This window comes from Flavivirga rizhaonensis (genome assembly GCF_004791695.1).
Lineage (GTDB): Bacteria > Bacteroidota > Bacteroidia > Flavobacteriales > Flavobacteriaceae > Flavivirga > Flavivirga rizhaonensis.
Genome location: NZ_SRSO01000017.1, coordinates 1 through 57671 on the forward strand (window position 1 = coordinate 1; position 57671 = coordinate 57671).

Here is a 57671-nt window from a genome sequence, read left to right on the forward strand (position 1 = left end):
CACCTTGTCCCCATTAAGCCCAATAGATCTAATCATAGAAATAAAACAAAACGAATCACCAAAAAGCATAAAGTAACTAAAAATCAACGAGATGCTATTTGATGAATCCTTAACTTAATAGCATTGAACTTAGGCTATGCTTTATTTTTATATTTTGTATAAAGCAAAAAATCATTATTTTATTTTACTGTAATTCCAAACAAGAAATGGTATAAAGTCTAAACCTATTGAAATTTGAGGTCATTTAAAAACCTCTGGACTTTAGTTCATACTAAGCATAGCTGAAGTACTAGAGTAGACATGTCTCTGAATATAGGTAGTTAATAATAGTGATTACTTATGTATAAATCACGTTACATTAAGATTGCCAGAATATACAATCAATTACTGTTTCTCCTCAATATACATCTGACGTACTTTTTTCATAAGTTCAGAAGAATAAACAAAGTCTGTAACCACTTCATTATCTGTTTTGAAAATGGTTTTATTAGAACCTTCCCAGGCTTTTAGTCCATCTTTTAAAAACACAATTTTTTCACCAATCTCCATAACAGAATTCATGTCATGCGAATTAATTACAGTTGTAATTTGGTACTCATCGGTAATCTCCTGAATAAGATTGTCTATAACAATAGCAGTCTTAGGGTCTAACCCAGAATTAGGCTCATCACAAAATAAATATTTAGGATTGTTTACTATGGCTCTAGCTATAGCAACCCGTTTTTGCATACCTCCAGAGGCCTCACTAGGCATTTTATTATGGGCTTCGTCTAAATTAACACGTTTTAAAACAAAATCGACACGGTCTTCCATTTCACTTTTGCTTTGTTCAGTAAACATTTGCAGAGGAAACATAACATTTTCTGCAATGGTCATTGAATCAAATAAAGCACTCCCTTGAAATACCATACCAATTTCAGCGCGTAGATTACGCTTTTCATCTTCGGTTAATTGCGAAAATATTTTTCCATCATACGAGATAGAACCTTCTTCATAATCAAAAAGACCCAATAAGCATTTAAGAAAAACAGTTTTTCCAGAACCACTTTGCCCAATAATAAGGTTGGTTTTTCCTTTTTCAAAAGTTGTGCTAATGCCTTTTAAAACTTCAACACCACTAAACGATTTATGTAAATTTTTTACCTCTATCATGAGCCTAGCATCATATCAGTTAATATATAATTTAACAGGATTATTACAACCGATGTCCAAACAAAAGACGTTGTGCTCGCTTTACCAACCTCAAGAGCACCGCCTTTCATGTAATAGCCATGAAATGAAGGGATTGTGGCAAGAATAAAAGCAAATACAAAAGTCTTTATAAAAGAATAAATTATATGAAAAGCTTCAAAATCGGTTTGGATTCCTAAAACATAATCCTCTAATGATGTGTAACCACCAAAAACACATGCGGCCATACCACCAAGTATCCCTAAAAACATCCCTATAGCAATAGCAAAAGGGTATAAAAGTAATGCAATTGTTTTGGGGAGAACTAGATAATTTAATGAGTTTATACCCATAACTTCTAAAGCATCTATTTGTTCGGTAACACGCATTGTACCTATGCTAGACGTTATAAAAGAACCAACTTTTCCAGCCATTATTATAGAGGTAAAGGTAGGAGCAAATTCTAGTATAATAGATTGTTTGGTAGCAAATCCAACTAAATATTTAGGAATAAGAGGGTTGTTTATATTCAAGGCGGTTTGAATCGTTATAACACCACCAACAAAAAAGGAAATAAATGCTATAATACCGAGCGAACCTATAACCAAATCATCAATATCTTTAAATATTAATTTTTTCATCACAGACCATTTAGTTGGCTTGCGAAACATCTCAACTATCATTAAAAAATAAGCACCAATGTTATGAAGGTATGTCATATAAAAATTTGTTAGTGCTAAAGTAAAAAAAAGTTAATGGTATTTAACCTTAATTTTAAGTTTTTGATGTTTTAAAATCCTTATTTTTGAACATTAAAAATAAAATCCTTATGATAAAAAATATATTTTTACCCCTCTTAGTTTTATTTTTTTCTATGTTTTGTAAAGCACAAAACACTAAAAAAGAAAACATTGTTACTAATGCTGTAATTGAGTCCAACCCAAAATTAGTTGTAGGCATTGTAGTAGACCAAATGCGATATGATTACTTAACACGATTTTATAATAAATTTGGTGAAGGTGGTTTTAAACGTATGATAAATGAAGGTTTTAATTGTAAAAACAATCATTTTAATTATATACCAACCTCTACAGGGCCAGGTCATACGTCCATTTATACAGGAACAACTCCAAAGTATCATGGTATTATTGGAAATAATTGGTATGATAAAGAAATAAAAGGAATGGTGTATTGTGCAGGAGATAGTTCTGTGCAATCTGTTGGTACTAAAAATACAACAGGTCAAATGTCCCCTCACAGAATGAAAACATCAACATTTCCTGATGAGAATAGATTGTTTACTCAAATGAGAGGTAAAACTATTGGTATTTCAATTAAAGATAGAGGCGCTGTTTTACCTGCAGGCCATACGGCTAATGCGGCTTATTGGTTTCATGGTAAGGATGAAGGTCATTGGATTTCAAGTTCATTTTATATGAATGACCTACCAGATTGGGTTATAGATTTTAATACCTCTAAAGCAGCAGAATCTTATTTTAAAGTTTGGAATACTTTATATGACATTGATTCGTACGTAGAAAGTGGAAGCGATTTGAATACATTTGAGGGTGGATTTAAAGGAAAAGAAACGGCAACGTTTCCTTATGATTTAAAAGCATTAAAAAAAGAAAATGGAGGCTTTGATATTTTAAAATCTACGGCCTATGGTAATAGTTTAACTACAGATTTCGCTCTGGCAGCATTGGATGGAGAACAATTAGGTAAAGATGCCATCACAGATGTTTTAGCAATTAGTTATTCTAGTACAGATTATATTGGACATAATTTTGGCGTAAATTCAAAAGAAATTGAAGACACTTATCTACGATTAGATAAGGATTTAGAAAGGCTGTTCACGATTCTTGATTCCAAAGTAGGAAAAGGGGTGTACACAGTGTTTTTAACAGCAGACCATGGAGCAGTGGACGTACCTGCGTATTTACAGTCTGTTAAAATTCCAGCAGGATATTTAAAGAATTCCGAACGCAAAGAAAAATTTCAAAAATTTCTAATAGATACTTATGGAACCACAGATATTCTAGAAAATATTAGTAATAATCAAATGTTCTTAAACAGAGAAAAAATTAAAGCATTAGGGCTAGATTTAGATGATGTTCAAGAAGCTATTGTAAATGAACAGATTACTTATAAAAACATTTCAAAAGCTTATACAGCAACGACTATGAGTTCGGTTGATTTTACTACTGGAATTGAAGTTTTATTACAAAATGGGTTTAATCAAAAACGATCAGGTGATATTTTATTGGTAGATGACCCTGCCTATGTCTCTTATCGAAAAACAGGATCTACACATGGTAGTGGTTTAAATTACGATACGCATGTACCACTTTTATTTTTCGGAAAAGGTATAAAAAAGGGGCAGACCTATCAAAAAACAGCAATAACAGATATTGCTCCAACCATGTCTGCACTTTTAAGTATTAGTTTTCCAAATGGAACGACTGGACAACCACTAGAGTTTGTTTTAGATTAAGTATGAATAAAAAGACAATTTACTCACTAATAGCAATTCTTATTGTTTTTGGAATATATGGCTACGAGTATTTTTTAGAAGAAGAAGAAGAAACGATTCAGATTGTTGGAACAGGTAAAGAAGTTAAAAATAACACAAATGAATATTTTTTACCTACAAGTACGACAGGTCAAATAATTCATCATGAAGGGTATTCACTGTCTTATAGTGAACCACATGAACAGGCAGAGTGGGTTGCTTATGAATTAAAAAAAGCCCATTTGTCAAATAGTAATTTTAAACGTCCTTATTTTGAAATAGACAAAGCGGTAAAAACAGGTGCGGCACATTGGAGAAATTACAAAAATTCTGGATATGACCGCGGACATCTGTGTCCGGCTGGGGATAAGCGATACAGTAAAATAGCTCATGATGAAACATTTTTAACAAGTAATATTAGCCCACAAGAGCACCAATTTAATTCTGGTATTTGGAATAAACTTGAACAGAAAGTACGTTATTGGGCAAGGAAGTATGATGGTGTTTTTGTAGTTACTGGAGGTGTTTTAAAAGGGCAAATGGATGCTATAGGTGATGATGAAGTCTCTGTTCCAAATCAATTCTATAAAATATTGATAGATAATAATTCTGGTAAAACAAAGATGATAGCATTTTTAATGCCACATAAAAAATCGGATGAGCCATTATATGAATTTGTTGTTTCTGTAGATACTATTGAAGCTTTAACAGGAATAGATTTCTTTCCCCAATTAGATGATACTTTAGAAACTCAACTTGAATCTTCAAGTAGTTATAAAGACTGGAGTTTTAACTGACGAGAAAGTGTCATTAAGAACGAAGTGAAGAATCTTTTTGTAATGAGATGCTTCGATTGTACTCATGACATTTTATTTAAACTTACCGAGTACCCCTTTCCAACGTAAATTACGAATAAATATCCCTTCTTCCTCTGACACCAAATATGAAACTTTACTTTTTTTAGCTTTTAAATAGCCAGACATATAATCTTTAAACAAAGTAAAGCTTCTCTTTTTGTAAGCTAATTTCATAGCCGAAATCAGAGTAATCATAAATCCATAGCGCATTTTGTACATAGCTTCTCCCTGTAAATATTTTGAAGCTTTACTATAACTTACGCCAGTTGGTTTTAGGTGTTTAACTTTTAAAGATTCATCAGTTAAAATGTCCCAATTATAAAATTTAGCTAATAATTCATCAACAGTATCCCAGCCCATTGAGGGCTTTAGTTTTCCTATTTGAAGAAAGCACTCTTTTCTATAAGCTTTTAATGCGCCGCGAATATGGTCTTTTCGTGTTAAGTTTTCTAATACCCAATTATTATGCGTTTCTATATAGCAAAAGCCAGAAACCATACCTAGTTTTTTATTGCTTTTATAGTGATTAGATAGTTGTTCTAAATAATTATTTGGAAAAATTAAATCGGCATCGAACTTGCAAATCACATCATAGTTATCATCTAAAGTTCCATAGCCTTTATAAAAGGCATTGATTATTTTTGATCCTGGTAAATGTTGATCTGATGATTTAGAATTTATTAAGTGAACCCAATGATATTTTTCGGTATAAACTTCAACAATATCTTGTGTTTTATCAGTAGAATTATCATTAACAACTACAATACGCTTTGGTTTTAAAGATTGATTAACCAAAGAGTCTAAAGTAGCCCCAATAGAGCTTTGCTCGTTATGGGCAGGAATGATTATGTAAAAATTCATAGATCTAGTTAATTAACTTACAAATATCTTTATTTTTGTTTTGTAATATGGATATTTTTGAAAAAAACATTTTCGTTGTTATTGTTTCCTATAACGGAGAAAAGTGGCTTGTTAAAAATTTAGAAAGTTTACAACAATCGCTATTCCCTATCAAAGTTATTGTAATTGATAATAGTTCTTCAGATAATACTGCTGAGATCGTAAAATCATTTCCTGATGTACAATTAATTTTAAGTAAAGAAAACCTAGGGTTTGGAAAAGCTAATAACTTAGGGATTAAAGCTTCATTAGAACAAGGTGCTGATTATGTTTTTCTTCTAAATCAAGACACATGGGTATATCCTGAAACTTTTGGAAATTTGATTAGAGTTGCTGAGCGTAATGAAAGTTATGGTATTTTAAGTCCACTTCATTTTTCAAGAGATGAAAATGTATTGGATGAAAATTTTGAAACCTATTGGAATAGAAAGACAGATACTATTTCAAAAAATATAGATGAAGTCCCTTTTGTAAATGCAGCAGCGTGGTTAATTTCTAAACAGGTAATTGAAAAAGTGGGATACTTTGAACCCATGTTTGATCACTATGGTGAAGATCGAAATTATGTAGATAGAGTACGGTTTCATGGTTATAAAATTGTCATTGTAAAAGATGCTAAAATTTGTCATGATAGGGAGATTAGCAGGAATTTTAATAAAGACAGTGTCCAGTCTAAATATAAGATTTTAGGAGACGTTTTAAACGTTAATTACTCCATATTTAAAGGGTATTTAAAAGGGCTACAATCTGTTTTTGGCTTACCTAAATATTTTTATAAATATTATACTTTGCCCCAAATTTTACAACTATTTTTTAAGTTGAGTATCTATTATTTGGTAATAAAGGTGAATATATTCAGTATTTTAAAAAAACGGGGAGGCTATAAAAGATGAAAAATAAAAGTGAACAAAAGCAAGTATTTTGGTTTACTATAATTAATTATTTAGGTATTGCTATTGGTATTATATCTACAGTTTTTATATATCCTAAAGACAAGGAGTTTTTAGGGGTTTTTCGTTACATCTATGCCATTGCTGGATTGTTATTTCCAGTGATGATATTTGGAGCTGGTCAAGCATTAATTAATTTTTATCCTATAGTTAGTAAGCATAATCAAAAGAAGTTATTCAAATATGGTATAGCGACCATATTTACAATAAGTTTTGTTCTTTTTTTGGGAGTGTTATTAGTGGATGCTTTTTTTACAATAGAAAATTATAAATATGTTTATTATGCCTTTCCTATAGGTGTATCATTAGCATTCATAGAACTATTTAAACGTCAGGCAACAAACATTAATAAACTGTCTATACCTACCTTATTTGAAAAAATAATACCCAAAATAGCATTACCAGTAGTCTTTATTTTGCTACTGTCAGGATTTTTTGAAGTTGAAGGAGGCTTAGTCACTCTTGTTATTTCGTATTTTATCCTTTTGGGCTGCTTATCAATATATGTTTTTAATTATTATAGAGTTAATCTAGATTTTAGCTTTAAATCTCTCTTTTCTCAGGTATCTAAGAAGGGGTATTACAGGTATAGTTTTTATGCTTTTTTGGGGAGTTTTGGATCTTTTTTAGCATTTCGTCTAGATACATTAATGATCCCTGAATTTCTTTCTTTTGAAGCCAATGGGACATATAGTATTGGTGTTATTTTAGCTTCAGTAATAGCAATTCCAGCAACAGGAGTATTTTCAATTTATGCACCATTAGTCTCTAAATATATAAAGAATCAAGATATTGATATGCTAGGTAGGAAGTATGTTGAAAACGCTAAACTCTTATTTTTTGTTGGTGCCATTTTTTATGGTGCCATTGTTTTAGGTATAGATTCGTTTTTTAAGTTATTGCCAACGTATGAGAAATTAGTTGATACCATACCTATTATCTTCATTCTGGGAGTTAATGTTTTATTTAATATGGCTACGGGCTTTAGCTCTGAGATTATTTCGTATTCTAAGTATTATAGGACTAACATTATTCTAGTCTTAATTTTAGTGATTTTAAATATTGGATTGAATTTATATGTCTTAATCCTAACAGATTATGGCATCATAGGAGTTGCTTGGGCTTCATTTATTGCCATGACAGCTTTTAATCTATTCAAGGTATTTTATATCTACAGTAAATTTAAAATATTACCTTTTGATAAAGGGTATTTCCAGCTATTTGTAATAACTCTTTTTGTGGGTATGGTTTTTTATTGGATACCAGAAATGAAGAATAATGTTGCTAATATATTAGTGAAATCATGCGTTTTTATTTTAACAATGGTTTACATCGTTTTTAAGCTTAAGTTAGTCTATGCTCTGAATTATTGGATAGATAAAATTTTTAAAACCTAAGCGTAAGACATGCTTTTGTTCTTACATTAATTAATGTTTATAAACAATAGCATTAATATTCATACCGGCTCCAACACTTGCAAAAATAACAATATCTCCTTTACTTATTTTTTGATTTTGCATATCTCCTTTTAATATCATGTCATATAAAGTAGGTATAGTTGCGACGCTCGAATTTCCTAATTTTCCGATGGTCATAGGCATAATATTTTCTGGCATATCTAAGCTATGTAATTTATAGAAACGCTTTACTATAGCTTCATCCATTTTTTCATTGGCTTGATGAATAAGTATTTTTTTTACATCTTTTATGTCAATACCACTTTTTTCAAGACATGATTTCATTGCTAAAGGAACGTTGTTTAATGCAAACTCGTAAATCTTCCTACCATACATTTTTATGTATCGACGCTTTTCATCTATATCATGGTTATTAGTTTCGCCAAAATAAATAAAATGCGCTTCATTTAATGTGAAGGTAGCTGTCTCATGAGCAATAATACCGCCAGATTCGTTAGTGTTTTCAATAACTACAGCTCCAGCACCATCGCTATAAATCATGGAGTCTCTATCGTGCTTATCAATGATCCGAGAAAGGGTTTCAGCACCAATAACCAGACATTTTTTGGCAATACCAGATTTTATAAATGCATTTGCTTGAATAACACCTTCTATCCATCCGGGACAACCAAATAAAAGATCGTAACCAACGCATTTTGAATTCTGAATTTTTAAAAGATGTTTTACTCTAGAAGCGATACTTGGTACCGTATCACTTTGCTCAGTATTGTGTTTAATATCACCGTAATTATGAGCAACAATAATATAGTCTAAATCTTCTTTATTGATTTGTGCGTTTTCAATAGCTTTTTCAGCAGCAAAGAAAGCGATATCAGATGTGTTTAAATCAGGCGTCACATAGCGTCTTTCGTTGATGCCTGTTATAGCTTTAAATTTTTCTACTATAACTTCATTTGGAGAATTAATAACAGAACCATCAGTATTTAAAAATTCATGCTCATAAAAATCCTCATTCTTTTCAATAGTTTCTGGAATATAACTTCCTGTTCCTGTAATCTTAATATTCATGAGAGAAAAATTTGCCTTTAATGATTCATGACAATAGTTGCCGAAACAAGTTACTTATTTTTAATTAAAGACAAATTTTGTTTTATATTAATTTACGATGTTCAAAAGACCAATTATGCCTCTGCATAGGCTTCAGTAGGTATACATGAACATATTAAATTTCTATCTCCATAAGCATCATCAACGCGCCCAACACTAGGCCAAAATTTGTTATCTCTAACATAATCAAGAGGAAAGGCTGCAGCTTCACGAGAGTATGGGAAATACCATTCATCTGATGTTATCATATCTAGTGTATGAGGCGCATTCTTTAAAACATTATTGTCATCATCTTTGGATGCATCATCAATTTCCTTTTTAATAGAGATCATAGCGTCACAAAACCTATCAATTTCTGCTTTACTTTCACTTTCTGTAGGTTCAATCATTAAAGTACCAGCTACAGGGAAAGATACTGTAGGCGCATGAAAACCATAATCCATTAAGCGTTTTGCAATATCTGTTACTTCAATACCATTGGCTTTAAATGGTCGGCAATCTACAATCATTTCATGTGCTGCACGTCCTCGTTCGCCAGAATATAAGGTATCAAAACTACCTTCTAAACGATGTTTAATATAGTTTGCATTTAAAATGGCAATTTTAGTAGATTCTCTTAGACCTTCTGCTCCTAACATTTTAATATAACCGTAGGATATTAAACAAGCTAATGCAGATCCAAAAGGAGCTGCTGAAATAGCTGTAATTGCATCTTTACCTCCGGTTTTAATAATGGGATTTCCAGGTAAAAACGGTACGAGTTGTTTTGCAACACAAATGGGTCCAACTCCGGGACCTCCTCCACCGTGTGGAATGGCAAACGTTTTGTGTAAATTTAAATGACAGACATCAGCACCAATATTGCCTGGATTTGTTAGTCCTACTTGTGCATTCATGTTAGCGCCATCCATATAGACTTGTCCGCCATTATCATGAATAATTTGAGTAATCTCTTTAATAGCAGATTCATAAACACCATGTGTAGATGGGTATGTTACCATTAAAGCAGATAAATTATCTTTATATAATTCTGCTTTTTCACGTAGATCATCTACGTCAATATTGCCTTCTGAAGTCGATTTTGTAACAATTACTTTCATACCTGCCATAACCGCACTAGCTGGGTTTGTACCGTGTGCAGAAGATGGAATTAAACAGATATTTCTATGATGATCACCACGAGATTCATGATATGCTTTAATAACCATAAGTCCTGCAAACTCACCTTGTGCTCCAGAATTAGGCTGTAAAGAAGTGGCAGCAAAACCTGTTATTTCTGTTAATTGATCTTCTAGTTCTTTTAAAACGGTTAAATAACCTTTAGCTTGTTTTAAAGGTGCAAAAGGATGAATGTTACCCCATTTAAACCAGCTAAGAGGTAGCATTTCTGAAGCCGCGTTTAATTTCATAGTACAAGACCCTAAAGAAATCATAGAATGATTTAATGCTAAATCTTTACGTTCAAGAAATTTTATGTAACGCATTAATTCGGTTTCAGAGTGGTATGTATTGAAAACATCTGTTGTCAAGAAATCAGAAGTTCTTTGTATAGATTCTGAAATATTATTAGCTTCATCAGTAATAGTCGAAATAGTAATAGTGTCTTTTTTAGCAGCTTCAGCAAAAACAGAGATTAAGTAATTAATATCTCTAATAGAAGTCGTTTCATTAATTGCTATAATAACAGTTTCTTTGTCTGGATAATATAAGTTTACTTTTTTCTCCTTAGCTATTGCTTTTATTTTTTTAGCCTTTGTTTTTATTTGAAGGGTATCAAAATATGACGTATTGACTTGGTTATAGCCTAATGTCTTTAAAGCATTAGCCAATTCAGAGGCTTTATTATGAACTTTATTGGCTATAAACCGTAAGCCTTTAGGACCGTGATACACAGCGTACATACCCGCCATAACAGCTAGTAAAACCTGGGCAGTGCAAATATTAGAAGTTGCTTTATCTCTTTTTATATGTTGTTCGCGTGTTTGTAAAGCCATTCGTAAGGCTCTATTGCCATTTTTATCTTTGGTTACCCCAATAATTCTACCTGGTAAATCACGTTTATAAGCTTCTTTAGTTGCAAAGTAAGCCGCATGCGGACCTCCATAACCCATAGGGATGCCAAAACGTTGTGTGGTACCAACAACAACATCAGCTCCAAATTTTCCAGGAGCTTCTAGTTTTATTAAACTAAGTATGTCGGCAGCAACAGCAACTTTAATTTGAGCATCATTTGCTTTGGCTATAAATGTTTTAATATTGGTTACCTGTCCGTTTTTCCCTGGGTATTGTAATATAGCTCCGAAAAATTCTGATGAAAAATTGAAAGTGTCTTCATTACCTATAACTAATTCAATACCAATAGGATTTGCTCTTGTTTGTAATAGCGATAAGGTTTGAGGTAACATGTTTTCTGAAACAAAAAACTTATTGATTTCTGCTTTTTTCTGTTGACGATCACGAACTGCAAATAGCAAACTCATAGCTTCTGCAGCAGCAGTACTCTCATCAAGAAGTGATGCGTTTGCTATTTCCATACCTGTTAAGTCAATAACCATGGTTTGGAAATTTAAAAGAGCTTCTAACCTTCCCTGCGCAATTTCAGCTTGATACGGTGTATAAGCTGTATACCATCCTGGGTTTTCAAGAATGTTTCTTTGTATCACGGCTGGTAAAATGGTTGGGTGATACCCTAGGCCAATATATGTTTTGTAAGCTTTATTCTTCTTAGACAATTCATGAATATGAAGTAAATATTCATGCTCAGTCATAGGGGCTTCTAAATTTAACCCATTTTTTAAGCGAATATCATCTGGAATTGTCTCATGAATCAATTGATCTAAAGAATCAACACTAAGAGTTTTTAACATAAGGTTTTGGTCACTTTCTCTAGGACCAATATGACGCAATGCAAAAGCGTTTGTATTCATTAAAAGTGAAATTAATTATATAATTCGCAAAAATACATAATATTTAATGTGTTTTATTGCATAAAATGGAAAGTTTTTAACCGTTTGAAGGCGTTATTAACACTTTGATTATTTTTACATTATGAAGTTTATAAAACAACTTTTTAATTTCTACTTAAACAGTAGTGTACATGTAGCCTTATCTGTATTTTCGTTAACATGGATTACGCTTATGGAGTTTGATATTCCATATGATGAAAACATCCTATATTTTGTGTTTTATGCCTCAATAACCGGATATAATTTTGTTAAGTATTTCGGGATAGCAAAGTTTCACCACAGAAGTTTGACTAATTGGTTAAAATTGATTCAGGTATTTTCTTTTTTTAGCTTTCTTTTAATGTGTTATTATGCTCTTAAATTAAATCCTGTAACTTTAATTTGTGTTGGCGGTTTTGCTGTCATCACATTTTTATATGCGATTCCTTTTCTGCCTAAACGCTTTTTTTTGGATAAACAGCATAATTTAAGAAGTATTGGTGGATTAAAAATTTATTTAATAGCCTTAATTTGGGCAGGTGTTACTGTGTTACTTCCTCTAATAAATAATAATTATTTTATAGGTACTGATGCTGTGTTAACAACGATTCAAAGGTGTCTTTTTATAATAGTTTTAATGTTGCCTTTTGAAATTAGAGACTTAAGATATGATAGCTTAAAATTATCAACGATTCCTCAGAAAATAGGAGTAAGGCAGACAAAACTAATAGGAAGTATATTGTTGGGGTTATTCTTCTTTTTAGATTTTTTGAAAGATGAAATAAATGGGATACATGTCATTCTTTTGATAATAATTACTGGGGTCACTTTATTATTTCTGGTATTTTCTAAAATAGAACAAGGAAAAAGCTATAGTGCATTTTGGGTAGAAGGAATACCAGTTTTTTGGCTAATACTGTTACTTTTATTCTATTAATCTGTCAGCTCTTTTAAAGCTTTTTCAAAATCTAGTTTCATAGATTCTTTACTTTTTTTATCTAAACATTCTACATTAGATTCTTTTATAGCTTTAGTAAGCTTCGTATTATTATTAGTATATTTTCTACAAGCTCTACAATAAATTAAATGTATATTGAGCTTTATCATTTCCCATAAGGAAGCTTCTTTATATTGTGTTTTATCACATACATGATTTGCATCATCACATGGAATAAAAATCTTAATCTTACTCATAATCAAAACCAATTTTCTTTTAAGCAATCAGCCATAGCCGTACGTGCCCTATGAATGATTACCCAAAGGTTAGACGCTGTAATATTTAATTCATTACAAATTACTTCGGTTTCAAAACCTTGAATGGTTTTCATTTTAAAAACATAAGCTTGTTTTTCCGGTAATTTCCCTAAGCAGTTATGTATAGCATCACCTAATTCACTATTTTGCATAGTGTCTTCTGCAGTTTTATCAAACGGATCTGCAACACGTTCTTCCAACCAATCACCTTCGGTCTCAGAGTCATCATTATAACTAATGCGAACTTCTGCTTTTCCTTTATTAGAGTTTATTTTACGATAATGATCGATAATTTTTCGCTTTAAAATAGATATTAGCCAAGTACGTTCACTGGCTTCTCCTTTAAAGTTTTTCATTGATTTTAAACCAGCAAAAAAAGTATCTTGTACCAAATCCTGTGCAATTTCTCTATCACTAACACGTGTAATAGTGTAGTTGTATAGATAATCGGAATATAAATCGATCCATTGGTTAGGATTAATTTGATGATTGGGCATTGTTTAAGTAGTTATTTCGAATTTCAAAAATAAGATAAAAAAACGACTTTTTAAATGTTTAGTAAATTGAATAGAGCACTTTCAATATTTGTATATTTAAAGGAGTAACCATTGTACAATAATCGTTTTGGTATTACATTTCTACTTTTTAAAACTAGTTCAGTTTCTGTACCAATAATTTTAGCACCAAATTCTAAGAGAGGTTTGGAGTGAGGTATTCCAAAAAGAGGAAGTAAAACCTTTCTTAGAGATTTCATAAGTGTATTATTATTTGTGGGTTTTGGAACACATAAATTAAAAATACCGCTTAAGTTTTTATGGTTTATTAAGAATTCAATGATTTTTACAAAATCAAGTTGGTGAATCCAACTCACTTTTTGATTACCACTTCCTTGTTTTCCTCCCAATCCAAATTTGGTTATATTTTTTAGAATAAGTAGCGCACCTCCGTTTTTACCCAAAACAATTGAAGTTCGTAAAATAATCTTTCGCGTTTTAGGAGTTGTTCTTGAATTAAATGCTTGCTCCCAAGATTTAGCAATATTCATGGAGAAATCATCTCCGATTTCTCCATGTTCTTCTGTCATCTCTTTATCCAAAGAATGTTTATAAATAGTTGCTGTTGATGAGTTCATCCAGATTTTTGGTGGATTTTTACAATGATTGATCGCTAGTCCGAGTAGATGTGTTGGATTGATTCTAGAATTATAAATCAATTTTTTGTTTTCTTCGGTGTATCTACAACCTACTGATTTTCCAGTAAGGTTTATAAGGCACTCCGTTTTTTCCAATTCTTTTGCCCATTCTCCTAAATCTTTGGCGTTCCAGTAAATATCATTTTTACGTTTAGGGTATCTGGTTAATATTTTCACTAAATATTCTTTTTTAGTGAAATAGTCTTCCAAAATTTGTCCGAGAAACCCACTTCCACCCGCTATAATAATTGTTTTCATTGTTTTTGAATTAAGTAAGTTATGTAAACAAAATAACTAGCAATTAGCATTGGAATTATGAAAACACAAGCTATTAGTACTGCCTGACTATCAATGCTATTAGTTTTTGATAGTACTAGAAATGTGAACATAATAATCAATACAAAAGAGCAGTAGTATGACATGTGTTTTCGAATGTTTTTATTATATCCCTTTATATAGAATAAAATAATGATGGCTATTAATATTTGGGCAATTCCGAGTACAAATTGAGCATACATACCAATCATAGTATAGTGTATGGTTAAGTACGGTATGATAGTTATTAAATAAAAGAAACTATTAATATAATGGAGCGTTTTCATATTATTTGGGAGTATTAAGTTGAGGTTTTGTTAATTTTAATGTTTGTCTTGATTTGCTTCTCCCTCTGAAGAAAAAGAATAAATTAATAAACAACATGACTCCTAAATAGATTGAAAAACCACCTATTTTTTTACTCAATATTTCAATGAGTGATTGGTAACTCATTCCATCTGCATTGTAATAAGATATTTTAAGAATCAACATAGCCCATCCTATATTTATGAGATAGAATCCAATTTCGAATAATTTATTGGTAGCTAAAGCAATGTCTTCTTTGCCTTTAAAAATGTCAATCATAAATAACTTGCCGTTTTTAAAGAGCATTTTTGATACATAGATAGTTAGTAATATAACTATTGGTAAATAGACTAAATAACCGATAATGATTTTTGAATTTTCCATGATTTATTGTTTTAAAGATTTTGATTTTATTAAATATGTTAAGACGAAGACATTATTGTAATGTAAAACCGCCAAAAGAATTATGATTCTTCCTAGTGTTGTTGATAGAGTATTTATTACTTGATTTATTGATTCAAGTTGCTCCCAGTATGCTATAGTAATTATTGCGTAACCGAGATTTACCAGATAGTACCCAATTAGCAATATATTATTAATGTTGTTTGCTAAGGAGTAATTACCCTGGAAGATGTTTAATAGAAATACCTCACCATGTTTGTAAAATAACCAACCAATTTTAATAGTAATGAAGAAAATTATAGGAAGGTAGATGCTATATGTAAGAATGTTGTAATTCATTTCGTTATTATTAAACTTTCAGAAATTATTGAAAGTATATTTTAAATTTTTTTATTTAATGAGCTTAAGTAAAGATTTAGTAATCCAATTATGTTCTTGATTAACAATTTTATTCATCATAGTGTCTGCTGTTTCTGCTAGATCATGTAGTGCTTTGGTTTGTTTAATAAGCTCTTTTGTTTTTTCTGTGCCATCATCTTTAATGGAACTAACATCTTTCAATATTTTTATTACAGGTTTAATTTCTCTTCTACTTCGTTCTTTAGCGATATGTCTTGCTAATTCTTGTACATCTTTTTCTGTTGTGAAAAACTCTTTACGTTCTCCTGGAACAAGTTCTTTTGTTACGATTCCCCAATCCATAAGCTGACGTAAATTCATGCTAGTATTGCCACGAGATATTTTCAACTCTTCCATGATTTCTTCCATAGATAATGGTTTTGTAGAAATAAAAAGAAGTGATTGTATTTGAGCCATTGCTTTATTTATACCCCATAATGTCCCTAAGCTTCCCCAGGTACTTATAAATTTATCTTTTGCTTCTTGGTATTCCATAGCACAAAGATATAAATAATTTCTAAACTTTCAATAATTATTGAAAGTTTATTTTGGCAACCAAATACATCAACTTATTTTTTATCCTAGCAAATTACTGTGAGTTCGATATAATTTTGATTTATGAATTGCTTGAATTGATATTTGAGCTTGTATGTCATCCCGAACGAAGTATGAGGAGGGATCTCATGATTATAAGATTTCTCGTCGTTCATTCTTCACTCTGTCGAAATGACAACTATTTAATATTTAGCTTTTAAATGCGAAATCAAATATTTTTTTATACCGAACTCACATAAAACTAAAAACTAACCAATTCTCGGTTATATTTATTTTTATATGCTATTGGTGTTAAACCTGTAAACCTTTTAAATAAACTTCTAAATGCTTTAGTATCTGAGTAACCCACAGAAAACATCACTTCGTTTATTGTGTTTTGAGTAGATTCCAAAGTGTTTTTAGCAGCTTCTACTTTAACACGCTGTATATATTCTAAAGGTGTATTAGCAGTTGCTTTTTTAAACCGTCTTATAAAGTTGCGTTGACTCACCGCCAACATATCCGATAATTGCTCTACAGAAATTTTTTCTGTAACATGATCTTCAATAAATAATTGTGCCTTTTGTATTAGGGTGTCGGTATGGTCTTTTTGACCTCTAAAAATGGCAAATTGATTTTGATTATCTCTACTAATATCTATTTCAAAAAGCTTAGACACATAGACAGCTGCTTCCTGTCCGCAATATTTGTAAACCAAATGAATAATAAGGTTTAGGAATGAGTATGCGCCACCGCTGGAATAAATGCCTTCTTGGTCAGTAACTATTTTTTCTGGTAACACATCAATTTTAGGATACATCTGCCTGAACAAATCAATCCCAGCCCAATGTGTTGTACATTGTTTATTATCTAATAGTCCAGTTTCTGCTAGTAAAAAAGCACCTAAGCATAAACTTGCTACTTCTGCATTATGTTGGGTGCGTTGTTTTTTAATCCATGGAATAAACTCGTAATTAGTTTTTATACCATCGGTAATCCACTCTGGTCTGACTGCCGAAATTATGATGAGGTCAGTTTTAGAAATATCATATATGGTAGCATCGCAATGTACCGAAAATGCTCCATCATATAAGACAGTATCTTTATCAATACCAACTAGATTAATATCAAAGAATGGCTGTTGACTTTTTCCAGTTTGTAGAATGAAGTCATTCACACTTTTAAAAATTTTATAGGGTCCGACAACACTACTTAGAATGGTGTTAGATTTTGGAACCAATATGCTTACATGTTTCATTGGTTAATGTCTTAATAGTTATGATTTTAAAAGTAAGATTAAATTTTGTCATAATCAACACCTTAAAGTGTCGTATTTGACCTCTAGGTGAAATGCATACATTTTATAATTTTGAAAACACCAATTGAATAACCGATGGAGCATAAACACTATTTTGAAGCCATAAGAGTTAAATTTTGTTCTAACTACAAAGATGTAACTGTAGGCAAAATGATGCGCTCTGAGGCTATTCATTATAAAGGAAAAGTATTTGCATTTTTTTCTACGAAGCAAAAAATGGTGTTTAAACTTGGGAAGGGGTTTAATGTTAAGACGATTGATGTCCCTTTAGAAATGTTTAGCCCATTCAAGAATAAAAAGCCAATGTCTGGATGGTATCAATTAGGAGCTGAATATAAAGATTCTTGGGAATCTTTAACAAGCCTTGCGTTGGATATAATAAATCAAGACACATGATAACAAAAGCGTATACCGAATTTTTTAAAGAACTCTCAAAGAATAATACCAAAGAATGGTTTCATGCCAATAAGAAACGTTATGAAAATGATGTTAAAGGCCCTTTTTTAGAGTTACTTTCTGAACTACTTCCAATGCTTCATGAATGGGATAACCGAATTTTAACCGATGAGAAGAAGGCTTTATTTAGAATAAATAGAGATGTACGATTTTCAAAAGACAAAACACCTTATCATACCATTTTAAAAGCTGGATTTTCGCCTAATGGTAAAAAGTCTATGTTACCAGGGTATTATTTAGGAATTAGTGCAGATTCAGTTCACGTTGGTGGTGGGTTATTTAATGTTAAACCACCAGAATTAAAAGCAGTAAGAAATTATATTGCTAATCATATTGATGATTTTTTAGCTATAACAACGACAAAAGAATTTAATGACTGCTTGGGAGTTTTAAAGGGAGACGTTTCTAAACGTATTGATAAAGTTCATGAAGCTGTAGCAAATAAAACGCAATTGATATACAATAAACAGTTTTATGCAATGTCTGATCTTTTTTTGAAAGACTATTATAATTCTCCTAATCTAAAAGATGCCATTGCAAAGCATTTTAAAGCTATAAGGCCTTTGAATGAATTTTTAAATGCCGCATTTTAAAACATTATTGTACAAATTAAATTATTAACTAAAAATTCAATCAAAATTATGACAACACAGGAAGTTGCAGAACAATTAGTGAATTATTGCAGACAAGGACAGTTTGCAGAAGCTATTCAAAATTTATACGGGCAAAACATTATAAGTGTAGAACCAGATGGTGCACCTGTTAAAGAAACTAAAGGATTAGATGCTGTTATAGCCAAAGGCCAACAATTTAATGAGATGGTAGAGGAAATTCATGATATGCAAATTTCGGATCCTATTGTAGCAGACAAATTCTTTTCATGTACTATGAAGATGGATGTAACATTTAAAGGAGCTCCTAGAACTAGTATGCATGAAGTTTGCGTTTATAAAGTAGAAGATGGCAAAATAGTAAGAGAAGAGTTCTTTTTTACGCCTATGCAACATGGGTAAAAATCGAGAGGTCTAGAAAGTTAAAGAGAACTGTCATTACGAGGAGAGAATCGACGCGGTAATCTTTTGAATCGATACTAAAATTAAACAGATTGCCACGCCTTTTGCAAAGTCTCGCAATGACAATTAACTTTCTAGACCTTTAATAGTGTTATTTCAATAACCCAGCTCTCTTTAATAACGCCTCAGGCTTAGGTTCTTGTCCTCTAAAACGTTTGTAAAGTGTCATAGGGTTTTCTGTTCCACCTTGAGACAACACATGGTTTTTAAATTTATCAGCAATTTCTTTGTTAAAAATACCTGATTCTTTAAAATATTCGAAGGCATCAGCATCTAAAACCTCTGCCCATTTATAACTGTAATATCCAGAAGAATAGCCTCCTTGAAAGATGTGCGAAAACGAGGTGCTCATACAATTTTCTAATACCTCTGGGTAAAGTGTTGTGTTTTTAAAAGCTTCTGTTTCGTGTGCTTTTACTGACCTTATCGTCTCTGGAGATTCACATGCGTGCCAGCTCATGTCTAACAACCCGAAGCTTAACTGTCTTAAGGTTTGCATACCTTCATGAAAAGTAGCAGATTCTTTTATTTTTTCAACTAAATCCATTGGAATGATTTCCCCGGTTTCATAATGTGTGGCAAATAATTCTAAAGCTTCTTTTTCGTAGCACCAATTCTCTAAAACCTGACTTGGTAATTCAACAAAGTCCCAAAACACACTGGTTCCAGATAGACTTGGATAAGTTGTGTTTGCTAACATACCATGCAATGCATGTCCAAATTCATGAAATAAGGTTGTAACCTCATTAAAAGTTAAAAGAGAAGGCTTGCTCTTTGTTGGTTTTGTAAAGTTACAAACAATAGATATATGTGGTCTATCATTAACACCATGCTTTATAGATTGTGGCTTATACGATGTCATCCATGCACCGTTTCGTTTTCCTGATCTTGGAAAAAAATCGGCATAGAAGATGGAGATTAAATCCCCATCATTATTAGTGACTTTGTAAGTTAAAACATCTTCGTGATATGTATCTATGGTATCAATTTCTTCAAAATTTAAATCAAATAATTTATTGGCAACGGTAAAGGCGCCATCAATCACATTTTCTAATTTGAAATATGGTTTTAATTTTTCATCATCAAGACTGAACAATTTTTGTTTTAATTTTTCAGAATAATATGAAGCATCCCATTTTTCAAGTTGTTCAATACCGTCCAATTCTTTAGCAAAATTTTGAAGGTTTTCAAACTCTAGTTCGGCAGCCGGTTTTGCTTTTTCAAGTAATTCATTTAAAAAGCTTTTAACAGTTTCTGGCGTTTTTGCCATACGTTCTTCCAGAACAAAATGTGCATGTGTTTTGTAGCCTAAAAGATTAGCACGTTGAAATCTTAGTTTAACTATTTGTAATACATTGTCTTGATTATCTAGAGCGTCACCTTTAAAAGCTTTTGCTCCAGCTGCAAGCGCTAGTTTTTTTCTTAATTCACGATTATCGGCATAAGTCATAAAAGGAATGTAACTAGGATAATCTAATGTAAACAACCAACCTTCTTTTTCTTTAGATTCGGCTAACTGTTTAGCAGCCTCTTTAGTACCTTCTGGCAAACTGGATAAATCATCCTTGTTGGTAATTAGCATTTCAAATGCATTGGTTTCTGCCAATACATTTTCTCCAAATTTTAGCGTTAGCTGACTCAATTGCTTGTCAATATCCCGAAGTTCTTGTTTTTTGTCTTCAGACAAGTTAGCCCCATTTCGTGAAAAACTTTTATATTTTTTATCAAGTAATGTTTGTTGCTCAACGTTTAAATTTAAAGAATTCTTAGTGTCATAAACCGCTTTTACACGCTTAAATAAGTCTTCATTTAGAGTAATGTCGTTACTGAATTCTGATAATAAAGGAGATACCTCTTGTGCTATTTTTTGTATGGTATCATTAGTCTCTGCAGAATTTAAATTAAAAAATATACTAGAAATTCTACCTAATTGCTCCCCAGAAAAATCTAAAGCTTCTATGGTGTTTTTAAAAGTAGGACGTTCATTGTTCTTAGCGATAGCATCAATTTCAGATTTAGCGCTGGTAATAGCCTGTTTAAAGGCTGGTAGGAAATCCTCATTGGTAATTTTTGAAAAGGGAGCCGAATTATATGCGGTTTCAAAAGGTTTTGTTAATATGTTTTTTGTCATTCTTAATAAATGTGTTAAAATATAAACTTGTTATGTATGCATAATAACTTTTTTTGTATTTTTGCAGCTAATCGTATACAGAGTGACTAACTCATTAGAATTATACACTAATAGCAAAAAAAGCCTCAAATTATTTTGAGGCTTTTTTTATTTTAAATCTTTAGCAGATTCGTTTACTTTTTGTTTTAAGCCTTCTTTATAAACTAATATTTTATCTAAAACACAAGTATCAGCAGCGCCAATAATTTGTGCAGCCAGTATACCGGCATTTTTTGCGCCATTAAGGGCTACAGTAGCCACGGGAACACCGCCTGGCATTTGTAGAATAGATAAAACAGAATCCCAACCATCTATAGAATTACTACTTTTAACAGGGACACCTATAACAGGAAGTGGCGATAAGGAAGCTATCATTCCTGGTAAATGTGCTGCACCACCTGCACCAGCAATAATAACTGCGAACCCTCTAGTATGGGCGTGTTTTCCATAATCAAATAATTTTTCTGGAGTTCTGTGAGCCGAAACAATATCTACTTCAACTTCAATATCAAAACCTTTTAAAATATCAATGGCATCTTGCATTACAGGAAGATCACTTTTGCTTCCCATGATTACTCCTACTTTTTTCATAAATTTTTATTTTATGTCAGGTCGTGCGCAGTCGAGACCTTTAATATCAAAACTAAAAATATTTAACCCCCCTCGACTGCGCTCGGGGAGACATTACTCACTTATTACTTTAATTGATTTTTTTACGGCTTCAGCTATTCTTCGAGCCTCGTTTAAATTTTCATTTACAATGGTAACATGCCCCATTTTTCTAAATGGCCTTGTTTGTTTTTTACCATAAATATGAGGTGTTACACCATCCATTTCCATAATGGTTTCAATATTTTTATAAACCACATTGCCTGTATAACCTTCAGCTCCAACCAAATTTACCATAACACCACCAACTTTATTGTCTGTTCTTCCCAAAGGTAAATCTAAAATAGCTCTTAAATGTTGTTCGAATTGAGATGTATAACTAGCCTCAATAGTTTGATGCCCAGAATTATGTGGTCTTGGTGCGACTTCATTTATTAAAATATCGTCGTTTTGAGTCTGAAACATTTCTACGGCTAACAACCCAATATGGTTAAAAGCTTTAGATGTTTTTAAAGCTATTTCAGTAGCTTTTTTTGCAACTTCTTTTGGAATCCTGGCAGGACATATAACATATTCTACTTGATTTGCTTCTGGATGAAATTCCATCTCAACAACTGGAAATGTTTTAATATCTCCCGATGCCGTTCTAACCACAATAACAGCTAATTCATTTTTAAAAGGTACTAATGTTTCTGCAATGCACTCTACGTTTGGTAAACCTTCTAAATCTTGAAGTGTTTTTACAATTTTCACCCCAGTGCCATCATATCCAAATTGAGAGCATTTCCAAACAAAAGGCATTGTTAAACCACCGTGATTTATAGCTTCGTTAATTTCTGAAGTATAAGCAAAACGAGAAAAAGGTGCTGTTGGTAAATTATTATCAACATAAAATAATTTCTGAGTTGCTTTGTTTTGAATCGTGCGTAATGTTTTGGATGCAGGATATACTTTGACGCCCTCTTTTTCAAGAGCTTCCAAAGCATCGACATTTACATTTTCAATTTCAATGGTTAGTACATCTACTTGTTTTCCGAAATTGTAAACAGCGTCATAATTCATTAAATCACCTAAATGAAACTCATTACTCGCTATTTTACAAGGAGCTTCATTACTGGAATCTAAAACACATGTATAAATATCAAATTTTCTAGTATCGTTAAGTAGCATTTTACCTAACTGACCACCACCAAGAATGCCAAGTTTGAAATTTGAAGAAAAGTAGTTCATTGATTTCTTTTTAACTGAAATTGAATAAGGATACGCAAAAATACACTTAAATATTAATTAGCAGCTAAATCATAAATCAAAAAATCGTTATTTGTAATCTAATGATTATCTTTGCTGCTTCAAAAAATGATAACCGTGATAAAGCTACACGACAAATATTTTAAACCATTTATTTCAGCCAAAGAGATTGATGATGTTTTACAGCGTTTAGCAATAGAAATTGCTGAAGATGTGGGAGATGAAATACCCGTATTTGTTGGGATTTTAAATGGTTCTTTTATGGTGGTAAGCGATTTTATAAAGAAATATCCAAAGCCATGCGAAGTCACGTTTATAAAATTAGCATCTTATGAAGGTGTTAAATCTACCGAAGATATTCAAAGACTTATCGGGTTAACTCAAGATTTAACAGGACGTACAGTTATTATTCTAGAAGATATTATTGACACAGGAAATACTTTAGCAGAAGTTCATAGAATTTTTAAAAATGAAAAAGTGAAATCGCTAAAAATAGCGACGCTTTTTTACAAGCCTGAGGCCTATAAAAAAGATTTTAAACTACATTACGTTGGCATTGAGATTCCTAATAAATTTATAGTTGGCTACGGCTTAGATTATGATGGATTAGGAAGAAATTTACCAGAAATATATCAAATAAAAGAGACACAACACATGACAAACTTAGTGCTATTTGGCCCTCCAGGTGCTGGAAAAGGAACACAAGCAGATTTTTTAAAAGAGAAGTATGATTTAGTACACATTTCTACAGGTGACGTTTTTAGATACAATATTAAAAACGAGACGGCTTTAGGAATGTTAGCTAAATCTTATATGGATAAAGGTGAATTGGTTCCAGATCAAGTAACTATTGACATGTTAAATGCTGAGGTTGAAAAAAATACTGATGCTAATGGGTTTATTTTTGATGGATTTCCACGTACTAACGCACAAGCGGATGCTTTAGATAAGCTAATGGATAGCAAAGATTCTCAAATAAATGCGATGATTGCTTTAGAAGTTGATGATGAAATTTTAGTTGAACGTTTATTATCACGTGGTAAAACCAGCGGAAGAACAGATGATGCAGACGAGCCTATTATTAGAAATAGAATCGCTGAGTATTACAATAAAACAGCTGTTTTAAAGGATTTCTATTCAGCGCAAAACAAATATTTTGGTGTTGACGGTGTAGGAAGTATTGAAGATATTACGGTGCGTTTAAGTACTGTAATTGATAAATTATAATTCTTCAACAGAGTTTAAACTTTAAACTTTAAACTTTATAAACTTTAAACTCAAAAATGACCGAAGGAAATTTTGTTGATTATGTAAAAATGTATGTCGCTTCTGGTAACGGGGGCAAAGGATCTGTACATTTACACCGAGAGAAGTATATTACGAAAGGTGGACCAGATGGTGGTGACGGAGGTCGTGGAGGCCATGTTATTCTTCGAGGAAATTCTAATCTTTGGACACTTCTTCATTTAAAATTTAAAAAGCATATTCGTGCAGGTCATGGTGGAAATGGTAGCAAGAGCAGGAGTTCTGGGGCTGATGGTGAAGATGTATATTTGGATGTTCCGTTAGGAACAGTTGTTAGAGATACTGAAACTGATGCCATTCTTTTAGAAATCACTGAAGAAGGTGAAGAAAGAATTATTGTAGAAGGCGGGAAAGGCGGACTAGGAAACTGGCACTTTAAGTCGTCGACCAATCAAACACCAAGATACGCGCAACCTGGACTTCCATTAGAAGAGAAGTATGTTACGTTAGAATTAAAAGTTCTTGCAGATGTTGGTTTAGTTGGATTTCCTAATGCGGGAAAATCTACGTTATTATCAGTTGTAACATCTGCTAAACCAAAAATTGCAGATTATGAGTTTACAACACTTAAACCTAATTTGGGAATCGTAGAATATCGCGATTTTCAAACCTTCGTTATGGCAGATATTCCTGGTATTATTGAAGGAGCTGCTGAAGGAAAAGGGTTAGGGCATTATTTTTTACGACATATAGAACGTAATTCCATCCTATTATTTTTAATTCCTGCTGATGCAGATGACATTAGAAAACAATATGATGTCTTATTGGATGAACTTCGACGTTACAATCCGGAAATGCTTGATAAAGAGCGTATCATAGCCATATCAAAAAGTGATCTGCTTGATGATGAATTGAAAGCAGAACTTAAAAAAGAGTTGGATAATGAACTTCCTATTCCTTACTTATTTATTTCATCTGTAGCGCAACAAGGAATTACCGAGTTAAAGGATGTTTTGTGGAAAATGTTGAATGCATAAAGTGGTTTAAATCTTAATTAAATTAATTTTTTTTTGTTTTTTTACAATACAATTATAGTTTCCTTATGAAACAGTATATTAAAAGTATTGTAGAAATTAATGATAATAAGAAAAGTAGATATTTTGCCCTATTTATTCAGGGCTTAATTTTATTATCTGTTGTTACGTTTTCAATTGAAACCATTCCAAATTTAAAACCTCAAACAAAAGTAATACTTCAATCTATTGAATGGTTTAGTGTTATTGTGTTTTCTTTAGAATATTTTTTAAGAATTTATGTTGCAGATAGCAGACCAAAGTTTATATTCAGCTTTTTTGGTATTATAGATTTATTAGCCATTTTACCATTTTATTTATCATTTGGAGTTGATCTACGTTCTTTAAGAGCATTACGTTTTTTACGATTGTTCAGGATTTTGAAATTGGTGCGTTATAATAAAGCGATGAATCATTTTACGAGTGCTATAAAATCTGCTAAAGAAGAAATATTTCTGTTTATACTTATTACACTTATTCTAATTTATTTTTCTGCAGTTGGTATCTACTATTTTGAAAATGAAGCACAGCCAGAACATTTTTCTTCAATTTTCGATAGCTTATGGTGGGCTATTATTACTTTAACTACCGTAGGGTATGGAGATGTGTATCCAATAACGGTAGGTGGAAAAGTGTTTACATTTTTCATATTAATGATAGGTTTAGGAATTGTAGCTATTCCAACGGGGATCATATCTTCTGCTTTAACTAAATCTGTTGATAAGAAAGTTGACAATTAATTCCAATTAAATACTAAGTTGTCGCATATAAATCGTTTACCAGATCAAGTTGAGCATAGGTCTTTTTCGCTTACTTTTTATTTAAAAACAGAGACGCATCCTTTAGGTTTTTAAACTCAATTAATCTAGTACATCAAGACCTGTCAGGTTTTTAAAACCTGACAGGTCTTGATTTTGTAGACATTTATATTGTAAAAACAACATTAAACTTTTTGTTATGTACTAAATTCAATTTAGTTATACATCACCTTAAAATCCAATGGGTATAACTAAAATCGTTCTAAAATCCAATCTTTTATAATTTGTAAAGCTATAGGGGAGAAGGTTTCTTCAATTTGACTATATTCTTGGATGCTTCCTGTTTCGGCAGTTTGAAACAAATGGTTTAAACCTTCTAATTCTTTAATGGTTACATCTTTGTTTCCAGCAATTTCTAGCCCATTTTTAATACCCTCTAAATTGATTTTTGGTAATACCTGAAAATCTTTACTCCCATTTAAAGCTAATACAGGACATGTCGTTTTTTCTAAGTAATCTTTTGGATCTATTCTAATAAAAGTAAGCAGCCATTTAGATTTTAAAACGTTGAATTGTTGTTTGATTAATGCAGGGGTAATAGCTGGAGCGAGTATCGAAGTAGGGTTTTTAGTTTTAAAATCATTAAGTTCTTCTGTAATTTTGGTTTTAATAATTTCTACATCAGAGTTTGTTCTTATGATATCATAAATAATCTTTGATAATTTTTCATTTTCATCAAGAACAACGCTATTAGCACCTGCTAATTCTGCCGCTCGCCTAGATTGAGTTTCTAAAACTTTTGCTCCGTTTACACCAGTTCCTGCTAGTAATACAGCAAAGGCAACATCATTATTTTTTGAAGCTACTATGGGAGCAATAAGACCGCCTTCACTATGTCCTATCAAACCTATTTTAGACGTGTCAATATCGTTTCTTGTTTTTAAATAAGTAATGGCAGCTTCAACATCGGTGGCAAAATCGAAAGTTGTTGCGTTTTTAAAACTTCCTTCAGATTCAGCAGTTCCTCTATCATCATATCGTAAAACAGCAATTCCATTGTTTGTTAGATAATCAGACAAGACCAGAAAAGGTTTGTGATTTACCAATTCTTCATTTCTGTCTTGAGCTCCAGATCCACTTATTAAAATAGCGACAACAGGTTTTTTTATGTCTTTAGGAAGCGTAAGTGTACCTGCTAGTTTTATACTGTCTGCTTGAAGATTGGTGAAATAGACATCTTCTGAAACATAATTATATGGTTCTTTAGGTTCTTGTGGGCGGTTACTTTGAGAAAAAAGATTGATACTAAAAAGGGTACATATTAAAAAAATACTTTTAGAATAGAATATCATGATGACAATTTTATAAATCAAATGTCGCGATACTAGATTCAAGTTCAAAACTTTTAACTTAATCTGTGGAATAATTTTTGATTAACTTTAAGAAGTCTAAACCGCTTCTAATAAAAAATTATGACTATGAAAACTTTGAAAATTATTTTACTTGCTCTATTAGTTGTAGGGTGTGCATCTATTCGTGTTAATTATGATTATGATAAGGCAACTCAATTCGATAATTATAAAACCTATAATTATTATAGCGATATGAATACGGGTTTAAGTGAGTTAGATACAAAACGCTTACTAAATGCTATAGATATTAAAATGAAAGCAAAAGGATTTAATTTATCAGATAGCCCAGATTTTTTTATCGATATTAAAAGTAGTGAATACCGCGAAGCACAACGCAGTAATGTAGGCGTCGGCTTGGGAGGCGGTGGCGGTAATGTTGGAGGCGGTATTTCAATTGGTATACCTGTTGGACAGTCCAATATTAATCGTCAAATAACTATTGACTTTGTAGATGAAAATAAAAAGCAATTGTTTTGGCAGGCGGTGAGCGAATCAAATTATAATCCCAATGCGATACCCAGAGAGCGTGAAGAACGATTAAATGCTATTGTTGAAAAAATACTGTTGGAATATCCACCTAAACAATAAATTCATTGTTTTATTAACTTCTTACTAGCGACCAACACATTATTTGCATAGAAGTTGGCCATATAAATACCCTCGCTTAGGTTACTAATATCAACTTGTTGTGTTGCATAGTTTGATAAGGATACTGTTTTTACTTTTTTACCATCTAAACTGGTGATGTCAACTTTTAACTGTGCATCTTTCTCACTTTCAATCTTAAGGTTTGCTATGGTATTGGCAGGGTTTGGAAACATAGTAATGCTTAAATTATTGATATCACTTTCAATATCATTAACTCCTAAAGAAGAATGATTGATAGTCCAAGTCACGGTATATAGATGAATGGTTTCATGATTAGTAACCTTTAAAAGTGTTGTGTTATCTGTAATAACAACTGTTAAAGTATTTATGCCTACATTTAAATCGGTTTCTAAAATACTTATATCATCAACATTTGAAGCAAAATTAGCAGCATTTAATGACCATGAACTTTCTAACGTATTAGGGATGGGTTTAATTAGGTTTAGGTTAAAATTGATAGGGAAGCTGGAGGTTGAAACCGTATTTGAAATTGGTGTGTATGAGTCTATAGGAGACACTAAACTATGAATTTTTTCTATAATGCCTTCTTTACAAACTGAGCAAAAGGGCTTATCAATTAATTCCATGATACAATTTTGATGTGGCTTATACCAGTCAGCACAATTACCAGTATCGCAGGTATATTGATATATTCCTATACCGTTAGTGTTTAGCCAATTTTTCCATTTGATCAAGTTTTGATCTGTTTCTTGAGTCATGTTAATAGCTTCACCAGCAAGATCATCTCCTGGGTAATATTCATCTTTTAAATTAAATAAAGAATGTCCCAATTCGTGAACAGCTACATTCGCACCCCAAAAACCTGAATAAGTCATAGGGAATTTTCCACCACTACCGCCATATTCAGAGGAATTAACCAAAATTAAAGCTTGATCATAGGTTGGAAAATTGTTAGCCAAAACGGTATTAATTATTGCTTCGGTATTGTTTGCACTGTTTCCATCTATTTCATAATAAAGCAGCCTATGTTTACCAAAAGCATCGTAAGTTGCATTAAAATAAGTATCTACTGTTCTTATTGGGACAGTAGGACTAATTGATGATTCTAATGGTTCGATACTTGTTCCTGGATGATCTGCACCACTTTCAACAGAAGGAACTTTTATAGCGTAGACATTAAAATAGTTTGCATACTCTTTAAGTGGAGATTGATTAAACATGCTATTAGTAAAATTAGTAGCATCTGTAATAAATTGAGATAATTCGCTGGTTTGGTAACCTTCACTTAAAATAACTAGGTTAATTCTTTTGCTATCATCTCCAGAAAATTCAATAGTTTCTACATCAAAAATTTGAGCAGGTATTAAACCAACATTGATGAGTAATACTATATATAGTAGTAAATGGGGCTTCATTAATTAGTTGATTTTGGTTTTAATTAGGGGTTTTATTTCTTTTTTAACTTGGGTGATTTCATTTATAGAAATATACTTTGTTTGTGGCTCTAACTTCAATCTAAGAGAAAAAGAAGTATGCTTTAGTTCTATATGGCTTGTTTGAAAACTTTTAGAGTCATTAAGAGACTCCACTGTTTTTTTTAATGGATTTTTTACAATAATACTTTGCAAGATATTAGACTTTTTATCAAGTTGATAACACATTAAATCACCAGAAACAGGCTCTTTTTTAGAATTTTTATTATGGTCTTTTAGTTTCCCTTCTGTTATTATTTTATTTATAAGGCTAACAGTTCTATTTCCGTTCGAAGTTTTTTTAATCGTATAGTTGAGAAAAATGATCTTAGGTGTTTTTTCAATTTTATTAGTGTTTGTAGATAGGCTTTGTTTAGAAGCACATCCTAATAGCATCATAAAAAAGAAAAATGCTATTGTGATTTTGGGGATATTTAACTTTTGCTTTTCCAAAGGTTTAAACGAATAACAAAATTTTGGTAAAGTTAAGAAAATAAAAAAAGAGGCCTAAGCCTCTCTTGTATGATTAATATTAACTCAGTAAGTCTTTATACTTGTCTTTATAGCCATACAGGACAATAATGTTTAAAACTAGTAAGATTAAAGCGCCTGCAATGCTTTCTGGTGCTAACATGGCATGAAACAATGCCGCGTTTACAGAAACACTCATTAAAATTAATGCCAACAATGCTCCAAACTTGTTAAAGATTAATGCCAGCCCTGCAACAATTTCCACAATGGCTACTAGTGTTATTAATTTAACAGAAACTAATGCACCGAAATAAGCTCCAGCCTCAGCAGACATTTCTCCATGGCCTATAAAATGAAAGAACTTATTAAGTCCAAAAAACAAAACAAAAAGCCCGAGAAGTAACCTCACGACCATAAAAACTTTTGAATTCATAATACATGTATTTATTAGTTATTAGATTGAAAGATAGCAAATTAATTTTAATTTGCTGTCGATTTTGTCGAAACTGTATTAATTAACTAACAAACGTTTACCTTCGCTATGGCTACTAAATTCAGGTGCATACATACTCTGTATGGTTGTTATTCCATTGCTCATATCACCTGCATTATTCACTCTTAAATCATATTCAAAAACATAAATACCTTTTGGTAAATAATCAAAAAAGAAATTAGTAGAAGCATCTTTTGTGCTTTCGTAATACCCCAGACCATCTTGCCATTTATATTGTGATAACACATTTATAGGTTCTAATCCTGAAGCTCTCATATCTTTCATATGAACAAATTCCATATTTCGATCGCTGCGTAACTCTATACGAACTCTTACCAGATTACCAACTTTTAAATGGGTTTTTTCTGTAATTTCAGAAATGACTTCACCTGTATCATCATATTGCTTTAAGAATAGTTTTTTCTTTAATTTTAGAGGCGTTTCTGCCGAAGTGATTTTATCTAAATCTTCAAAATATTGCCAGTATAAGCTTCCCCAAGCTATTCCGTTTCCTTTTTTAGTAAGTTTTACCTTGGCCATTTCTGGCTTTATTTCAGAAGCACTCCAAGACGTTTTATAATAACCAGTACCAGCTTCTACTTTTACATTCTCTAATGTTGAAGGTGTTATTTTTTGTCCACCTAAAACAACATCAACCATGTCTGTCACCGATAACCAATCACTTCCTTGAAGTAACAAGGCATATACCGCATCTGTAGTTGCTTTGGTGGTTTTCCATCTATTTGTTTGTTTGTTTTTAAGTAACCAGATTTTTAAGTTATCTATAGTCTCAAGATTTTTTGTATTACTCTGAATGCTGTGGCCAGCCTCAGAAAACGTTTCAATTAAAAGCGCTTGTGTTTCAACTGGTGCTTGATACCAGAACCAAGAGTTGGTATTTGCTTTCCAATACATGCCTAATTCTTCTGAAGTAATGCTTGTTTCTTTTAACGATTTTAAAATCTTATTGGTTGTTTTAGAATCATTAGCTCTGTGAGATACTAAAGCCATTAATCCTTTAGCGTATAAAGATCTGCTTAACCAATATTTTTGAATTTGTGTATGGTAATACGCTGTAATTTTATCCACTTCTTTTGACTTCGCAATATCTGGAAAGAAGCTTCGCATGTATAAATAATGTAACTGCGTGTAGCTTAAATGATCTTTGTTTAAGTCTACTTTAGCATTATATTTTCTAATGTCTTTGTATTCTTTAATGAATTGGCTATCGAGATATTTAATGGCTTTTGAGGTCATTTGAGACGTCTCGACTGCGCTCGACGAGACAGATAACTTATTTAAATGTCCAAATCCAGTAATAATATGTTGCGTAATATATCTGTTTGCACGTCCACCATCAAACCATGCCCAGGCTCCTGAGTCCATTTGATTATCTTCTAATTTTCTGATAGCGGATTGCAATTCATTGTTCATTTTGTTTAAATCGAAAAGTAGCGCAATGCGTTTTTTCTGTTCTATTTCGCTTTGTGCATCTCGTAACCAAGGGGTTTCCTGAATAAGAATAGATTTTAATTCTTCATTCTTTTCTAAGTTAGAAATCAGTACTTTTTGAGACTTCCACTGATTAAAAACGTCCTGAATTCTTGGGTTAGAATTCACTATGTGACTCGCCAAAGCATTCGCATAATAACGGCTAAACGTTTGTTCATTACATTCATACGGGTATTCCATTAAATAGGGGAGTGCTTGCACGGCATACCACGCAGGGTTGGAAGTCATTTCCAGAGTTAATTTATGGTTTTTAAGTGTTTTTGAGGTGTAATTTTTTAGTTTGTCTAGCGTAAAAGTTTTTGTTTGGTTACTGCGAATCCACATAGGAAGTGTTTCGGTAACTAACATTCTATTAGATAGCACTGGTAAGGCGTTTTGTTCGCCATCACTAAAAGTTTCCGATTTGGCAATTACTTTGTATTGAACCGCTTGAATATCATCTGGAATTGATAAATTCCATGATACTTGTGTATTGCTTTTGGCATCAATAGTAAAAGCCCTCTCTGACTCCGCCGAAGGGTGAGTGCTAGCTTGTTTACGGATAAGTTTACTGGAAATGTCTTCTCCAGAAACAGCATCGGTTAACAATAAAATGGCATGTCCAGATAATTGTTTTTCAGTAAGGTTAGCAATTTTAGTACTAATGGTAATTTGGTCCCCTTCTCGTAAAAAACGTGGCGTATTTGGTGTTACCATTAACTCTTTTTGAGTAACTGTAGTTAACGTTCTGGTAGCATGCTCTAACGTTTTTGTATGTGCTAATAACTGCAAGTTCCATCGAGTTAAAGCTTCTGGAGTCGTGAAACTAAAACTAACATTGCCTTCTGCATCTGTTTTTAACTGTGGAAAGAAAAAGGCGGTTTCCTGAAGATTTTTACGGATTTTAACGTTATCGAAGTTTGGCTTTTCAGATTTTTTTTCGATGGTTTCCCTATCTGATTCCAATTCTTCACCAGAATTTAGTTTAGCCTTATCATCTAAATCTAAACTATCTTCTAACTTGTTAGACACAACAATAGATTCTTCTAACATCATTTCTTCTGAGGCCACAGGAGCACCAGCTACACGGCTATTAAGCATTTTTTTGCTTCTGAAACTTGCTGAGTTGAAATATCCAAAGTGATACCCAAACCAATTCAATTGGTCGTAATACTGAGTTGGATAACTACTGATGTTATAATCATTATAAACTCTAAAATAACCTGTGCCAAAGCTCTTGTGGCTATTGGTAGACAAATGCGAATAATAAGTAGGTTTATTAATAGGATTGAAATACCAGCCATGTGATTTAAACTGGTCTAATGAGGCATCATACATACTTGCTAATAACTCTGTGCTAACTTTATCGCCTTTAGGCCCTTTTATCTTAAAACTCCAAGTTTCATCGGTTCCAGGTTTGAGCTTATCTCTAAAGGTTGTTGTTTCAATGTCTAACTGAGTTTTAGGATAGGGAACAAATATATTTAAACTGCCCGATTGAAAACTATTGAAAGCTGCAAAGCTATATTTGACTACAAAGCCACCAGTATCTTCACTGTTTATGGGGATGGAAATTGTTTTTTTGTTCTTATTTAGTTGAATGATGTCCGTTTTTACAATCTTACGATTTTTTTCAACTTGCACCGAAACATTTAAGTTGCTTGCAGCAGAACCTAGTGTAATTAAAGCTTTTTCACCTGCTTTATAGCTTGATTTATTTGTCGTGATGTGAAATAATTGGTTGTCTGCTAAGGTTTTATCAGAATCGCTATATAGAGTCGTTTTAATTTCATCTTTAACCAATTGACCAAACTTGTCTTTACTTTCTAAAATGATAATGTATTTACCTGATTCCCATTTTTTAATTTTACCAAGATTAAGCTTTTTTGTGTGTTCTGTGTTGAATGATGATATAAAAACAAGTTTTCCTTTTTTCCAATTATTAGGATTATGTTCATTAGAGTAAGCATCATATGGAAACAATTTATTAAAAACATCTTCTGGAAATTCTTGATAATCTGGAGCTTCCCAAGGTCTTGGTCTTAAGACTTTGTTAGGAGCATTCAATTTATACATTTTTATTGTTCCTTTTGCTGCTACAAATTCACCATTCAAGTTTCTGGTATCTATTTCAATCGCATTATTTTTTTTAGTTTTATCTATAAGATTAGCCATAGACATATTTGCCATTAATGCATGGTATCCAACATTAACTATCGTAGTTTCACTTCTGGTTTCGCCATTTAAATCGGTAACATCTGCAGTGACTTCATATTTAAAAACAGGAAGGTTTGTTTTGTCAACACCTTGATCTGGAATGGCTTTAAAAGTAATTTCAAATTCTCCTTTATTGTTAGTCATACTTTCACCATGAGTGATTTCTTGAGGTTCACTATTAAACCACGGACGATAAAAATAACACCAACGTGGGTATTCCACCTTTCTATGTACCCGATACACCACTTTAGCATTGGTAATATTGCTTCCAGCATAAGCTATAGCATTCCCTTTTATGGTTACTGAGTCGTTGATTTTATAAGTTTCGGTTATGGGATTAAATGTTGTTTCAAATTTTGGACGCTTATATTCTTCAACCGAGAAGTAAGCAGAACTCTCCATGTCATACCCTTGCTCTGCATCAAATTCTATATAATATTCTCCATTTAAGCCATTATTAGGCAGCATAAATTCACCTGAAACAGAACCAAATTCATTTGTTTTAGACTTTAATATTTTTACTTCTTCACCATTCGCATTATATAAAATGGTGTAAACTTTTTCGTTTGCTAAAACTTCAGATTTCCCTTCTTCTGTTTTAATAGCTATGGCTTTAAAATAAACCGTTTGACCTGGTCTATAAATGCTTCTATCTGTAAATATAAAAGAGCTGCGCTTAACGTCTTCTTGCCGTTCTTTGTAATATCTGTAAACATAATATTCGCCAAAATATGCGAGATCATTAGTATGTTTAACCTTAACTTTTATATATGCATTACGTGCTTTGTTTTTTTCAATTTTCACCTCTCCATATGTATTTGTAGTGAGGTTTTCTGTTTGATAGCTTTTATCATTATTTTTGCTATAGCTTATTTCTACTTTAGCATTACTAATTGGTTTCCCATTATTTCTGTCAATAATTTGAAAGGTTTTATGAGTATTACTTTCAGTTTCAATTAAAGCCAAGTTAGTGACTTGTACTGTGTTAAAAGCAATGGCTTTTCCGTCGTTTTTAGACGATGCAAAAATTAAATAAGCACCATTGTTTAACCCTGAAACTAAAATTTCGGTCGTGTGTATTTGGTAATCACCTTCATTTTGTAGCGTGTTATCCCAGTTTTTATAAGTATCTAACTTTTTAATAAAGGCTAGTTGTTTGTCTTGCCTATATGTTTGATTGAATTTTTCTAATTGACTTCTATTTAGCTTAAATATTTTAAACTGAAGTTGGCTTAAGTTTTTATATCGTATTAATAAACGTGCATTTTGCTGTATAGAAAGAAAATTTTCTGTAGTAATCTGTAAAGAGGGTTGCTCAATTTGTTGTTTTAAAACAGTACATTTTTTAGCACCATCACTTTTAGGGAATTTTGAAATGGCATTATTACAGATTGTAATAGCATCTTTAATTTTCCAGCGATTATCTTCATTTGTTTTAGGTTGATAATTTGCACCATGTTGATTGTAAATAGTCGCTATTTCATAGTCGTATAAAGTAGAAACTTCATGAGTTTTTAAATGGTCTTTTTCAGTTTTTAAGGTGTTTAACAGAATAGATTCTTTGTCGTTAAATGTAGCATGTTGTTTTACAAATTTTAAACGATTAATATTTACGTCTGCTAAAGCAAATGGGGTTTCATCTTTTAAATGAAAACGAATCAAATCCTGATAGATTTTTAAGGCATTTAGTTGTAATGATGTCGTGTCTTTTGAATCTATTTTTAATTTTGAAAACGTTTTGGCATCTTCTAAAAAAACAGGATTGTCGATTTCAAATTTGTAAGCAGGTTTGGTAATATGAGTTTCATCGGTTTTATAAAATAGTAGCGCATTATGATTTAAAAAGTCGAATAATGTAGGTCTGTAAATTTTAGAATCTTTTTGTAAATTTAGAATGTCATCATAATCGCTCAAAGGCTCTAATTGTAACATTAATCCACTTTGTAGCGAATTTTGATAATGTAGATGAATCTCGTTGAATATCGTTTGTAAGTCCCAGGTTCTAAAATCTTCAACTTGCCCTGAGCTTGTCGAAGGGTCTACTTTTTCAGTAGTTTTTGTTCTGTTATAGAATTTCCATCTATTTTGATTATAATATTGCCAATACATGTTAGCCAGGATGCTTTCTAAAACATTTTTTGTTGGAAAGGCACTTTTTTCAATGGTATCTTTAAAATTGTTAATGATTTTAAGTTGGGCATCTTCTTCTAAAACCAAAGCGAATTTGCCTTTAAAAAGCATGCTTTTTATTAGTTGAGGAGCATTTTTATCTTTTTTTGCCAGTTTAGTAATGTCTTCAACAACTTTTAAAGCAGATTTTGGCAAACCTTCTGTTTCAAATTGCTCGACTTTAGCCCATAAGCCTTCATATTTATTGTTTTGAGCATTAGAAAATGAGGCGATAAGTATAATCATTAATAAAGATAAAGTGTTTTTCATTTTTTTAAGTTTGTATCTAAAATACTTTCAAAAGCTATACCAAAAAATAGGAAATGCGTGAACATACAGTTTGGTTGAGTGAAATTAGTTTTTTATGAGTGAACCAGAAAGTTTATTTTTACATTATCGACTATATACATTATGAGAAATTTTTTGCTCGTTTTTTTACTTCCTATAATGACTTTTAGTCAGTCAAACCTTGATGGCATAGAAGCTCTTTTTCAAAAAAAGCAATTTAAAAAAGCACAGCAAAAGGTCAGTGATTATTTGAAAACACACCCTAATAACTTGCAAGCCATTGAATTACTGGGAGATGCTTATGGGCATCAAAAAAAATGGGATGCTGCTATTTTACAATACGAAAAGTTAGTAAAAAATAAAGAGAATGAAGCCAACTATCATTATAAATATGGTGGGGCATTGGGAATGAAAGCTTTGTCTATTAGTAAATTAAAAGCCTTGGGGATTATAGGAGATGTAAAAGAAGCGTTTTTGAAAGCGGCCGAGTTGGATAAAAATCATATTGCTACTCGTTGGGCCTTAGTAGAACTATATATGCAATTACCAGGCATTATAGGTGGTAGTAAAAGTAAGTCATTACTCTATGCTGGAGAATTAGAAGCGCTGTCTAAAGTAGATGGTTATTTGGCAAAAGGGTACGTTTATGAGTATGATGACGAGCCAGAATTAGCTGAAAAGTATTATAAAATGGCAATAAAAGAAGGCGGATCTGTAACTTGTTATAATAAATTGACCACTTTATACGAAAATGAAGAGGAACCAGAAAAAGCTATCGAAAACATAGAAACGGCTCATAAAAAACATCAACGGAATGCCATGCATTACCAAATTGGCAAAGTGGCTGCAGAGTACAATGTAGAGTTACAAAAAGGAGAGCGTTGTTTAAAGGCGTATTTAGATAATTATTCTGCTGAAGATGGGGTTCCTAAAGCCTGGGCGAATTACCGTTTGGCACAAATTCACATGCATAAAAAAAATAAACAAGAGGCTCTAAAATACATCGAGTTAGCTATTGTCGAACTTCCTAAGGTTAAATCGTTTAAAGAACAAAAGGAGAGGATTCTTAATTTGTAGTTTGAGTATTAAGTACAGAGTAAAAAGTATTAAGTATTGTTTTTGGGGATTTTAATTTTTGTTGGAAGTTAGAAGTTGGAAGTCAGGAGTTTTTCAAATTTTAGTTTTACCAATAACCAAACAGCCCGCTAACTTTTATTAAGTTTAATTTGGAATTTGAAATCTGGAGTTTGATATTTGTTGTATGAACGTACATTTTATAGCTATTGGTGGTGCAGCTATGCACAATTTAGCCTTAGCACTACACAATAAAGGCTATCAGGTAACAGGAAGTGACGACACTATTTTCGAGCCTTCGAAATCACGATTAAATGCTAAAGGATTATTACCTGAAACTTTTGGGTGGTATCCGGAAAAAATCACTTCAGATTTAGATGCTATTGTTTTAGGAATGCATGCCAAAGCAGATAATCCAGAATTGTTAAAAGCTCAGGAATTAGGGTTGAAAATTTATAGTTATCCTGAGTTTTTGTACGAGCAGTCTAAACACAAAACTCGTGTGGTTATTGGTGGAAGTCATGGAAAAACAACCATAACATCTATGATTTTACATGTTATGCATTATCATGATAGAGACGTTGATTATATGGTTGGTGCACAGTTAGAAGGTTTTGATGTGATGGTAAAACTCACCGAAGAAAACGATTTTATCGTATTAGAAGGTGATGAGTATTTAAGTTCTCCTATTGATAGACGTCCTAAATTTCACTTATATAAACCTAATATCGCGTTATTAAGTGGTATTGCCTGGGATCATATTAATGTATTTCCAACGTATGGTAACTATGTGGAGCAGTTTAGTATTTTTGTAGACTCTATTGTTAGTGGTGGTAGTATTAGCTATAATGAGGAAGACCTTGAGGTAAAACGCGTTGTTGAAGCCTCAACAAATACTATTCGTAAATTACCATATCAAACACCAGAATATACTGTTGAGAACGGAGAAACCTTATTAGAAACTCTGGAAGGCAATTTGCCTATAGAAGTGTTTGGAAAGCATAATTTAAATAACCTTGCAGGTGCGAAATGGATTTGTCAGCACATGGGTATTGATGAGGATGACTTTTACGAAGCTATTTCTACCTTTAAAGGGGCTAGTAAACGTTTAGAGAAAATAGCGGAAGGTAAAACTAGTGTGGCTTATAAAGATTTCGCACACTCCCCAAGTAAGGTTGAGGCGACTACCAATGCGGTTAAAGAACAATACAAAAATAGAACTTTAGTAGCTTGTTTAGAATTGCATACGTATAGTAGTTTAAATGCAGAGTTTTTAAAGGAATATAAGGGGTCACTTAATGCTGCCGATGTTGCAGTTGTATTTTATTCTCCACATGCGGTTGAAATTAAAAAACTCGAAGAGGTGACGCATGAACAAATTGCTAATGCTTTTCAACGTGATGATTTAATTATTTACACGAATCCAGCTGATTTTAAAGACTTTTTATTCTCGCAGGATTTTGATAATAAGGCTCTTTTATTAATGAGTTCAGGTAATTATGGGGGGCTTGATTTTGATGCTATAAAAAAACAATTCTAGCCTCCAAACCCGCCATAAACCATAAGTGTTTACAAGTTAATTCTTAATAAAACGCTTTATGTATTCGGTGTTGTTTATATTAATTTTTATTAAATAAATGCCATTTGGTAAATTCCTAATTGGAATCCTAAGGTTAGAATTATTTGTTTGTAATTTTGAAATATCATGATTCCCTTTTAATTGTCCTTGCATATTGAAAATACTAATGTTTTTAAAATTAGCTCCTGATAATAAATCACTTTTCAAGGAGATGAATTTACTATTTGTAGGGTTAGGAAACATTTTAATTAATTCTCTAGCATTGGTTGTGTTTTTTGATAAGCTTAAAGGGTTGGGGCCAGAATAAATACCTTTTGCCCAAGCACTTCCTTTTAATGCAAGCCAGAATACATTTATATCTTCTGGGTCTGGTTTTAAATCTGTAATTAGATCTGGTTGTCCTAGGTTATTACTAATTTTAAGCCATGAACTGCCACCATCAAAAGACACGTATGCACCAGGATTAAAAATAGTTACGTTGGCACCTTTATTATTTTGTAAAGGAACATTAACAGTAATTAAATTAGGGTTTATTGGTGATGTTTCTGTTTGCCACACATAGGGCATATCAAAAATCTTTATCCATGTTGCCCCTGCATCAATACTTTTCCAAACTCCGCCTTCGTTAGCATCTGTGCTCGAAAATTGTCCACATGATATAAAAATAGCTTCGGTAGTTTTATCTAAAAACACATGGTTAACAGATTTAATTTCCGAAGGAATAGTTACTTTACTCCAAAATTGTCCGCTATTGTCAGAAAAGTATAAACCGCCAGGTTTTCCAGTAGAAGTCACATTTAGTGCAGCATACATTTGCCAGGGTTTTTTTGGGTGGAATGCTATTCTACGAACACTTGCTTCAGAAGGCATTCCAGTATTTGAAGTCACCCACGTTTGTCCGCCATCAAAACTTCTTTTAACCCCCAAATCTTCTTGACGGGTAATTATTCTAAAAGAAGCATTAACTTCTGCTACAGGATTTTCCATGACGCAGAAATACATTCTATCTGGTAAATCTGGACGAATAAGTAGATTATATTGGAAAATATGATCTAAGGATTCATTTGTTCCTGAATAATCTCCAGAGAATGCAAAAACCACATTGTTCCATGTAGTACCTCCATTGGTTGATTTACGTAAGTACCCTCGGTGATCTTGACGGAATTGTAAAGTAAAAATGATATTGGGATCGTTAGGGTGAACAGCAACAGAGGAGATAGACGTTGCACCATTCGGGTGAACTTGTCCTTCTATTTGTTCTACAGCTACTGTTAAATCGTCTGCATCAGGAAAACCTGAGGCATCTGTAGTTTGCCAAAGCCCATGTTCACCACTACATAAAAGTTTACGATTTGGTACACCAGTTTCTAGCAATAAAAAACGACCAGGTAAATTACTGTCTCCACGACCTATCCATTTTTTACTTCCTGGAAATGTTTCGTCGTCGTCAACCTGTGTCCAAGTAGCTCCATTGTCTGAAGTTTTTAATGTTTGTTGACCAACACTAATAAAAACCTCTCCTCTTTGGTTAATTTCTAAAAAGCGATTACCAGAGTATTCTTCACTATTTTGGGATTCTTCATGAATATGCGCGAAAGTTGTGTTAACTGTACTAGGGCTATTTCTAGCGGTCCAATAACCAGTGTCTGTTCCTCTACTCCAGTATTTACCGGTGCGTACACAAGGGAACCAATTTAGCCCTCCGTCTTCTGTTTTCCATACATCACCTGGACCAAATGTAAAATCATGCTTAGCGTTAAAGGATATATAAATCTCATTTTTATTAGTTGGATTGACTACTAAGCGGTTATAGACGGGTAATACATTTGTATTTGGAAACTGGCTGTAAGTGGCTTTTGCATTTTGTTTATCTATGCCAAACCAATAAGCTATTGTTCTATAATATTTGTCACCAGTAGTAAAACTATCTACACCGTTTGTATTGTTACCGTTGTTAGCGTCTGAAGCAATACGTACACCAAGATTGCCCGTTATGCTAGTCCAGGTAGTTCCAAAGTCGGTACTTTTGTAAACGCCACCAGTAGAATTTACTGTATTTCCATTAGGAGTATAATGTGTTTGTTCGACTAAGTATAGCGTGGTTATAGGATTGCCAGGATTTGTTTTATCTACATGAACATCCATATCTCTTGGTAGGTTGTGAGGTAATCCAGTACCTGGGTTCTTCGTCCAACTAATACCTTTATTTGTACTGTTATATAAACCAAAGTTAGTTGCTGCTATAATATTATTAGAGTTAGTAGGATCAACGACAATTACGCCAACCGATAAGTCGTTTGTATGAGCAGGATCTACAACTACCGGCGTCCAGTTAACACCCTTATTTGTCGTCCTGTAAATATGACCATAAGCAATATAAGGGGCAATATTACCTTGGGGCATTGCCTGAGTTCGGTGATACCCTTTAACATTCCAAAAATCCCCTGCACCTATATACCAGTTATTATCATTGCTAGGATCGACAACCATTTCAGAGTGCCTTCCTTCTATGAGTTCTAAAACTTTAGTCCAACTACGACCTTTATTTTCAGTTCTAAATAAAAAACCTCTTACATTGGTCGCAAAACCTAAATTTGGATCTTGATGAGACAATGTGATATTTTGAACGCGACGCATACCTCGACCATTCCCATCAATTTCTTTTATGGTTTGCCATGTTTTTCCGTTATCAAAAGTACCATAAGAGTTGGATAAATCTGGAGACATATAATAACAATTAGGATCGGTTGGGTGAATCCAAAATTCTTCACAATACCCTGAGTTTCCAGGGCCAAATTGTCTCCATTCAAAATCTGGACTAGAATTTTGCTTGCTAGATTTTAAAGCATTAAAATAATCTGTATCTAGCGTTTGTGCATTGCTACTAATAATGGCCAAAAGCAATAGTGAATAGGTTTTTAAAGACTTAAGTTGTTTTTGAACTTTCATTGTTCTATGTTTTAGACCTTGTAATTTTAAAAAAATCATCATCTACAAAGTTACTTACATATATAAATGCATAGTAGAACTTATGTATTTATCATTGCAACAAAACGTTTAATACCGAACTTGTTAAAAAACTATATATAAGTATATTAAAACGTTATTTATAAGAACTGTTTTTAATTTATATTGGTATATTAGATTAGTAGTAGTAAGAAAGTTTATGCTAAAAGCAATAAAAAGAACAAAAAATCTTAAAGAACAAATTCCAATTCCAATTATTGAAAAGTTTAACTAAAAACCCTATGTAAAACACTCTCAATATTACAAGTGATTGATGATGCTACCTTTGCTGATTAAAATCTGAGATAAGCCCCTCAGAATTTAGCATTCCAAGTTGTCATTTCTTGAGTGAAATTAGCGGTTGGGCAACCATATTCAACTTTTAAAAACTCATTTTTCATAAGAAGATTATGTACCAGATTGTAAATAGCGTCTAATGGGTTTTTTCATTCTGTAAGGGTTTTACAAAGCTATTGGCAAACATTGGTTTCAGAATTTCATTGATAATAACTAGTCCCATATCGTCCTTAGATTTGAAATGGTAATAAAATGCACCTTTAGTTATTTGTGTTGTGGCAATAATGTTATCAATACTATTGGTTTAATAGCCTTTAACGTAGAGATTAATTCAAATGTTTTTTGTAGCATGTTCAATCGGGTTGCTTCTGCCTTTTTTATGAAGGATACCAATTAGTTTGGTAAAGGGACAAAATTGTCTACTTTTCTACAAGCTTTTGATTATTGTTTGTAGAACTGTTTTTCTAACCGTAAAATCATGAAATATATTTAAATTCATCGTCTCAAAAACTGCATAGCCCCAGTATTTAATTGAAAGTCTAAATCTGAAACAAAATAATCAATCTCATGATCTGGGAAACTGAGATTAATGCCACTGATAACATTGCAAATATCTTTATAATAATCTAAAAGTTTATAGTTGTTTGGATCCAGATCCTCTTGCTTACACCATTCTAAAAAATCTGAAGATTCATTAATGGCAACTATGGCTCTAAAAACAATGATGAAATTTAGTATAGGATTATAATAGTCAAGATCATCATACTCATCCGCAACATGAATATTATATATCCCATTATCTATTTTTAAAACGATTGGGATTAATTTTTTGTCAATAGAAATTCCTTTGCCCAACCAAATTGTGATCCCTCGGGCAGCAATAAAGTTTTGAATATCTGTGATCTCAGGGTACATTAATACTGAAATGTATAAATTAAAACCCTTTATTCAAAATTGCATAAACACTTTCTTAATTAAATTTAATCAATGTAGCCTTTTGCTTTCATTAAAGTCGACTAAGAGTCCGTTAAAGATCCATTTTGCTAACGCTTTTCTATTTTGATAACTGAGAATTCGCTTTTGATCTTTTTTACTTTTTATATTGCCTAGTTCAATATATACCATGGCAGGTAAGGTCTTTTTTACTAGGTACAACCCTCTAGATTTTACCGAGCCCGAATATATCCTATTAGGTTGGTATTTAGCATATTTCTCTTTGAACGATTTATGAATATTTTTAGCTAACCGTTTTCCGTTTTTACTGTTATAGTGATGATAGAAAAATACGTCTATATTTTTACCTTTACTTCTGCTATCAACATGAGTTACAATGAGTCTTTGGTAGGCGCCTTTATGTTTCAAGTATAAGCTATTTACAGTTTTAGTACGTTGTCGTAATCGTAATTTTTGACTTTTTGAAATAGGTTTATTTGGAAAATTAACTTCGTCATAATCTACTTCAAGTATTTTTTTATCTCTAATTCCATCATTTTTATCTTTAATAATTATATAAACCTTTGCACCATAAGAAATAAGCCTTCTAGCTAATCGTAATGTAACATCATAAGCATATTCATCTTCAGAAATTAGTTTACCATTGTAAGTCTCTATAGCTCCAGGATCGGGACCACCATGTCCAGAAATTAAATAATAAATGGTACCATTTAACATATCATTTTCTAAAGGAACATGAGCATAGTCTTTACCAAAGAGGGGATTATTAATATGCTTTACTGTTGACTTACTATCGAGAGGTTTATCACTAATTTTTGGTTCTGTATTATCTATTATAATTGGTGTTTCAATAGTAACAATGCTATCCTTTTTTTGTATAGTTGGGAGTCTATATGTTCTACCCTTTACCAAACCATTGTCTGCCGTTAAGCTGTCTTTATTTAACTCAATAAAAGCTTTATAATGCTTTGTTGGCTCAAAGCCATTATTCCGAAGGATAGAATAAATACCATCACCAGCACCAGCCATCACTTTTATTTGAGATGCTTGAGCAATAGCAATACTAGGTGTAGTTAGATATAAAAAGAGGAATAATAATTTTTTTAATATTTTCAATGTCGGTTAATTTTTTGAATCACAACCTCAAAACATATAAAATATGTCAGATCACTCTGTTAAACAACGTTGTTTTTTTATTTTTATTTGTCGAAAATCGTCTTGATTTAAAACACCTTTTCTAAAAAATATTCAATACTTTTTTGATTAGCTCGAATTAATTCAGCTCTAGCATTTTCAATATCTCGTGGTTTTTTATCTTGAGATAGCTTGAACTTACCTTCCCAATCAGTAATAGTGATTTCAAACATTTTAATATAATCCAAGTAGCCTTTCATGCTGCGATTATCGGGTTCTAAAATAAACTTATGTTCTGGAGCTTCTAAAAAAGCGGTCATGTCAATTAATGACTTTTTTAAAGCTTCCTTATTTTCAATAGCCTTAACAGTAGCTTTTAAATGAACGATGATATAATTCCAAGTAGGTAATTGCTTGGTGGTGTAAATATTTGGTGAGATGTAACATTGCGGGCCAGAAAATATAATAGTAACATCGCGATCCTCTTTTAAGAATTCTGCTTGCGGGTTAAATTTATCAATGTGCCCAATAAGTTTACCCGCATCGTTATAAATTAAAGGTAAGTGGGTGATTAATGGCTGATTATCTTTTACAGAAATTAGTGTAGCTAAAGGATAGGTTTTAATCACTTCAATCATGTGATTAATGTCATTGTCCTGATGATACTTTAGAGGATATTTCAAATCAATCTTTGAGTTTTAATTTATAAAATTACAATATTTATTTTTCTTGTCGATTTAATTTAAAAGAACAGAAAGAAATTACTTACTTTTGGATTATTAAATTATCTTGTGCAAAATTTAAACGTAATAAACTAATTACAACTAACCAATGCAAGAAAAACTAGCATCGTTTTCAATAAAAAACTGGTCGCAAGACGATCAACCACGCGAAAAATTATTTTACAAAGGAAGAGAAGTATTAAGTGATGCAGAATTAGTGGCTATATTAATAGGTTCTGGTAATAAAGATGAAAGTGCTGTTGCCTTATGTAAACGAATCTTGGCAAGTGTGGATAATAATTTAAGCGAACTAGGTAAATTATCAATTATGCAACTTATGGAATTTAAAGGTATTGGGGAGGCTAAAGCTATTTCTATTGCAGCAGCTTTAGAGTTAGGAAGGCGGCGGCGGATTGAAGATGCTTTGGAGCGAAGTAAAATAACATCCAGCAGGTCTGCTTTTGAGCTTATGCAACCAAAAATAGGCGAGTTAAAACATGAAGAGTTTTGGATTATTTACTTAAACAATTCTAATAAAGTGATTCAAAAAAATCAATTAAGTAAAGGAGGTATTACGGGGACTTTAGTCGATGTACGTTTGGTATTGAAAAATGCTTTAGAGGTTGGTGCTACAGGGTTGATATTAGCCCATAATCACCCATCGGGAACTTTAAGACCTAGTGAATCTGATAAACAAATCACCAAAAAATTAAAAAAGGCAGCACAAAGTATCGATATTAAGGTGCTAGATCATCTAATTATAACAGAAAAAGCATATTTTAGTTTCTCAGATGAAACGCTTTTATAATGCTTTTAGTTTATACTCATAAAATATCACCCCGTTTAAAATATGTTTTTAAACATATTTGTACCAGAATTCTAGGTGTAGAAGTGGAGTTTACTACCCAAATAGAAGCATTTATCGCGCATGATAGTTTAAAAATGTCTTATACAAAACAACAACTTGGAAATGAGTTTTTTGTTAAAAGTCACGATATATTATTTGAGCAGGGATTGAGTGATCTGGATATAAGCATTCATGATTGGGAAAATACCAAATGTTTCTTTTTTAATGGAGATAAAAGTGCCATCCCTTTCGATATCTTTGCGGCTTCTTTTTATTTATTGTCCCGTTATGAAGAATATTTACCGCATGTAAAAGATGAATTTGGTCGATTTACTGCTGTTGAAAGTTTAGCTTATAAACACGGTTTCCTTAAACAGCCAGTAGTTGATATATGGGCGTATAAATTTAAAGATGCTTTACAGGCACAATTTCCAGAATTTAAGTTTCCAGAAAAAAGCTATACTATTAAGCCCATTATCGATGTTCCCAGTGCCTATAATTTTAGACTGAAAGGAATCATGCGAACTCTTGGTGGTATGGCGAAAGATCTGTTTAGGTTTAGATTTAAGGGGTTGTATTTTAGAATTATGGTTATTCTTGGTTTTATGCATGATCCGTTTGATACTTATAAGTATATAATAAACAGACAAAAACATACTAAGTTTAAGTTTTTATTCTTTTTTTTAATAGGAGACTATTCCACTTATGATAAAGGGATAAACCCTAATAAAAAGAAGTTTGTGTCGCTTATAAAACATGTTGCAGATTACTGTTTTGTCGGTTTAAAAGCTTCCTATTTTGCTATTGAAGACATGTCAATTTTGAAGAAAGAAAAATCACGAATGGAAGCTATTTTAAACACCTCATTAAAAGCTTCAAGACATTCTTTTTCTAGGCTTAATTTACCTAAATCATACCGAAACCTTATAGAGTTAGAAATCAAGGAAGATTATACTATGGGATATATCGATCACATAGGTTTTAGAGCTGGATCGTGTACTCCTTTTTTGTTTTACGATTTAGATTATGAAGTACAAACACCTTTAAAAATTTACTCATACCACCTTATGGATTATGCCTTATTAAAAACACATTCTTTATTGGATAAAAAGAAAGTTTTAAATGAGATTATTAATGAAGTAAAGCAAGTTAATGGTGAGTTTATTTCAATATTTCATAATTATACTTTTAGTGCTGAAAGAAAGTGGCATGGCTTTAAAGATTTATTTAATATTATTTTAGAATCTGCAAATGCAAATGAAGCAAATGAAAATTGAGGGCATTACTGATGTGTTTTTTGATTTAGACCATACACTATGGGATTTTGATAAAAACTCCGCGCTAGCATTTAAAAAGATATTAAAACTAAACAATATAGATGTTGACATAAACAACTTTTTGCATCATTATGTTTCTATAAATTTAAAGTATTGGAAATTATACAGAGAAGAGAAAATAGAAAAGAAGGCTTTACGTTTTGGTAGGTTAAATGATGCTTTTTCTGCGATTGGTTATCAAGTTAAAGAAGCTGTTATCTATAAGTTAGCGGACGATTATATTAGGTATTTAACAACATTCAATCATTTATTTGAAAATACTTTTGAAATTCTAGATTATTTAAACCTTAATTATAATTTACACATTATTACTAATGGTTTCGATGAAATACAGTATAAAAAACTAACCTTATCTAACATTGATAAATACTTTAAAACAGTTACAAATTCTGAAATGGTTGGTGTTAAAAAACCAAACCCTAAAATTTTTAATTTCGCTTTAGAGTCTGCTAAGTCAAATAGTAGTCAAAGTGTTATGATTGGTGATAATTATGAAGCGGACATTCTTGGTGCCAAAAATATTGGTATGGAAGTTGTTTTCTTTGATATTCATAACGAAATTGTCAATGGTAATATTAAGAGAATTGATAATTTAATTCAATTAAAGAAGTTCCTATGATGCACTAATTTTTTTATTTTCGCGTTCTGTTCTTATAATTTAATCTCTTATGCAAAAACGAAAAATTATGCACTCGTTTTTAGTCATTGCTTTATTTTTAAGCCTTTTTTCTTGTACTAAGGAAATTGATTTTGAACAAGCCGATGATTTTGAAATTTCCCCAGTAATAGAATCCAGTCTCGTATTTTTTGATGAGTCAGCTAGTTCTTTTTTAGCAAATGGTACAGAAATAATTTCTATAAAGGATTCTATAGGGATAGAGGTTTTTAATAATGACTTTGTTATTGATAATCTTATTAAGGCAGATTTTGTTTTTGAAGCTACAAATTCAATTAATAAGGCATTTCAAATACAAGTTGATTTTATTAATGATGTAGACCAACAAGTACATTCGTTCACACTTCAAGCTTTAGCATCGACAAATGGTAGTGATCTTTTATCAAATCATGTAGAAGTATTTGAAGGTGATGAGTTGGAAGCTTTAAAAAACACTTCAAAACTAATATTCACCCTTAGCTTGTTACCTGGAGGCACTATTAATCCAACAACACCAGGTAGAATAAAGTTAAAATCCAAAGCCATTTTTTATTTGAATATAGGTGATTCAATATGATAAGATTAACCATGTTTTTTATAGTTGCTTCATGCTGTTTTTCATTCTCTCAAAACAAGCAATTGCTTTACGGGTTTTCAGAAATACCCCAATCTCTGTTGCTTAACCCAGGTGGAAAAGTAAAAAATGATTTTTATTTTGGAATTCCTTTATTATCACATATCCATACTAATGTTGGTATTACGGGGAGTACTGTTTATGATCTTTTTGCAAAAGACGGTGTCGATTTTAACACCAAGCTACAGAATGCTGTTTATGGTATGGATTCCAGAGACTTTTTTAGTGTAAACCAACAATTAGAAATTTTTTCTGGAGGGTTTTCTTTTGGAAGTTCATATGAAAAAAATCAATATTTGAGTTTTGGACTATATCAGGAATTAGATTTTATAACTTATTTTCCAAAAGATTTAGCAGTTTTAGCTATAGAAGGTAACCAGAATAATATTAATAGACCTTTTAAAATGAGTGATGTAAGTGTGGCAGCAGAGGTTATTTCAGTCTTTCATGTAGGGTATAATAAAAAAATAAATGAGAAGCTTACTTTTGGAGTTAGAGGAAAAATATATTCAAGTATAGCAAATATAAATTCTACAAAAAATAAAGGTCATTTTACAACTGTAAACGGACAAAATAATTTTTATGACCATATTTTTAATTTAGATTTAGAAGCCAGAACATCTGGATTAGCTAGTTTAACAGACGATGAATCTGATTCCGACTCTGTAGTTAAAGATTTAACAAAACGTGCTTTTTTAGGAGGAAATTTAGGGCTAGGATTCGATATTGGTATTACACGACAATTGAATGAACAATGGAGTATGGACGCCAGTTTATTAGATGTAGGGTTTATTAGTCATACAAAAGATATCGAAAATTATAAGATAAAAGGAAATTATGTGTATGAGGGGGTTAATCCCATTTTTCCTGAAATAGGAAGTGGGCAGACAGCAGAAGACTATTGGAATGAAATTGAAGAGAACTTCGAAGATATATTTGAGGTAGATACTACAACTGCAAAATATACAACATGGCGACCTATAAAGTTTAACGCTTCATTAAATTACATTTTTGGTGAACAAGAATATGAGGACTGTAATTGTACGAGGACTGAAAAAAGTTATCTAAATAGAGCAGGATTACAGTTTTTTGCCATGAGTAGACCCAAACAACCTCAATTGGCATTAACAGCATATTATTATAGACGTTTATTTAACGGTTTACAAATTAAAACTACTTACACAATAGATTCTTATTCTACTTATAATATAGGTCTGGGGGTGTCTGCTAGATTAGGAGGTATGAATTTTTATGTGATGGCAGATAATTTTTTACAATTAAAAAACATATATAATGCACAAAGTGTATCTTTACAGTTAGGGTTTAACTATATATTTAATAAAAATGAGAACTAATTTTTTTTCTATTATCATAGTATGTTTTATGGTAACTACTGTTTTTTCGCAATCTAATTTAAACGATTATAAATATGTGATTGTTCCTAATAAATTTGATTTTCTGAAGCAGAAAAATCAATATCAATTAAATTCTTTGGCAAAATTTTTATTCGAAAAATATGGGTTTGAAGCTTTGATGGAAGGAGATAAATACCCTGAAGATTTAATTAGAAATAGATGTTTAGCTTTAAGATCTGATGCCATTAAAGGATCTGGGATGTTTAGAACTAAACTGACTATAGAACTAAAAGATTGTAACGATCAATTAATTTATTCTTCTACGTTAGGAGAAAGTAGAGAAAAGGATTATGCTAGAGCTTATAATGAAGCTCTAAGAAATTCTTTTAAATCTATTGAGGGTCTTAATTATAAATACAAGCCAAATAAAAATATAACAGGTTTACAGACTCAAATCCCCGAAGCGAATAATGAAGTAACGCAAGAAATTGAGCAGCTTAAACAAGAGATTCAAAACCTTAAAAAGGAAAAAGAAGTAGAAGCTGCAGTCAATGTGCAAAAGGTTGTTGAACCTAACCCAAAAGGAGAAGTAGTACCTGTACCTACGATTATTAAGGGAGAAGCCAATAACAACATGGAAACTGGTGTGAAAGAAGTGCTGTCTAGGGTGTTATATGCTCAAGAAATTGAAAATGGATTTCAATTGGTGGATAGCTCCCCAAAAGTAGTTTACAGAATCAAACAGACAAAACTTGATAATATCTTTTTAGTAGAAAATACTAGTGCTATTATTTATAAAAAGGGGGATAGTTGGGTAATTGAATATTACTCAAATAACATATTAAAACAAGAAGAACTAAATATTAAGTTTTAGTAACCGGTACTAATATCCATATTTATCTTTCCATCGCTGTTTTAAAAACTCTTTGTGAGCATTTTCGCGAGCATTATTGCCAGGTTCGTAAAGCTTTGTGTTTTTAATTTCATCTGGTAAAAACTCCTGATTGGCAAAGTTGAGATCATAATTATGTGCATATTTATAATTATCACCATAACCTAATTCTTTCATCAATTTGGTTGGTGCATTTCTTATTTCCAAGGGCACGGATAAGTTTCCTGTTTCTTTAACCAATTGTTGTGCTTTACCAATAGCTTTATAGGCTGCATTGCTTTTAGGTGAACATGCCAAATATGTAGCACATTGACTTAGTATAATTCTAGATTCTGGATACCCTATAGTAGAAACCGCTTGGAATGCATTGTTTGCTATGACTAGTGCTGTTGGATTAGCATTTCCTATATCTTCACTAGCTAAAATGAGCAGCCTACGGGCTATGAATTTTACATCTTCACCACCTTCCACCATACGAGCTAACCAATATACTGCAGCATTTGGATCGCTACCTCGTATCGATTTTATAAACGCAGAAATAATATCGTAGTGCTGTTCACCAGTTTTATCATAATGAACGGTATTACTTTGAACTCTTTCTAAAACAGATTCATCGGTAATAGTTATTTTATCGGAATCATAAGAATTTACTATGAGCTCAAAAATATTAAGTAGTTTTCTGGCATCACCTCCAGAAAGCCTTATAAGAGCATTCGTTTCTTTTAATTTAATTATTTTTCTAGAGATATATTCATCCTGATCGATCGCACGCCTTAAAAGCATCTCTAAATCAGTTTTATTAAAAGGATTTAAGATATAAACCTGACAACGAGATAAAAGAGCCGAAATAACTTCAAAACTAGGATTTTCTGTTGTAGCTCCAATGAGTGTAATCCAGCCTTTTTCTACTGCTTGTAATAAAGAATCTTGCTGTGATTTACTAAACCTATGAATTTCGTCAATGAACAATATAGGGTTTTTGGTAGTAAATAATCCACCACTTTGTTTCGCTTTATCAATAACATCACGAATATCTTTAACACCAGAATTTATGGCACTAAGTGTATAAAAAGGTCTGCCAGATTCTGTGGCAATAATATTTGCAAGTGTTGTTTTTCCTGTACCTGGAGGTCCCCATAAAATCATTGAAGGAATTAAACCTTGTTTTATATGCTGCGTTAAACTCCCCTGTTTACCAACCAGGTGATTTTGACTTACATAGTCATTTAAAGTCTTTGGTCTTAAACGTTCAGCTAACGGTTCATTCATAATGTAAAATTAAAGTATTTTTTTAAGATTTTTATGTGTCATAGAATTTACTTTACCACATAGGTTTGGTTATTTAATCTTTTATACAGAATCAATTTTAGCATAGTAAGGAATATAAAACAAACGATATAAAAGAACAGAATATACAAATGGTTTAAGTCACCAATGCATTACTAATCTGACATTTTAGCACGAAAGTAAAACTTGGTTAACTATTTGTTATCTTTATTATACGTGAAATAATCATGGTTAATGATTTCAATAGACAGAATATTTTAGTTATGCGAATGACATCCGATTAAATAAAAAATATGCCCAAATGAAAAACCGAGACCACTTTAAATTCTCTACAGGAGTTATTTTATACCCCATCCTTTTTGTATTAGCTATTTGGTTCGTGTTTTGGTTTGAGGTACGTTTTGGTTTTAATTTTAGTAAATATGGTGTGTATCCTCAAAACTTAAAGGGTTTAAGAGGCGTTATTTTTAGCCCTTTTATTCATGGAGATATAGAACATATTTATCATAATACAATTCCATTATTTGTACTTTCCATGGCTTTGTTCTACTTCTATAAACCCATTGCTTGGAAAGTTATACTATTCGGAATTTTATTTTCAGGATTTTTCACTTGGTGTATTGGAAGGCCATCTTATCATATCGGAGCTAGTGGACTCATTTATGTTTTAGTAAGCTTTACCTTTTTTAAAGGGGTTTTTGCAAAGCATTACAGACTTATAGCCTTATCTCTTCTGATTATCTTTCTTTATGGTAGTATGTTATGGTATGCAGCTCCTGTAAAAGAAGGTATATCGTGGGAAGGGCATTTGTCTGGTTTGGTTACAGGTTTATTATTTGCACTTTTCTTTAGAAGAAATATTGCAAAACCAAGAAAATATGTTTGGGAACAAGAAAACTATAATGAAGAAGATGATCCTTTTTTACAGCATTTTGATGAAGATGGGAATTTTATTGAGCGTATTGAAAAAGAGGAGGAGCCTCCTATTATAAATTATACTTATAAAGAAAATAACGATAATTAGAGACGTTGTCTTACTACTTCATATAAAAAAGCACCACATGCCACGGAAACATTTAAAGATTCAATCTCGCCTAATAAAGGTAGTTTCGCTTTTGCATCAACTACTTTTAGTATAGATGGGTTTATACCTCTGCCTTCAGAGCCCATAATAATGGCGCAAGGGGCTTTAAAAGAAACATCATATAGCGTGTTATTTGTTTTCTCTGTAGCAGCAATAACATTGATGCCAGAAGCTTGCATGTAAAAAACAGCATCTTTAATATGGTCAACTTTACAAATAGGTACTTTAAAAACAGCTCCGGCACTTGTTTTAATAGTATCACCATTTACAGGAGCACCACCTTTTTTTTGAATAATAATACCATCTACACCCGTGCATTCTGCGGTTCGTATAATAGCACCAAAATTACGAACATCGCTTAATTGGTCTAATAGTAAAAATAAAGGGGTTTTACCAGATTCTATGACATTTAAGACTAACGTTTCAATATCATGAAATTCAATTGGAGAAATTTGAGCAACAGCACCTTGATGATTTTTCCTAGTGAGTCTGTTAAGTTTTTCAACAGGAACATAAGAAGAGTTTATAGAGTTCTTTCTTAAGACGGTTTCTAATTCGCTAAAAAGTTCACCTTTAAGACCTTTTTGAAGAAATACTTTATCAATTGTTTCACCAGCATTTATGGCTTCAATAATGGCTCTAATCCCAAAAATTTGTGTTTGTTCCTCCATGGGGTAAAGGTATAAAAAAACCACCTCAATAGAGATGGTTTTTTTATTGTTTAAAGGAATTAGTTTTTAATAATTTTTTTATTTACATAGCCGTAATTGGTGTAAATTTTCATCACATATAAGCCTTTAGTAAGATTGTTTAAATAAATTTTATTTGAATTAACTCCTTTAGTTACAAACTGTCCTAGCGTGTTATATATTTCAACTTTATTGATTAAAGTAGTTGTCTCTATGTTTACTACATTTTCAATTGGATTTGGAAATACTTTTAAATCTACAAGCTGAAACTCTTTATTATTTAAGACTTCACAATTACCTAAATCATTTCCATTTTCTATAGTGCCTTTTGGTGTTAGGTCTCTTCCTTTGAATGCCTTATAGTCAGTGGAATATCTTAATACTCTAAAAACACTTCCCAGAGCTGTAGGTAATTGGCCTTGTGTCTGAATTACTTGAGTACCTCCAGATGAGGTATCTGGATTTGTATATTCCCAAACGATATTGTTACTAGGGTCTATTTCGAAAAAACGACCAAAAAAACCAACACAAATTAATGTGTTACCATTTGGTAGTCGTTGTCCACTAGACAGAATAGGAGAGTAGAAATCTTCTTTTACAGGTTTGGTGTAACTCCATTCGGCTACAGAAGGACCATAACCATTTATAGGGTCATATATATACGATCCTGGCGAAGATTCTAAGGGATCAATAATATCTAATGAAGAAAAGTATTCGTCTCCTGTATTACCTCGTTTAGCTCCATTGTTAAATATAAGTATTTTTCCAGCATCTGTTAACCCTTCAGCAATCCAATGCGGATAATGTTGTCCAAATAGCTGTTTATTAGTAGTGTCTCCATGATTGTACGCTTCTGGATTACCCCAACGGTATAAAAAGTCACCACCTTTGCCATAAGTTCCACCAGAATGTTGTGATGCCTCTAAGGTACTTGTTGAATGGTCTATAATATATATTTCATTCATGAATCTGGAACTTAACATAATTTGATCTAAACTAGCATTATATTGAATTGAATTTACATGAAGCCAATTAGCTTCTCCAGGATTCCCTCCACTTAAGTAATTAATATTCAATAATTGAGGGTTATCAGCAATTACTCCGAAATTAGATTTGGTATTATCGATATCCTGGATTAAATGGTCCTTAATATTCCATTCCCATACAATATTGGCTTGATTGGCTCCAACAGGTTCTAACTCAAGTATTTGTTCATTATATAGTTTGCCTTCTGTTAACTTAGCTGAGTCTCTTCCAGCTTGAATAGCCTCAGCTTCAGTCATTGTTGTAGCTGCCAGCATAAGGATATTACCATTAGGTAATGGAAATACATCATGGTGTTGGGTTGCAGTACTTGAAGAATAAGTATATTCCCAAAGTAAGTTATCATCCCAATCAAACAATTCGATTTTACCTCCAACTCCTCCAAAGGTAATATTTGTATTGTTTATTTTTGCTGTTCTTAATAAGTTACCATTTTCCAATAAATATACAGCCACACCTGGCTTATTTGTACTACTCCATTGGTTTACAATTTCCCCACAATTGTTAATTAAATAAGTTTCCCCAGAATGGTTGGCTGTGAATAAGGTATAACCATTATAAGATCCTATTTCATTTATAATAGTACCAACAGTATTTTGGCCAAATAGACTAAAATTGAAAATAATTAGAAAATAAACGTATAAATATTTCACCCTATAACGCTTTTAAGAAATAAAAAACCACTTATAAAGAAGTGGTTTTTTATTTTATTTAAATTTTAAAGTAAATTAATTATTATATAATAATTAATTTTTTATCCTTGAAAAACAATAGTTCCTGTGTCTGAATCCGTAACTATATAGCTTGATCCTGATATTGTTAAAGTATATTTAAATAAAGAAGCATTAGGGTTACTTTGTTGAAAACCACCAGTTTCAGTATCCCACGTGCCAGTTAAATCAATTGTTTCTAAAGCGACACCAGGTTTAGCAAATGTTAAAATTGCAGGGATATTTATTGGTTCAGCTGGAGGAACAGCGCCAGTTGAAGACCAGAAAGTTGGTGTTAACGAATAGTCACCGTCAGGTAAATCACCAGGTGATAATCTAATCTCTTCGGGGCAAGAACTATAGCTAGCTGCTACAACATCGTCAGCAGCATCATAAATTTCTATATCAAAATCATAATCACAAAGGTGATGTTCATCGCCATCTGAATCTGTGTAAATAGCATCCCAATCCATTTTAAAAATAAAATCATTAGAAACAGAATTTTCAATATTAAACGAAACAGTTGGTGTACCAATGACTTCATAACTATCTGATATACCTGGAGCACTTATTTGTAAGTCAACAGATTCAGAACCTTCTACAAAAATATCATCATTAATAGTAATATCCATAGTAGCTGATTTTGCATAAGCAGGAACAACAGCAGAGCTAGCAGAAAAATCATTTTCAGAAGCAGAACCTCCTATTTGTGTAGCAATAAAAGAAGTTGTCGTTTTAATTGGTTTGTCAAAGTTAATAGTAACTGTAAAAGTAGGAGAACCACTTTCACTTATACTCGTAACTGATGAAGTCGCAGAAACTGATGGTTTTGCACTTTCATCTATAACAGGCGATAAATCATTTTCATCACATCCTAAAAAGCAAGTAGATATGACTAATAAACTTAATATATATATTATATTTTTCATTTTATTTTTTTTAAATTATTGTCTAGTATATGTAGATGTCCAAGATGGAGCCCAGTTACCTGTGAAGGATTGTACATGGTCCATGGTAAGAACACCATTAACTGCATCCCAAGTTCCACCTGTAATATTACCAATACCTAAACCGCCATAATCTAAATTACCAGTTGGCAAAATTTCACCACAAAGTTCAGTTATAGTTGCTGCATTGTTTAATCCTGGATTACCGGTACACCCATAACCTAAAAAGCCACCATCGCCTACAGTTACAAACCAATCACCACCTCGAGCTTCTATAGTAGTTAAAAAAGGTACAAAGTCACTACAACCATCATTAGTAACTAAATAAGTACCTGATAAATCCGCAAAACATTGATAAACAAATGTTAGAATAGTATTTTTGCTATTAGAAATGGTATTTCCATTGCCACTAGTTGTAGTTATTGAAACTTCTAATTGAACTTGAAGAGGAGCTATAATCCCTTGTGTAATAACAGTTATTGGTATTGCTCCAATATAATTTTGATCTTTATTAATAGTAACTGTTTTTGAATCTAATCTGTAATGAACACCTTCAATAGCAGTAGATGTAGCGCTAGCAACAGGTTCAAC

The 57671-nt window shown here is 32.0% G+C and carries 50 protein-coding genes (1 of these 50 running past the window's edge); 21 read left to right on the top strand and 29 right to left on the bottom strand.

Annotated elements, in window-relative coordinates:
* Positions 1-384 precede the first annotated feature (384 nt).
* A complete protein-coding gene (locus EM932_RS12515; RefSeq protein WP_135877537.1) occupies positions 385-1152 on the bottom strand; it encodes an ABC transporter ATP-binding protein in 768 nt (255 codons plus the stop codon).
* The gene (locus EM932_RS12520; protein ID WP_135877538.1) at positions 1149-1889 is read right to left on the bottom strand and encodes an MlaE family ABC transporter permease; all 741 of its coding nucleotides are present in this window, start codon (positions 1887-1889) and stop codon (positions 1149-1151) included. The genes EM932_RS12515 and EM932_RS12520 overlap by 4 nt, the downstream gene beginning before the upstream one ends.
* A 110-nt stretch (positions 1890-1999) precedes the next feature.
* On the opposite strand from EM932_RS12520, the gene pafA reads away from it, so the two are divergent.
* The gene (gene pafA, locus EM932_RS12525; protein WP_135877539.1) at positions 2000-3664 is read left to right on the top strand and encodes an alkaline phosphatase PafA; all 1665 of its coding nucleotides are present in this window, start codon (positions 2000-2002) and stop codon (positions 3662-3664) included.
* 2 nt (positions 3665-3666) lie between these two features.
* On the top strand, positions 3667-4479 hold the full coding sequence (locus EM932_RS12530; protein ID WP_135877540.1) for a DNA/RNA non-specific endonuclease: 813 nt from the start codon (positions 3667-3669) through the stop codon (positions 4477-4479).
* 72 nt (positions 4480-4551) lie between these two features.
* Here the strand turns inward: EM932_RS12530 and EM932_RS12535 are convergent, their stop codons facing one another.
* A complete protein-coding gene (locus EM932_RS12535) occupies positions 4552-5400 on the bottom strand; it encodes a glycosyltransferase family 2 protein (RefSeq protein WP_135877541.1) in 849 nt (282 codons plus the stop codon).
* 47 nt (positions 5401-5447) lie between these two features.
* Here EM932_RS12535 and EM932_RS12540 point away from each other — a divergent pair, with 47 nt between their 5' ends.
* Both EM932_RS12540 and EM932_RS12545 read left to right on the top strand, forming a co-directional pair.
* A complete protein-coding gene (locus EM932_RS12540; RefSeq protein WP_135877542.1) occupies positions 5448-6332 on the top strand; it encodes a glycosyltransferase family 2 protein in 885 nt (294 codons plus the stop codon).
* Positions 6329-7786, top strand: a complete 1458-nt coding sequence (locus tag EM932_RS12545) for a lipopolysaccharide biosynthesis protein (RefSeq protein WP_135877543.1) — start codon at positions 6329-6331, stop codon at positions 7784-7786. The genes EM932_RS12540 and EM932_RS12545 overlap by 4 nt, the downstream gene beginning before the upstream one ends.
* Before the next feature lie 30 nt (positions 7787-7816).
* Here EM932_RS12545 and EM932_RS12550 read toward each other — a convergent pair whose 3' ends face one another.
* On the bottom strand, positions 7817-8875 hold the full coding sequence (locus tag EM932_RS12550; RefSeq protein ID WP_135877544.1) for a 3-oxoacyl-ACP synthase III family protein: 1059 nt from the start codon (positions 8873-8875) through the stop codon (positions 7817-7819).
* 113 nt (positions 8876-8988) lie between these two features.
* Positions 8989-11841, bottom strand: coding sequence for an aminomethyl-transferring glycine dehydrogenase (gcvP, locus tag EM932_RS12555; protein WP_135877545.1), 2853 nt, complete (start codon positions 11839-11841; stop codon positions 8989-8991).
* Between the two features lie 211 nt (positions 11842-12052).
* Between gcvP and EM932_RS12560 the strand changes: the two genes are divergently transcribed.
* Positions 12053-12796 carry a UbiA prenyltransferase family protein gene (locus EM932_RS12560; protein WP_246041056.1) on the top strand — a complete coding sequence of 248 codons (744 nt, stop codon included), beginning with the start codon at positions 12053-12055 and terminating at the stop codon, positions 12794-12796.
* On the opposite strand, the gene EM932_RS12565 is transcribed toward EM932_RS12560, so the two are convergent.
* The 6 genes from EM932_RS12565 to EM932_RS12590 all read right to left on the bottom strand — a co-directional run bounded on the left by EM932_RS12565 (position 12793) and on the right by EM932_RS12590 (position 17519).
* Positions 12793-13053 (bottom strand): hypothetical protein, encoded by a 261-nt coding sequence (locus EM932_RS12565; RefSeq protein ID WP_135877547.1) that lies wholly within the window; start codon positions 13051-13053, stop codon positions 12793-12795. The two genes, EM932_RS12560 and EM932_RS12565, sit on opposite strands and share 4 nt — an antisense overlap.
* A gap of 2 nt (positions 13054-13055) precedes the next feature.
* Positions 13056-13610 (bottom strand): sigma-70 family RNA polymerase sigma factor, encoded by a 555-nt coding sequence (locus EM932_RS12570; RefSeq protein WP_135877548.1) that lies wholly within the window; start codon positions 13608-13610, stop codon positions 13056-13058.
* A gap of 50 nt (positions 13611-13660) precedes the next feature.
* Positions 13661-14563, bottom strand: a complete 903-nt coding sequence (locus EM932_RS12575; protein ID WP_135877549.1) for a TIGR01777 family oxidoreductase — start codon at positions 14561-14563, stop codon at positions 13661-13663.
* A 345-nt stretch (positions 14564-14908) separates the two neighbouring features.
* On the bottom strand, positions 14909-15310 hold the full coding sequence (locus EM932_RS12580) for a hypothetical protein (protein WP_135877550.1): 402 nt from the start codon (positions 15308-15310) through the stop codon (positions 14909-14911).
* Positions 15311-15718: 408 nt separating this feature from the next.
* On the bottom strand, positions 15719-16222 hold the full coding sequence (locus EM932_RS12585; RefSeq protein ID WP_135877551.1) for a GbsR/MarR family transcriptional regulator: 504 nt from the start codon (positions 16220-16222) through the stop codon (positions 15719-15721).
* Between the two features lie 301 nt (positions 16223-16523).
* Entirely contained in the window at positions 16524-17519 is a 996-nt protein-coding gene (locus tag EM932_RS12590; RefSeq protein ID WP_135877552.1) for a GlxA family transcriptional regulator, read from the bottom strand.
* A 135-nt stretch (positions 17520-17654) separates the two neighbouring features.
* Here EM932_RS12590 and EM932_RS12595 point away from each other — a divergent pair, with 135 nt between their 5' ends.
* Genes EM932_RS12595 through EM932_RS12605 form a run of 3 tightly spaced genes read left to right on the top strand, consistent with a single transcriptional unit; the run spans position 17655 to position 19048 of the window.
* Complete coding sequence (locus tag EM932_RS12595; RefSeq protein ID WP_135877553.1) at positions 17655-17975, top strand: hypothetical protein; 321 nt, start codon at positions 17655-17657, stop codon at positions 17973-17975.
* Positions 17972-18628 carry a DUF2461 domain-containing protein gene (locus EM932_RS12600; protein ID WP_135877554.1) on the top strand — a complete coding sequence of 219 codons (657 nt, stop codon included), beginning with the start codon at positions 17972-17974 and terminating at the stop codon, positions 18626-18628. Before EM932_RS12595 ends, EM932_RS12600 begins: the two co-directional genes overlap by 4 nt.
* 48 nt (positions 18629-18676) lie before the next feature.
* Entirely contained in the window at positions 18677-19048 is a 372-nt protein-coding gene (locus EM932_RS12605; protein ID WP_135877555.1) for a nuclear transport factor 2 family protein, read from the top strand.
* Between the two features lie 151 nt (positions 19049-19199).
* Here the strand turns inward: EM932_RS12605 and EM932_RS12610 are convergent, their stop codons facing one another.
* The 3 genes from EM932_RS12610 to EM932_RS12620 form a co-directional block, all read right to left on the bottom strand.
* Entirely contained in the window at positions 19200-21239 is a 2040-nt protein-coding gene (locus tag EM932_RS12610; RefSeq protein ID WP_135877556.1) for a M3 family metallopeptidase, read from the bottom strand.
* Positions 21240-21386: 147 nt separating this feature from the next.
* Positions 21387-21869 (bottom strand): 5-(carboxyamino)imidazole ribonucleotide mutase, encoded by a 483-nt coding sequence (purE, locus tag EM932_RS12615; protein WP_135877557.1) that lies wholly within the window; start codon positions 21867-21869, stop codon positions 21387-21389.
* Between the two features lie 93 nt (positions 21870-21962).
* Positions 21963-23117 carry a 5-(carboxyamino)imidazole ribonucleotide synthase gene (locus EM932_RS12620; protein WP_135877558.1) on the bottom strand — a complete coding sequence of 385 codons (1155 nt, stop codon included), beginning with the start codon at positions 23115-23117 and terminating at the stop codon, positions 21963-21965.
* Positions 23118-23252: 135 nt separating this feature from the next.
* On the opposite strand from EM932_RS12620, the gene EM932_RS12625 reads away from it, so the two are divergent.
* From EM932_RS12625 to EM932_RS12635, 3 genes are all read left to right on the top strand, one after another.
* A complete protein-coding gene (locus tag EM932_RS12625) occupies positions 23253-24362 on the top strand; it encodes an adenylate kinase (protein WP_135877559.1) in 1110 nt (369 codons plus the stop codon).
* A 56-nt stretch (positions 24363-24418) separates the two neighbouring features.
* Positions 24419-25417 carry a GTPase ObgE gene (obgE, locus tag EM932_RS12630; protein ID WP_135877560.1) on the top strand — a complete coding sequence of 333 codons (999 nt, stop codon included), beginning with the start codon at positions 24419-24421 and terminating at the stop codon, positions 25415-25417.
* 65 nt (positions 25418-25482) lie between these two features.
* Positions 25483-26193: an ion transporter gene (locus EM932_RS12635; protein WP_135877561.1), complete on the top strand. Its 711-nt coding sequence runs from the start codon at positions 25483-25485 to the stop codon at positions 26191-26193.
* A gap of 269 nt (positions 26194-26462) precedes the next feature.
* Here the strand turns inward: EM932_RS12635 and EM932_RS12640 are convergent, their stop codons facing one another.
* Positions 26463-27563, bottom strand: a complete 1101-nt coding sequence (locus EM932_RS12640) for an alpha/beta hydrolase family protein (RefSeq protein ID WP_135877562.1) — start codon at positions 27561-27563, stop codon at positions 26463-26465.
* A 126-nt stretch (positions 27564-27689) separates the two neighbouring features.
* Between EM932_RS12640 and EM932_RS12645 the strand changes: the two genes are divergently transcribed.
* Positions 27690-28211, top strand: coding sequence for a DUF4136 domain-containing protein (locus EM932_RS12645; RefSeq protein ID WP_135877563.1), 522 nt, complete (start codon positions 27690-27692; stop codon positions 28209-28211).
* A 2-nt stretch (positions 28212-28213) separates the two neighbouring features.
* Here the strand turns inward: EM932_RS12645 and EM932_RS12650 are convergent, their stop codons facing one another.
* The 4 genes from EM932_RS12650 to EM932_RS12665 all read right to left on the bottom strand — a co-directional run bounded on the left by EM932_RS12650 (position 28214) and on the right by EM932_RS12665 (position 36815).
* Positions 28214-29647, bottom strand: coding sequence for a M64 family metallopeptidase (locus EM932_RS12650; RefSeq protein WP_135877564.1), 1434 nt, complete (start codon positions 29645-29647; stop codon positions 28214-28216).
* Positions 29648-29650: 3 nt separating this feature from the next.
* Positions 29651-30157: a hypothetical protein gene (locus tag EM932_RS12655; RefSeq protein ID WP_135877565.1), complete on the bottom strand. Its 507-nt coding sequence runs from the start codon at positions 30155-30157 to the stop codon at positions 29651-29653.
* Positions 30158-30236: 79 nt separating this feature from the next.
* On the bottom strand, positions 30237-30608 hold the full coding sequence (locus EM932_RS12660) for a DoxX family membrane protein (protein WP_135877566.1): 372 nt from the start codon (positions 30606-30608) through the stop codon (positions 30237-30239).
* 78 nt (positions 30609-30686) lie between these two features.
* On the bottom strand, positions 30687-36815 hold the full coding sequence (locus EM932_RS12665; protein ID WP_135877567.1) for an alpha-2-macroglobulin family protein: 6129 nt from the start codon (positions 36813-36815) through the stop codon (positions 30687-30689).
* Positions 36816-36956: 141 nt separating this feature from the next.
* Here EM932_RS12665 and EM932_RS12670 point away from each other — a divergent pair, with 141 nt between their 5' ends.
* Together EM932_RS12670 and EM932_RS12675 are read left to right on the top strand one after the other, a co-directional pair.
* Complete coding sequence (locus EM932_RS12670) at positions 36957-37910, top strand: tetratricopeptide repeat protein (RefSeq protein WP_135877568.1); 954 nt, start codon at positions 36957-36959, stop codon at positions 37908-37910.
* A gap of 184 nt (positions 37911-38094) precedes the next feature.
* Entirely contained in the window at positions 38095-39447 is a 1353-nt protein-coding gene (locus EM932_RS12675; protein ID WP_135877569.1) for a UDP-N-acetylmuramate--L-alanine ligase, read from the top strand.
* A gap of 36 nt (positions 39448-39483) precedes the next feature.
* On the opposite strand, the gene EM932_RS12680 is transcribed toward EM932_RS12675, so the two are convergent.
* From EM932_RS12680 to EM932_RS12700, 5 genes are all read right to left on the bottom strand, one after another.
* Complete coding sequence (locus tag EM932_RS12680) at positions 39484-42435, bottom strand: T9SS type A sorting domain-containing protein (RefSeq protein ID WP_170179797.1); 2952 nt, start codon at positions 42433-42435, stop codon at positions 39484-39486.
* Positions 42436-42925: 490 nt separating this feature from the next.
* On the bottom strand, positions 42926-43084 hold the full coding sequence (locus tag EM932_RS21245) for a TetR/AcrR family transcriptional regulator (protein WP_317129372.1): 159 nt from the start codon (positions 43082-43084) through the stop codon (positions 42926-42928).
* A 200-nt stretch (positions 43085-43284) separates the two neighbouring features.
* Entirely contained in the window at positions 43285-43704 is a 420-nt protein-coding gene (locus tag EM932_RS12690; RefSeq protein ID WP_135877571.1) for a hypothetical protein, read from the bottom strand.
* Between the two features lie 69 nt (positions 43705-43773).
* Positions 43774-44859: an N-acetylmuramoyl-L-alanine amidase family protein gene (locus EM932_RS12695; RefSeq protein WP_246041058.1), complete on the bottom strand. Its 1086-nt coding sequence runs from the start codon at positions 44857-44859 to the stop codon at positions 43774-43776.
* 107 nt (positions 44860-44966) lie between these two features.
* The gene (locus tag EM932_RS12700; RefSeq protein ID WP_135877572.1) at positions 44967-45560 is read right to left on the bottom strand and encodes an FMN-binding negative transcriptional regulator; all 594 of its coding nucleotides are present in this window, start codon (positions 45558-45560) and stop codon (positions 44967-44969) included.
* A 148-nt stretch (positions 45561-45708) separates the two neighbouring features.
* On the opposite strand from EM932_RS12700, the gene radC reads away from it, so the two are divergent.
* The 6 genes from radC (at position 45709) to EM932_RS12730 (ending at position 51301) form a co-directional block, all read left to right on the top strand.
* Positions 45709-46407, top strand: a complete 699-nt coding sequence (gene radC / locus EM932_RS12705; protein WP_135877573.1) for a RadC family protein — start codon at positions 45709-45711, stop codon at positions 46405-46407.
* The gene (locus tag EM932_RS12710; RefSeq protein ID WP_135877574.1) at positions 46407-47723 is read left to right on the top strand and encodes a polysaccharide deacetylase family protein; all 1317 of its coding nucleotides are present in this window, start codon (positions 46407-46409) and stop codon (positions 47721-47723) included. The genes radC and EM932_RS12710 overlap by 1 nt, the downstream gene beginning before the upstream one ends.
* Entirely contained in the window at positions 47704-48402 is a 699-nt protein-coding gene (locus EM932_RS12715) for a YjjG family noncanonical pyrimidine nucleotidase (protein WP_317129371.1), read from the top strand. Before EM932_RS12710 ends, EM932_RS12715 begins: the two co-directional genes overlap by 20 nt.
* 67 nt (positions 48403-48469) lie before the next feature.
* Complete coding sequence (locus tag EM932_RS12720) at positions 48470-49015, top strand: hypothetical protein (protein WP_211344286.1); 546 nt, start codon at positions 48470-48472, stop codon at positions 49013-49015.
* Positions 49016-49026: 11 nt separating this feature from the next.
* Complete coding sequence (locus EM932_RS12725; RefSeq protein WP_246041060.1) at positions 49027-50427, top strand: DUF5723 family protein; 1401 nt, start codon at positions 49027-49029, stop codon at positions 50425-50427.
* Positions 50417-51301, top strand: a complete 885-nt coding sequence (locus EM932_RS12730; RefSeq protein WP_135877577.1) for a hypothetical protein — start codon at positions 50417-50419, stop codon at positions 51299-51301. The genes EM932_RS12725 and EM932_RS12730 overlap by 11 nt, the downstream gene beginning before the upstream one ends.
* Positions 51302-51310: 9 nt before the next feature.
* Here the strand turns inward: EM932_RS12730 and EM932_RS12735 are convergent, their stop codons facing one another.
* On the bottom strand, positions 51311-52588 hold the full coding sequence (locus tag EM932_RS12735) for a replication-associated recombination protein A (RefSeq protein ID WP_135877578.1): 1278 nt from the start codon (positions 52586-52588) through the stop codon (positions 51311-51313).
* 319 nt (positions 52589-52907) lie between these two features.
* Here EM932_RS12735 and EM932_RS12740 point away from each other — a divergent pair, with 319 nt between their 5' ends.
* Entirely contained in the window at positions 52908-53630 is a 723-nt protein-coding gene (locus tag EM932_RS12740; protein WP_135877579.1) for a rhomboid family intramembrane serine protease, read from the top strand.
* Here EM932_RS12740 and rlmB read toward each other — a convergent pair.
* The 4 genes from rlmB to EM932_RS12760 form a co-directional block, all read right to left on the bottom strand.
* Entirely contained in the window at positions 53627-54361 is a 735-nt protein-coding gene (rlmB, locus tag EM932_RS12745; RefSeq protein ID WP_135877580.1) for a 23S rRNA (guanosine(2251)-2'-O)-methyltransferase RlmB, read from the bottom strand. The genes EM932_RS12740 and rlmB overlap by 4 nt on opposite strands.
* A gap of 59 nt (positions 54362-54420) precedes the next feature.
* On the bottom strand, positions 54421-56076 hold the full coding sequence (locus EM932_RS12750; RefSeq protein WP_135877581.1) for an aryl-sulfate sulfotransferase: 1656 nt from the start codon (positions 56074-56076) through the stop codon (positions 54421-54423).
* A gap of 101 nt (positions 56077-56177) precedes the next feature.
* A complete protein-coding gene (locus EM932_RS12755; protein WP_135877582.1) occupies positions 56178-57062 on the bottom strand; it encodes a hypothetical protein in 885 nt (294 codons plus the stop codon).
* A gap of 15 nt (positions 57063-57077) precedes the next feature.
* Positions 57078-57671, bottom strand: partial view of a DUF4843 domain-containing protein gene (locus EM932_RS12760; protein ID WP_135877583.1) — the 3' portion only. It continues 240 nt past the right edge of the window; only the last 594 of its 834 coding nucleotides appear in the window; its start codon lies beyond the right edge, outside the window; it ends in the stop codon at positions 57078-57080.

Bases quoted from the DNA above. Each gene is read 5' to 3' on its own strand.
- rlmB (WP_135877580.1), bottom strand. From the start codon at position 54,361: ATGGAGGAACAAACACAAATTTTTGGGATTAGAGCCATTATTGAAGCC.
- EM932_RS12540 (WP_135877542.1), top strand. From the start codon at position 5,448: ATGGATATTTTTGAAAAAAACATTTTCGTTGTTATTGTTTCCTATAAC.
- EM932_RS12585 (WP_135877551.1), bottom strand. From the start codon at position 16,222: ATGGAATACCAAGAAGCAAAAGATAAATTTATAAGTACCTGGGGAAGC.
- EM932_RS12715 (WP_317129371.1), top strand. From the start codon at position 47,704: ATGAAGCAAATGAAAATTGAGGGCATTACTGATGTGTTTTTTGATTTA.
- EM932_RS12590 (WP_135877552.1), bottom strand. From the start codon at position 17,519: ATGAAACATGTAAGCATATTGGTTCCAAAATCTAACACCATTCTAAGT.
- EM932_RS12570 (WP_135877548.1), bottom strand. From the start codon at position 13,610: ATGCCCAATCATCAAATTAATCCTAACCAATGGATCGATTTATATTCC.
- EM932_RS12520 (WP_135877538.1), bottom strand. From the start codon at position 1,889: ATGACATACCTTCATAACATTGGTGCTTATTTTTTAATGATAGTTGAG.
- EM932_RS12610 (WP_135877556.1), bottom strand. From the start codon at position 21,239: ATGACAAAAAACATATTAACAAAACCTTTTGAAACCGCATATAATTCG.
- EM932_RS12730 (WP_135877577.1), top strand. From the start codon at position 50,417: ATGAGAACTAATTTTTTTTCTATTATCATAGTATGTTTTATGGTAACT.
- EM932_RS12680 (WP_170179797.1), bottom strand. From the start codon at position 42,435: ATGAAAGTTCAAAAACAACTTAAGTCTTTAAAAACCTATTCACTATTG.
- EM932_RS12530 (WP_135877540.1), top strand. From the start codon at position 3,667: ATGAATAAAAAGACAATTTACTCACTAATAGCAATTCTTATTGTTTTT.
- EM932_RS12650 (WP_135877564.1), bottom strand. From the start codon at position 29,647: ATGAAGCCCCATTTACTACTATATATAGTATTACTCATCAATGTTGGT.
- EM932_RS12670 (WP_135877568.1), top strand. From the start codon at position 36,957: ATGAGAAATTTTTTGCTCGTTTTTTTACTTCCTATAATGACTTTTAGT.
- EM932_RS12735 (WP_135877578.1), bottom strand. From the start codon at position 52,588: ATGAATGAACCGTTAGCTGAACGTTTAAGACCAAAGACTTTAAATGAC.
- EM932_RS12515 (WP_135877537.1), bottom strand. From the start codon at position 1,152: ATGATAGAGGTAAAAAATTTACATAAATCGTTTAGTGGTGTTGAAGTT.
- EM932_RS12645 (WP_135877563.1), top strand. From the start codon at position 27,690: ATGAAAACTTTGAAAATTATTTTACTTGCTCTATTAGTTGTAGGGTGT.
- EM932_RS12620 (WP_135877558.1), bottom strand. From the start codon at position 23,117: ATGAACTACTTTTCTTCAAATTTCAAACTTGGCATTCTTGGTGGTGGT.
- EM932_RS12720 (WP_211344286.1), top strand. From the start codon at position 48,470: ATGCACTCGTTTTTAGTCATTGCTTTATTTTTAAGCCTTTTTTCTTGT.
- EM932_RS12600 (WP_135877554.1), top strand. From the start codon at position 17,972: ATGATAACAAAAGCGTATACCGAATTTTTTAAAGAACTCTCAAAGAAT.
- radC (WP_135877573.1), top strand. From the start codon at position 45,709: ATGCAAGAAAAACTAGCATCGTTTTCAATAAAAAACTGGTCGCAAGAC.
- EM932_RS12635 (WP_135877561.1), top strand. From the start codon at position 25,483: ATGAAACAGTATATTAAAAGTATTGTAGAAATTAATGATAATAAGAAA.
- EM932_RS12755 (WP_135877582.1), bottom strand. From the start codon at position 57,062: ATGAAAAATATAATATATATATTAAGTTTATTAGTCATATCTACTTGC.
- EM932_RS12675 (WP_135877569.1), top strand. From the start codon at position 38,095: ATGAACGTACATTTTATAGCTATTGGTGGTGCAGCTATGCACAATTTA.
- EM932_RS12560 (WP_246041056.1), top strand. From the start codon at position 12,053: ATGGAGTTTGATATTCCATATGATGAAAACATCCTATATTTTGTGTTT.
- EM932_RS12725 (WP_246041060.1), top strand. From the start codon at position 49,027: ATGTTTTTTATAGTTGCTTCATGCTGTTTTTCATTCTCTCAAAACAAG.
- purE (WP_135877557.1), bottom strand. From the start codon at position 21,869: ATGAAAAAAGTAGGAGTAATCATGGGAAGCAAAAGTGATCTTCCTGTA.
- EM932_RS12535 (WP_135877541.1), bottom strand. From the start codon at position 5,400: ATGAATTTTTACATAATCATTCCTGCCCATAACGAGCAAAGCTCTATT.
- obgE (WP_135877560.1), top strand. From the start codon at position 24,419: ATGACCGAAGGAAATTTTGTTGATTATGTAAAAATGTATGTCGCTTCT.
- EM932_RS12740 (WP_135877579.1), top strand. From the start codon at position 52,908: ATGAAAAACCGAGACCACTTTAAATTCTCTACAGGAGTTATTTTATAC.
- EM932_RS12710 (WP_135877574.1), top strand. From the start codon at position 46,407: ATGCTTTTAGTTTATACTCATAAAATATCACCCCGTTTAAAATATGTT.
- EM932_RS12595 (WP_135877553.1), top strand. From the start codon at position 17,655: ATGGAGCATAAACACTATTTTGAAGCCATAAGAGTTAAATTTTGTTCT.
- EM932_RS12690 (WP_135877571.1), bottom strand. From the start codon at position 43,704: ATGTACCCTGAGATCACAGATATTCAAAACTTTATTGCTGCCCGAGGG.
- EM932_RS12605 (WP_135877555.1), top strand. From the start codon at position 18,677: ATGACAACACAGGAAGTTGCAGAACAATTAGTGAATTATTGCAGACAA.
- EM932_RS12580 (WP_135877550.1), bottom strand. From the start codon at position 15,310: ATGGAAAATTCAAAAATCATTATCGGTTATTTAGTCTATTTACCAATA.
- EM932_RS12565 (WP_135877547.1), bottom strand. From the start codon at position 13,053: ATGAGTAAGATTAAGATTTTTATTCCATGTGATGATGCAAATCATGTA.
- EM932_RS12550 (WP_135877544.1), bottom strand. From the start codon at position 8,875: ATGAATATTAAGATTACAGGAACAGGAAGTTATATTCCAGAAACTATT.
- pafA (WP_135877539.1), top strand. From the start codon at position 2,000: ATGATAAAAAATATATTTTTACCCCTCTTAGTTTTATTTTTTTCTATG.
- EM932_RS12665 (WP_135877567.1), bottom strand. From the start codon at position 36,815: ATGAAAAACACTTTATCTTTATTAATGATTATACTTATCGCCTCATTT.
- EM932_RS12640 (WP_135877562.1), bottom strand. From the start codon at position 27,563: ATGATATTCTATTCTAAAAGTATTTTTTTAATATGTACCCTTTTTAGT.
- EM932_RS12575 (WP_135877549.1), bottom strand. From the start codon at position 14,563: ATGAAAACAATTATTATAGCGGGTGGAAGTGGGTTTCTCGGACAAATT.
- gcvP (WP_135877545.1), bottom strand. From the start codon at position 11,841: ATGAATACAAACGCTTTTGCATTGCGTCATATTGGTCCTAGAGAAAGT.
- EM932_RS12660 (WP_135877566.1), bottom strand. From the start codon at position 30,608: ATGAATTCAAAAGTTTTTATGGTCGTGAGGTTACTTCTCGGGCTTTTT.
- EM932_RS12545 (WP_135877543.1), top strand. From the start codon at position 6,329: ATGAAAAATAAAAGTGAACAAAAGCAAGTATTTTGGTTTACTATAATT.